At 69.5% G+C, this 55,282-nt stretch carries 54 protein-coding genes and 1 tRNA gene (2 of these 55 cut by a window edge); 34 read left to right on the top strand and 21 right to left on the bottom strand.

All coding sequences use genetic code 11. The features are described from left to right. A protein-coding gene (locus GXW76_RS01805) for a hydrogenase large subunit (protein WP_211860273.1) crosses the window boundary here: on the top strand, window positions 1-889 show its 3' portion. It extends 623 nt beyond the left edge of the window; 889 of the gene's 1,512 nt are visible here — the last part of the coding sequence; its start codon lies beyond the left edge, outside the window; its stop codon occupies window positions 887-889. After that, entirely contained in the window at window positions 889-1,422 is a 534-nt protein-coding gene (locus tag GXW76_RS01810; RefSeq protein WP_211860274.1) for an NADH-quinone oxidoreductase subunit B family protein, read from the top strand. The genes GXW76_RS01805 and GXW76_RS01810 overlap by 1 nt, the downstream gene beginning before the upstream one ends. Before the next feature lie 353 nt (window positions 1,423-1,775). Here GXW76_RS01810 and GXW76_RS01815 read toward each other — a convergent pair whose 3' ends face one another. Then, window positions 1,776-2,201 carry a DUF1489 family protein gene (locus tag GXW76_RS01815; RefSeq protein ID WP_211860275.1) on the bottom strand — a complete coding sequence of 142 codons (426 nt, stop codon included), beginning with the start codon at window positions 2,199-2,201 and terminating at the stop codon, window positions 1,776-1,778. 125 nt (window positions 2,202-2,326) lie between these two features. On the opposite strand from GXW76_RS01815, the gene opgC reads away from it, so the two are divergent. From opgC to GXW76_RS01840, 5 genes are all read left to right on the top strand, one after another. Further along, the gene (gene opgC, locus GXW76_RS01820) at window positions 2,327-3,463 is read left to right on the top strand and encodes an OpgC domain-containing protein (protein ID WP_211860276.1); all 1,137 of its coding nucleotides are present in this window, start codon (window positions 2,327-2,329) and stop codon (window positions 3,461-3,463) included. A 62-nt stretch (window positions 3,464-3,525) separates the two neighbouring features. After that, window positions 3,526-4,107, top strand: coding sequence for an RNA polymerase sigma factor (locus GXW76_RS01825; RefSeq protein ID WP_211860277.1), 582 nt, complete (start codon window positions 3,526-3,528; stop codon window positions 4,105-4,107). A 2-nt stretch (window positions 4,108-4,109) separates the two neighbouring features. Further along, entirely contained in the window at window positions 4,110-4,772 is a 663-nt protein-coding gene (locus tag GXW76_RS01830) for an NrsF family protein (RefSeq protein WP_211860278.1), read from the top strand. A gap of 48 nt (window positions 4,773-4,820) precedes the next feature. Continuing rightward, on the top strand, window positions 4,821-7,142 hold the full coding sequence (locus GXW76_RS01835; RefSeq protein ID WP_211860279.1) for a methyl-accepting chemotaxis protein: 2,322 nt from the start codon (window positions 4,821-4,823) through the stop codon (window positions 7,140-7,142). 281 nt (window positions 7,143-7,423) lie between these two features. After that, the gene (locus GXW76_RS01840; protein ID WP_211860280.1) at window positions 7,424-8,455 is read left to right on the top strand and encodes an aspartate-semialdehyde dehydrogenase; all 1,032 of its coding nucleotides are present in this window, start codon (window positions 7,424-7,426) and stop codon (window positions 8,453-8,455) included. 356 nt (window positions 8,456-8,811) lie between these two features. Here GXW76_RS01840 and GXW76_RS01845 read toward each other — a convergent pair whose 3' ends face one another. From GXW76_RS01845 to GXW76_RS01860, 4 genes are all read right to left on the bottom strand, one after another. Further along, the gene (locus GXW76_RS01845; RefSeq protein WP_211860281.1) at window positions 8,812-9,972 is read right to left on the bottom strand and encodes an amidohydrolase; all 1,161 of its coding nucleotides are present in this window, start codon (window positions 9,970-9,972) and stop codon (window positions 8,812-8,814) included. A 64-nt stretch (window positions 9,973-10,036) separates the two neighbouring features. Then, window positions 10,037-11,500 carry an MFS transporter gene (locus GXW76_RS01850; protein WP_211860282.1) on the bottom strand — a complete coding sequence of 488 codons (1,464 nt, stop codon included), beginning with the start codon at window positions 11,498-11,500 and terminating at the stop codon, window positions 10,037-10,039. A gap of 233 nt (window positions 11,501-11,733) precedes the next feature. Beyond that, on the bottom strand, window positions 11,734-12,618 hold the full coding sequence (locus GXW76_RS01855) for a DMT family transporter (RefSeq protein ID WP_211860283.1): 885 nt from the start codon (window positions 12,616-12,618) through the stop codon (window positions 11,734-11,736). 136 nt (window positions 12,619-12,754) lie between these two features. Further along, window positions 12,755-13,978, bottom strand: a complete 1,224-nt coding sequence (locus GXW76_RS01860) for an MFS transporter (RefSeq protein WP_211860284.1) — start codon at window positions 13,976-13,978, stop codon at window positions 12,755-12,757. Between the two features lie 88 nt (window positions 13,979-14,066). Between GXW76_RS01860 and GXW76_RS01865 the strand changes: the two genes are divergently transcribed. The 9 genes from GXW76_RS01865 to GXW76_RS01905 all read left to right on the top strand — a co-directional run bounded on the left by GXW76_RS01865 (window position 14,067) and on the right by GXW76_RS01905 (window position 23,161). Continuing rightward, window positions 14,067-14,402 carry a hypothetical protein gene (locus GXW76_RS01865; RefSeq protein ID WP_211860285.1) on the top strand — a complete coding sequence of 112 codons (336 nt, stop codon included), beginning with the start codon at window positions 14,067-14,069 and terminating at the stop codon, window positions 14,400-14,402. A gap of 4 nt (window positions 14,403-14,406) precedes the next feature. Continuing rightward, entirely contained in the window at window positions 14,407-15,525 is a 1,119-nt protein-coding gene (locus GXW76_RS01870; RefSeq protein ID WP_338150864.1) for a glutathionylspermidine synthase family protein, read from the top strand. Window positions 15,526-15,537: 12 nt separating this feature from the next. Next, window positions 15,538-15,942, top strand: a complete 405-nt coding sequence (locus GXW76_RS01875; RefSeq protein ID WP_211860287.1) for a DUF350 domain-containing protein — start codon at window positions 15,538-15,540, stop codon at window positions 15,940-15,942. A 254-nt stretch (window positions 15,943-16,196) separates the two neighbouring features. Further along, on the top strand, window positions 16,197-16,643 hold the full coding sequence (sdhC, locus tag GXW76_RS01880; RefSeq protein ID WP_211860288.1) for a succinate dehydrogenase, cytochrome b556 subunit: 447 nt from the start codon (window positions 16,197-16,199) through the stop codon (window positions 16,641-16,643). A 4-nt stretch (window positions 16,644-16,647) separates the two neighbouring features. Next, on the top strand, window positions 16,648-17,040 hold the full coding sequence (gene sdhD, locus GXW76_RS01885; RefSeq protein WP_211860289.1) for a succinate dehydrogenase, hydrophobic membrane anchor protein: 393 nt from the start codon (window positions 16,648-16,650) through the stop codon (window positions 17,038-17,040). A gap of 77 nt (window positions 17,041-17,117) precedes the next feature. After that, window positions 17,118-18,929 (top strand): succinate dehydrogenase flavoprotein subunit, encoded by a 1,812-nt coding sequence (gene sdhA / locus GXW76_RS01890; RefSeq protein WP_211860290.1) that lies wholly within the window; start codon window positions 17,118-17,120, stop codon window positions 18,927-18,929. Between the two features lie 75 nt (window positions 18,930-19,004). Beyond that, window positions 19,005-19,787: a succinate dehydrogenase iron-sulfur subunit gene (locus GXW76_RS01895; RefSeq protein ID WP_211860291.1), complete on the top strand. Its 783-nt coding sequence runs from the start codon at window positions 19,005-19,007 to the stop codon at window positions 19,785-19,787. A 16-nt stretch (window positions 19,788-19,803) separates the two neighbouring features. Continuing rightward, window positions 19,804-21,456, top strand: coding sequence for a glycosyltransferase family protein (locus GXW76_RS01900; protein ID WP_211860292.1), 1,653 nt, complete (start codon window positions 19,804-19,806; stop codon window positions 21,454-21,456). A gap of 106 nt (window positions 21,457-21,562) precedes the next feature. Beyond that, window positions 21,563-23,161: an ABC transporter substrate-binding protein gene (locus GXW76_RS01905; RefSeq protein ID WP_211860293.1), complete on the top strand. Its 1,599-nt coding sequence runs from the start codon at window positions 21,563-21,565 to the stop codon at window positions 23,159-23,161. 48 nt (window positions 23,162-23,209) lie between these two features. Here the strand turns inward: GXW76_RS01905 and GXW76_RS01910 are convergent, their stop codons facing one another. Together GXW76_RS01910 and GXW76_RS01915 are read right to left on the bottom strand one after the other, a co-directional pair. Beyond that, window positions 23,210-23,623 carry a DUF3597 domain-containing protein gene (locus GXW76_RS01910; RefSeq protein WP_211860294.1) on the bottom strand — a complete coding sequence of 138 codons (414 nt, stop codon included), beginning with the start codon at window positions 23,621-23,623 and terminating at the stop codon, window positions 23,210-23,212. A gap of 181 nt (window positions 23,624-23,804) precedes the next feature. Continuing rightward, window positions 23,805-26,027: a primosomal protein N' gene (locus GXW76_RS01915; RefSeq protein ID WP_211860295.1), complete on the bottom strand. Its 2,223-nt coding sequence runs from the start codon at window positions 26,025-26,027 to the stop codon at window positions 23,805-23,807. Window positions 26,028-26,100: 73 nt separating this feature from the next. On the opposite strand from GXW76_RS01915, the gene fsa reads away from it, so the two are divergent. The 4 genes from fsa to pap all read left to right on the top strand — a co-directional run bounded on the left by fsa (window position 26,101) and on the right by pap (window position 29,953). Then, the gene (fsa, locus tag GXW76_RS01920; protein ID WP_211860296.1) at window positions 26,101-26,757 is read left to right on the top strand and encodes a fructose-6-phosphate aldolase; all 657 of its coding nucleotides are present in this window, start codon (window positions 26,101-26,103) and stop codon (window positions 26,755-26,757) included. Beyond that, window positions 26,754-27,437 (top strand): DUF484 family protein, encoded by a 684-nt coding sequence (locus GXW76_RS01925; protein ID WP_211860297.1) that lies wholly within the window; start codon window positions 26,754-26,756, stop codon window positions 27,435-27,437. Before fsa ends, GXW76_RS01925 begins: the two co-directional genes overlap by 4 nt. 1 nt (window position 27,438) lies before the next feature. Further along, the gene (locus GXW76_RS01930; RefSeq protein WP_211860298.1) at window positions 27,439-28,371 is read left to right on the top strand and encodes a tyrosine recombinase XerC; all 933 of its coding nucleotides are present in this window, start codon (window positions 27,439-27,441) and stop codon (window positions 28,369-28,371) included. 91 nt (window positions 28,372-28,462) lie between these two features. After that, a complete protein-coding gene (gene pap, locus GXW76_RS01935; protein ID WP_211860299.1) occupies window positions 28,463-29,953 on the top strand; it encodes a polyphosphate:AMP phosphotransferase in 1,491 nt (496 codons plus the stop codon). Between the two features lie 127 nt (window positions 29,954-30,080). On the opposite strand, the gene GXW76_RS01940 is transcribed toward pap, so the two are convergent. The 4 genes from GXW76_RS01940 to GXW76_RS01955 all read right to left on the bottom strand — a co-directional run bounded on the left by GXW76_RS01940 (window position 30,081) and on the right by GXW76_RS01955 (window position 34,105). Further along, window positions 30,081-31,079 carry a Bug family tripartite tricarboxylate transporter substrate binding protein gene (locus GXW76_RS01940; protein WP_211860300.1) on the bottom strand — a complete coding sequence of 333 codons (999 nt, stop codon included), beginning with the start codon at window positions 31,077-31,079 and terminating at the stop codon, window positions 30,081-30,083. Window positions 31,080-31,215: 136 nt separating this feature from the next. Continuing rightward, on the bottom strand, window positions 31,216-31,917 hold the full coding sequence (locus GXW76_RS01945; RefSeq protein ID WP_338150865.1) for an endonuclease V: 702 nt from the start codon (window positions 31,915-31,917) through the stop codon (window positions 31,216-31,218). A gap of 60 nt (window positions 31,918-31,977) precedes the next feature. Further along, window positions 31,978-32,919: a metal ABC transporter solute-binding protein, Zn/Mn family gene (locus tag GXW76_RS01950; protein ID WP_211860301.1), complete on the bottom strand. Its 942-nt coding sequence runs from the start codon at window positions 32,917-32,919 to the stop codon at window positions 31,978-31,980. Window positions 32,920-33,352: 433 nt separating this feature from the next. Next, the gene (locus GXW76_RS01955; RefSeq protein ID WP_211860302.1) at window positions 33,353-34,105 is read right to left on the bottom strand and encodes a hypothetical protein; all 753 of its coding nucleotides are present in this window, start codon (window positions 34,103-34,105) and stop codon (window positions 33,353-33,355) included. Window positions 34,106-34,207: 102 nt separating this feature from the next. Between GXW76_RS01955 and pip the strand changes: the two genes are divergently transcribed. After that, on the top strand, window positions 34,208-35,155 hold the full coding sequence (pip, locus tag GXW76_RS01960; protein WP_211860303.1) for a prolyl aminopeptidase: 948 nt from the start codon (window positions 34,208-34,210) through the stop codon (window positions 35,153-35,155). 25 nt (window positions 35,156-35,180) lie between these two features. Then, a tRNA-Arg gene (locus GXW76_RS01965) sits at window positions 35,181-35,257 on the top strand. Between the two features lie 363 nt (window positions 35,258-35,620). Here the strand turns inward: GXW76_RS01965 and GXW76_RS01970 are convergent. The 5 genes from GXW76_RS01970 to GXW76_RS01990 are packed head-to-tail and all read right to left on the bottom strand — an operon-like array spanning window position 35,621 to window position 43,919. After that, complete coding sequence (locus tag GXW76_RS01970) at window positions 35,621-37,459, bottom strand: DUF262 domain-containing protein (protein ID WP_211860304.1); 1,839 nt, start codon at window positions 37,457-37,459, stop codon at window positions 35,621-35,623. A gap of 60 nt (window positions 37,460-37,519) precedes the next feature. Beyond that, window positions 37,520-38,710 carry a GIY-YIG nuclease family protein gene (locus tag GXW76_RS01975; protein ID WP_211860305.1) on the bottom strand — a complete coding sequence of 397 codons (1,191 nt, stop codon included), beginning with the start codon at window positions 38,708-38,710 and terminating at the stop codon, window positions 37,520-37,522. Then, complete coding sequence (locus GXW76_RS01980; protein WP_211860306.1) at window positions 38,703-40,757, bottom strand: DEAD/DEAH box helicase; 2,055 nt, start codon at window positions 40,755-40,757, stop codon at window positions 38,703-38,705. Before GXW76_RS01980 ends, GXW76_RS01975 begins: the two co-directional genes overlap by 8 nt. Continuing rightward, window positions 40,754-41,167: a hypothetical protein gene (locus tag GXW76_RS01985; RefSeq protein WP_211860307.1), complete on the bottom strand. Its 414-nt coding sequence runs from the start codon at window positions 41,165-41,167 to the stop codon at window positions 40,754-40,756. Before GXW76_RS01985 ends, GXW76_RS01980 begins: the two co-directional genes overlap by 4 nt. A 1-nt stretch (window position 41,168) precedes the next feature. Then, a complete protein-coding gene (locus GXW76_RS01990) occupies window positions 41,169-43,919 on the bottom strand; it encodes a class I SAM-dependent DNA methyltransferase (RefSeq protein ID WP_211860308.1) in 2,751 nt (916 codons plus the stop codon). Between the two features lie 363 nt (window positions 43,920-44,282). On the opposite strand from GXW76_RS01990, the gene GXW76_RS01995 reads away from it, so the two are divergent. Beyond that, window positions 44,283-44,597: a hypothetical protein gene (locus tag GXW76_RS01995; RefSeq protein WP_211860309.1), complete on the top strand. Its 315-nt coding sequence runs from the start codon at window positions 44,283-44,285 to the stop codon at window positions 44,595-44,597. Between the two features lie 54 nt (window positions 44,598-44,651). On the opposite strand, the gene GXW76_RS02000 is transcribed toward GXW76_RS01995, so the two are convergent. From GXW76_RS02000 to GXW76_RS02020, 5 genes are all read right to left on the bottom strand, one after another. Beyond that, complete coding sequence (locus GXW76_RS02000; RefSeq protein WP_211860310.1) at window positions 44,652-45,059, bottom strand: hypothetical protein; 408 nt, start codon at window positions 45,057-45,059, stop codon at window positions 44,652-44,654. Beyond that, a complete protein-coding gene (locus GXW76_RS02005; RefSeq protein ID WP_211860311.1) occupies window positions 45,056-46,390 on the bottom strand; it encodes a recombinase family protein in 1,335 nt (444 codons plus the stop codon). The genes GXW76_RS02000 and GXW76_RS02005 overlap by 4 nt, the downstream gene beginning before the upstream one ends. Continuing rightward, window positions 46,387-46,878, bottom strand: a complete 492-nt coding sequence (locus GXW76_RS02010; RefSeq protein WP_211860312.1) for a DUF2924 domain-containing protein — start codon at window positions 46,876-46,878, stop codon at window positions 46,387-46,389. Before GXW76_RS02010 ends, GXW76_RS02005 begins: the two co-directional genes overlap by 4 nt. Before the next feature lie 279 nt (window positions 46,879-47,157). Beyond that, on the bottom strand, window positions 47,158-47,739 hold the full coding sequence (locus tag GXW76_RS25915; RefSeq protein WP_211860313.1) for a L,D-transpeptidase: 582 nt from the start codon (window positions 47,737-47,739) through the stop codon (window positions 47,158-47,160). Window positions 47,740-47,971: 232 nt separating this feature from the next. Further along, window positions 47,972-48,862, bottom strand: a complete 891-nt coding sequence (locus GXW76_RS02020) for a S24 family peptidase (RefSeq protein WP_338150866.1) — start codon at window positions 48,860-48,862, stop codon at window positions 47,972-47,974. Between GXW76_RS02020 and GXW76_RS02025 the strand changes: the two genes are divergently transcribed. The 11 genes from GXW76_RS02025 to GXW76_RS02070 all read left to right on the top strand — a co-directional run. Further along, window positions 48,849-49,142: a hypothetical protein gene (locus tag GXW76_RS02025; RefSeq protein WP_211860315.1), complete on the top strand. Its 294-nt coding sequence runs from the start codon at window positions 48,849-48,851 to the stop codon at window positions 49,140-49,142. The two genes, GXW76_RS02020 and GXW76_RS02025, sit on opposite strands and share 14 nt — an antisense overlap. Further along, window positions 49,135-49,500, top strand: a complete 366-nt coding sequence (locus GXW76_RS02030; protein ID WP_211860316.1) for a hypothetical protein — start codon at window positions 49,135-49,137, stop codon at window positions 49,498-49,500. Before GXW76_RS02025 ends, GXW76_RS02030 begins: the two co-directional genes overlap by 8 nt. Next, a complete protein-coding gene (locus GXW76_RS02035) occupies window positions 49,500-49,949 on the top strand; it encodes a hypothetical protein (RefSeq protein WP_211860317.1) in 450 nt (149 codons plus the stop codon). Before GXW76_RS02030 ends, GXW76_RS02035 begins: the two co-directional genes overlap by 1 nt. After that, window positions 49,946-50,707: a hypothetical protein gene (locus tag GXW76_RS02040; protein WP_211860318.1), complete on the top strand. Its 762-nt coding sequence runs from the start codon at window positions 49,946-49,948 to the stop codon at window positions 50,705-50,707. The genes GXW76_RS02035 and GXW76_RS02040 overlap by 4 nt, the downstream gene beginning before the upstream one ends. Beyond that, entirely contained in the window at window positions 50,697-50,831 is a 135-nt protein-coding gene (locus tag GXW76_RS25920) for a hypothetical protein (RefSeq protein WP_272876002.1), read from the top strand. The genes GXW76_RS02040 and GXW76_RS25920 overlap by 11 nt, the downstream gene beginning before the upstream one ends. A gap of 63 nt (window positions 50,832-50,894) precedes the next feature. Further along, window positions 50,895-51,617, top strand: coding sequence for a hypothetical protein (locus GXW76_RS02045; protein ID WP_211860319.1), 723 nt, complete (start codon window positions 50,895-50,897; stop codon window positions 51,615-51,617). A 4-nt stretch (window positions 51,618-51,621) separates the two neighbouring features. After that, window positions 51,622-53,868: an AAA family ATPase gene (locus tag GXW76_RS02050; RefSeq protein WP_211860320.1), complete on the top strand. Its 2,247-nt coding sequence runs from the start codon at window positions 51,622-51,624 to the stop codon at window positions 53,866-53,868. Beyond that, entirely contained in the window at window positions 53,865-54,143 is a 279-nt protein-coding gene (locus GXW76_RS02055; RefSeq protein WP_211860321.1) for a hypothetical protein, read from the top strand. Before GXW76_RS02050 ends, GXW76_RS02055 begins: the two co-directional genes overlap by 4 nt. Before the next feature lie 301 nt (window positions 54,144-54,444). Beyond that, window positions 54,445-55,020: a hypothetical protein gene (locus GXW76_RS02060; RefSeq protein WP_211860322.1), complete on the top strand. Its 576-nt coding sequence runs from the start codon at window positions 54,445-54,447 to the stop codon at window positions 55,018-55,020. Next, on the top strand, window positions 55,017-55,244 hold the full coding sequence (locus GXW76_RS02065) for a hypothetical protein (RefSeq protein WP_211860323.1): 228 nt from the start codon (window positions 55,017-55,019) through the stop codon (window positions 55,242-55,244). Before GXW76_RS02060 ends, GXW76_RS02065 begins: the two co-directional genes overlap by 4 nt. Further along, window positions 55,234-55,282: the start of a hypothetical protein gene (locus GXW76_RS02070; protein WP_211860324.1), read on the top strand. 506 nt of this gene lie beyond the right edge of the window; only the first 49 of its 555 coding nucleotides appear in the window; its start codon is at window positions 55,234-55,236; its stop codon lies off the right edge, out of view. The genes GXW76_RS02065 and GXW76_RS02070 overlap by 11 nt, the downstream gene beginning before the upstream one ends.

Here is a 55,282-nt window from a genome sequence, read left to right on the forward strand (position 1 = left end):
GTCCGGCGATTCGACGGTGGCGCATGGCTGGGCCTTCGCCGCGGCGGCGGAAGCGGCGCTCGGCGTGGCGGTGCCGCCGCGCGCGGTGGCCCTGCGCGCGGTGATGGGCGAGCTGGAGCGCATCCACAACCACCTCAACGACTGGGGCTTCGTCTGCAACGACGCCGCCTTCGCCTATCCGCACGCGCGCTGCGGCTGGCTGCGGGAAGGCGTGCTGCGCGCCTGCGCGGCCGCCTTCGGCCACCGGCTGATGATGGACCGCGTGCTGCCCGGTGGGATCGCGCCCGACATCGCGCCGGGCGGGGCTGAGGCGATCCTCGCCGCGCTGGAAGCGGTGGAGCGTGAAACCCCCGCGCTGATGCGCATCTACGAGAGCCATGCCAGCCTGCAGGACCGCGTGGTGGGCACGGGCTTCCTCGACCCCGTGCTGGCGGCGCGCTTCGCCGCCGGCGGCTTCGTCGGGCGCGGTTCCGCCCGCCGCTTCGATGCGCGGCGCACGCCCGGCTACGCGCCCTATGACGCCATGGTGCCGGCGCTCGCGGTCGAAGCGGGTGGCGACGTCGACGCACGGGTGCGGGTGCGGGTGGCCGAGCTCGGCACTTCCATCTCCCTGGTGCGGCGCCTGCTGATGACGCTGCCGGAGGGCGAGACGCTGGTGCCGCTGCCCGCGCAGGCCGGCGAAGGCAGCGCGCTGATCGAAGGCTTCCGCGGGGAGTGCCTGGCCTGGCTGCGGCTCGACGAGGGCGGGCTGATCCGCGCCGTCTTCCTGCGCGACCCGTCCTGGCTGCAATGGCCGCTGCTCGAAGCCGCGATCGAGGGCAACATCGTCGCCGACTTCCCGATCTGCAACAAATCCTTCAACTGCTCCTATTCGGGGGTGGACCTCTGATGCTGTGGCCCCGCCTCGCCCGCGCGCTGCTCGGCAAGCCGCTGACGGACCCGGCGCCGCCGGTGCCGCAGGAGACGGTGGCCGCCCTGGGCGAGCGCCTGGCGGCGGCCGCGCGCACGCGGCTCGGCCGGAGCCTGTCGATCCGCGAGGTGGATTCCGGTTCCTGCAACGGCTGCGAACTGGAGGTGACCGCGCTGCAGAACGTCGCCTATGACCTCGAACGCTTCGGCCTGCGTTTCGTGGCCTCGCCGAAGCACGCCGACGTGCTGCTGGTGACCGGCCCCGCCTGCCGCAACATGACCGAGGCGATGCAGCGCGCGCTCGACTGCACGCCCGACCCGAAATGGGTGGTGGCGGTGGGCGACTGCGCGGTGGATGGCGGCGTCTTCAAGGGGTCCTACGCCGTGGAAGGCGGCGTCGGCGCGGTTCTGCCGGTCGATCTGCTGATCCCGGGCTGCCCCCCCTCCCCCGAACAGTTGCTGGAAGGGCTGCTGGCGCTGCTGGAGGCCGAGGCGGCGCCGGCCCCCAAATAAAATTGGGCCGGCCGGATTGCTCCGACCGGCCCGAAAGCCCCTCCGAGGAGAGACCAGCCAAGCGGTGGCCTGCCGGGAATAAGCCACCGTGACGAGGGCAACTTGGCAGCCGTCGCCTCTCGGGGTCGTGGCAAGGTCCTTAAACTCCCGCAACTAATGGCTGTAGGGGCCCGGTCGCCGCCGGGGGGGGGCGGCCACGGCGGGGCACGCCGCCCGCCGGGCCGCGGTTCATGCGGGCGTCAACGATCGCGGCCTCGTGGCCGAGGGTCGCTGCCGTTCGTAACCCCATCTTCCTGCACGCGGCGGCCCCACCGGCCCGCGGGCGGATACGCCGGGCAACGATGCCGGGCACCTCAGATCAGGCAGAGTTCCGCGAGATCCCGCCGCAGCTTCGGCGGCAGCAGGTCCAGCCCGCGCGCGGCGGGGCGTTCCTGGGACACGTCGGGCGGGGCTTCTTCGGGCTTCAGGTAGCGCCAGCCCTGGAAGGGCTTGGTCGGGCGCGCCTCCACCAGGACCAGGGTGGGGTCGAGCACCAGGGCGGCGCAGCGCGTGCCGTCGTCCCAGTCCTCCTCGCGGATCTCCAGGATGCGCTGGCGCACGCGCACGAAGCCGGCCACCACCCAGTAGATGGAGCCGCCGTCGGTGATCTCCCCGATCCGCTTGGGGAACATGCGCGTCCAGGCGCGCAGCGGCGGGTCGGTGCGCAGGCGCTCCTTCTGGATCGCAGCCAGCGCGGCGACGTCCTTGGGCCCGACGGAGAGCTTGATGAGGTGCAGCACGGCCCCTGCATGTCGCGCATGGGGGCGAGTCGGCAAGACCTATCCGTCGCGACGGCGCGTAACCCCCGTCCCGGCCGGCGCGAAACCAGGGATCAGCGCGCCAGGACGGCGCCGGAGACCACCGCATGGCCCGCCCCGACACCGCCGCCGGAGACCGCCCCCGCCTGACGCGCCCGGCGCGCGACACGCGGCTCGACATCGTGCGCGGCTGGCTGCAGATCTCGATCTTCGGCGCCCATGCGGTGGGATCGGCCTTCGGCGCCTGGGGAATCCATGCCGCCTGGGGGCTGTCGGACAGTTCGGAGCAGTTCCTCTTCCTCTCCGGCTTCGTGCTCGGCTCGGTTCATACGCTGAAGGAGCGGCGCGACGGGGCGGGCGCGGCGGGGCGGGACATCTGGCAGCGGGCGGGGCGGCTCTGGCTGACGCACCTCGTGCTGTTCTGCATGTTCGGCGCGATGATCCTGTGGGCGGAAATGGCCCTGCCCCTGCCGGGGGAGGTGGACCGGCTGGCCTGGCGGACCCTGGCCGACGCCCCCTGGGCGGCGCTGCCGGGGGCCGCGCTGCTGGTCTACCTGCCGAACTACATCGACATCCTGCCGGTCTTCATTCTCGCCATGCTGGCCCTGCCCGGCTTCCTGTGGCTGGCCGGGCGGCTGGGTGCGGTGGCGCTGTTGGTGCCGGGGCTGCTCTGGGCCGGCGTGCAGGCCGGGCTATGGCACTACTGGTCCTGGCTACCGACCGGGCTCGACCCGCTCGCCTGGCAGTTCGTCTTCATGCTCGGCGCCTGGTTCGGGCGGCAGGCGCTGCTGCGCGGGGCGGCGATGGAGCGGCGCGGCTGGGGCATCGCGCTGGCCTTCGCGATCCTCGGCCTCGGCCTGTTCCAGCGCGTCGCGGAACATGTCGCGGGCGGCTTCGCGCTCGACGCGGAACTGGCCTGGGTGCTGGCGGGCAAGACGCATCTCGGGCCACTCGCGCTCGCGCACGGGCTGGCGCTCGCCTACCTCGTCGCGGTGCTGGTCCCGCGGGAGGCGGCCTGGATGCGCGCCGCCCCGGCCCAGGCCCTGACGGCGGTGGGGCGGCACAGCCTCAATGTCTTTTGCGTCGGGCTCTTCCTCTCCTGGGGGGTGACGGCGGCCTTCCGCCTGGCGCCGGGCGTGTGGTGGGTCGATCCGGTGCTGACGCTCGGCGGCATCGCGGTGCTGGTCGCCTGCGGCCTGGCGATGGAGCGGCGGCGCCTCGCGCCCGCGCCGGCGCGGCCATGAGCGCCTCGACCTGGCCGGTCGGGCCGCCGCGCCGTTCCATCGCCGCACCGTGTCAGCCTAGGATGCCCGCGCAATCGGGCGGGCGCGCCGTGGCAGCAGGGCAGGATGGGCGGTGGGAAGCCTGGATGGCGGCGGCGCAGGCCGGCGATGCGCGCGCCTACGACCTGTTGCTGCGCGATTGCCTGCCCCTGCTGCGCGCCATCGCACGCCGCCGCATCGCCGACCGGCACGAGGCCGAGGACGCCGTCCAGGACACGCTGCTGACCATCCACCGCATGCTCGCCACGTACGACCCCACCCGCCCTGCCCGCCCCTGGATCGCCGCCATCGCCGAGCGGCGCTGCGTGGACCGACTGCGCCGGCGCGGCCGCGGCGCCGGGCGGGAGGCGTCGATCGATGACCATGCCGAGAGCCTCGCCGCCCCGCCCGGGGCGACCGGGGAAGACCGCGTCGCCGCCCGCCAGCTCCGCGAGGCCGTGGCCGACCTGCCCGAAAGCCAGCGCACCGCGCTGCGCCTCGCCAAGCTCGAGGACCTGCCGCTGGCCGAGGCCGCCGCCCGGTCCGGCCTGTCGATCGGCGCGCTCAAGGTGGCGACGCACCGCGCGCTCAAGACCCTGCGGCGACGTTTCGGGGTGGAGGACTGACCGTGGACACCGAGGACCTGATCGGCCGCCTCGCCGCCGAACTCCGCCCCGTCCGGCGGCTGCCGCATCCCTTGCGGCGGGCGGCGACCTGGCTGGGTTTCGCGCTGCTGGCGGTCGCCGCCTGCGTCGCCTGGTTCGGCCCGCGCCACGACCTGATGGAGCGGCTCGAACGCCCGCATGAGGTGGCACAACTGCTCTTCGCCCTGGCGACCGGCGTGCTGGCGGCGGTCGCGGCCTTCGAACTCTCCCTGCCCGACCGATCCTCCCGCTGGGTGCTGCTGCCGTTGCCGGCGGCGGCGGCCTGGGTAGGGAGCCTCGGCATGGGATGCCTCGCGGATGTCGCGCGGATGGGGCCGCAGGCGCTGGTGCTCGGCACCTCCTGGGGCTGCTTCCGCTTCATCCTGCTGATGGGCGTGCCGCTGGCGCTTTCCCTGGTGTGGATGCTGCGCCATGCGGGACCGATCCGGCCGGTGCCGGTCGCGGTGCTGGGCGGGCTCGCCGGCGCGGCGATCAGCGCGGTCGGGCTGTCGCTGTTCCACCACCTCGACGCGGCGCTCATGGTGCTCGCCTGGCATGGCGGGACGACGCTGCTCGTGGTGGTGGCGGCGGTCTTCGCCGGGCGCGCCTGGCAGGAACGGGCGAGCGTGGGCTTCACGGCGGCTTAAGGGCCTGCCCGTCAGGATCGGGTCTTCCGATCTACAGCCGGGGGTCCCATGCGCGCCTTCCTGAACCTTCCTGTCGGCCTGAAGCTGGCCACTTCGGGGCTCGTCGCCCTGCTCATGCTTGGTGGCATCATCGGCGCCATCCTCTTCACCGGCAATGCGGTGCAGGAGCAGACATCCGAGCAGCAGCGCATCACCGAGGCAGGCGTGCTGCTGACCACGGCCTCCGCCGCCGCCGGGGAGGCGCCGCTCCATGCCCAGGCGCTGCGCGCCGCCAACCAGGCCGAGGAGGTCGAGGCTGCCCGCACCGCCGCGATCGCCGCGCTCGAGACCGCCGCCCGCCTCGCGCGGGAGGCCGCCGGCGCGATCGGGGAGGAGCAGGCCGCGCGCCTGATGACCGAGGTCGGCACGCGCGCCGAGGCCTACGGCACGGCCGTCACCGAGCTCGCGCAGCAGCGCCTCGCCATCCTGCGCGCGCGCGACGAGGTCTTCCTCCAGCGCGCCTCGGAATACGACCAGGCCTTCGAGGGCGCCAACGCGACCATCGAGTTCGACCTCTCCGGCCCGGTGCAGGAGGACGTGCGCAACCGCTTCATCGCCTTCCACCAGGGCGTGAACGACATGCGCGCCTCGGCGCTGCGCTACCTCGCCACCGGGGACGACCGGCAGGCGCAGCGGGCGCGGCGCAGCATGTCCCAGGCGCGGGTGCATGTGCGCGGCGCCGTCTCCGCCGCGCAGGCCAATGCCCGCGTCAAGGAGGAGCTGGAACGCATCGCCCGCCTCGCCGACCAGGCCGGCGAGGGCGCCATCGCCGCCATCGAGACCGGCACGGCGCTGCGCCGCTTCGCCGAGGAAACCGAGCGCCCGGCACGCGAGGGCTTCGGCGCTGCGGTCGCCACCGCCAACGGGCGGCTCGGGGAACTCGACGGCGCTGCCTCCTCCGCGATGTCCCGCGCGCTCGACCAGCAATCCACCATCGTCTTCAGCGTGGCGGGCGGCATCGCGCTGGTGCTGCTGCTCTCCGCCTGGGCCATGGCGCGGGCGATCGGCACGCCGCTGCGCCGCCTCGCCGAGGCGATCGCCGCGATCTCGGAAGGGCGCAGCGGGATCGAGGTGCCCGACCGCGGCCGGCGCGACGAGATCGGCCGCATCGCCGAGGCGCTGGAAGGCCTGCGCGGCAAGGTGGCGGACGCTTTCAGCCGCAGCCAGATGATCGAGCAGATGCCGATCGGCGTCATGGTGGCCGACCCGCATGACGAGTTCCGCATCACCTATGCGAACGCCTATTCGAAGGAACTCGTGCGCGGGATGGAGGCGACCACCCAGGTGCGGTCGGACGACGTCGTCGGGCAGAGCATCGACATCTTCCACAAGAATCCGGCGCGGGTGCGCGGCCTGCTCGCCGACCCGGCGAACCTGCCGCACAAGGCGCGGGTGCGGCTGGGCAGCGAGGTGCTGGACCTCAACGTCTCCGCGCTGCGTGACTCGGCCGGCGGCTATGCGGGCGCGATGCTTGCCTGGGCGCGGGTGACGGAGCAGGCGCGCCTTGCCGACACCTTCGAGGAGGAGGTCGGCGCAGTGGTGAATTCCGTCGCCGCCGCGGCGGCGCAGCTCCAGCAGGCGGCGAGCACGCTGACGGATTCGGCGGCCGAGGCGGGGCGCGAGGCCGTCGCGGTTTCCGAGGCCGGCGCCCAGGCCAATGCCGACGTGCAGGCGGTGGCCGCGGCGGCGGAGGAGATGGCGGCCTCGGTCGAGGAAATCACACGCCGCGTCTCCGAGGCCGCCGAGGTGGCGCGCCGCGCGGTGGCCGAGGCCAAGGCGACCGACACCACCGTGCGTGGCCTCGCGGAAGCGGCATCGCGCATCGGCGACGTGGTCCGCCTGATCGGCGAGATCGCGGGGCAGACCAACCTGCTGGCGCTCAATGCCACCATCGAGGCGGCGCGCGCGGGCGAGGCCGGCAAGGGCTTCGCCGTGGTGGCGAGCGAGGTGAAGAACCTCGCCGGCCAGACCGCCAAGGCGACCGAGGAGATCGGCCGCCAGATCGCCGAGATGCAGGCCGCCACCACCCAGGCGGTGGACGCGATCCGCGCCATCGGCACCACGGTGGACCGCACCAGCGACATCGCCACCGCCATCGCCGCGGCGGTCGAGGAACAGGGTGCGACGACCCGGGAGATCGCGCGCAGCGCCTCCCAGGTCGCGCAGGCCACCGACACGGTGGCCCGCAAGATCGAGGGCATCCGGGCGGCCGCCGATTCCACCGGCGGGTCGGCCGGGGCGGTGTTGCAGGCCTCGGGCGCGCTGTCCGGCGATGCGGAGACGCTGCGGGCGCGGGCGGACGGCTTCCTGCGCGCCGTGCGGGTCGCCTGATCGCGGGCGTTCCCGCCACGGCCGCCATGCCCGGGAGCGGTTTCCACACCGGTGGAAACCGCTCCCGCCATGTTTGGGCGGGCATCTTCACGCATACGGCTGATTCCAGTCGTACGCGCTCTGCTCTGGAGACGCTCCCGTTCGCCCTGGCTCACGGCAACGTCTCCAGACCTTTGTTTTAACGAGCATCTTCACCCGATCAGGTGATTCCACCTGATCGGGATCTGCTCTAGACCCCCTCCGGGCGGCGCTGCGGCCGCGCGGAGGGTCAGGAGCAAGGCATGGGCTACCGGGTCGCGGTCGTCGGCGCCACCGGCGCGGTGGGGCGGGAAATACTGAAGACCCTCGCCGAACGGGACTTCCCGGTGAGCGAGGTGGTGGCGCTGGCCTCAGGCCGCTCCGCCGGGGCGGAGATCTCCTTCGGCGAGAAAACCGTCCTCAAGGTGCGTGACCTGGAACGCTTCGACTTCACGGGCGTCGATGTCGCGCTGTTCTCGCCGGGGGCGGCGGTGTCTGCAATCCATGCGCCGCGGGCGGCGGCGGCGGGCTGCCTCGTCATCGACAACACGTCGCAGTTCCGCATGGAGCCGGGCGTGCCGCTGGTGGTGCCGGAGGTGAACCCGCACGCCATCGCGAAGCGGCCGAAGAAGGGGATCATCGCCAATCCCAACTGCTCGACCATCCAGATGGTCGTCGCGCTGCACCCGCTGCACGACATCGCGAAGGTGAAGCGCGTGGTCGTGGCCACCTACCAGGCGGTCTCGGGCGCGGGGAAGGAGGCGATGGACGAGCTCTGGTCCCAGACACGCGCCGTCTTCGTCAACGACCCGCCGGTGGTCGAGCAGTTCACCAAGCCCATCGCCTTCAACGTCATCCCGCATATCGACCGCTTCATGGATGACGGCGCGACGAAGGAGGAATGGAAGATGGCGGTCGAGACGCGGAAGATCCTCGACCCCGACATCCAGGTGGTGGCGACCTGCGTGCGCGTGCCGGTGATGATTGGCCACGCGGAGGCAGTGCATGTAGAGTTCGAGCGCCCGATCACCGAACGCCAGGCGCGCGAGGCGCTGCGCGACGCGCCGGGGATCACCGTGCTCGATACCCGCGACGATGGGGGATACGCGACGCCGCTCGAGATCGCGGGGGAGGATGCGGTGTTCGTGTCCCGCATCCGGCGCGATCCTACGGTGCCGAACGGGCTGGCCTTCTGGTGCGTGGCGGACAACCTGCGCAAGGGCGCGGCGCTGAACGCGGTGCAGATCGCGGAGGAAGTGCATCGGAACGGCGTGCTGAAGGCCGGGGGAGGGTGAACCTCCCCGGGACTGTTCGAGAATTCGTGTCGCGGCCCCTCACTGAAGCCGAGGGAGGCATCGCAGTGCGCGACGCAACGCCGCCTCGATCCCGTCCGATGTTTCGGACCGGTGGCTGGCTGGCGCGTATCCACGGCAGGCCATGGCGCATGGCGGCCTGTTCGGCAGCCTGAAGAAGGCGCTGGCCGAACGGGGTCCGAGTGCCGAACTCGACCATCGTCGCGACGAAGGCGAGGCGGACGGGCGAGCCAATGGCCGCAGTCGCTACAGTCCCAAGGCGGTCCTCGCCGGGAGCAGCAGGCTCGGGCTGCGGACCCGGCACGACCGGCTGGCGAATTTCGAACTGCGCCAAGCGGTCAGCGCAAATAGCCTTCAGTCAACGCCACCCAATAGGCCGCGCCGACCGGCAGGACATTCTGGTTGAAGAAATATTCGGGGTGGTGGACCATTTTTCCCGAGCCGTTGCCCAGGAAACAATAGGTGCCCTTCCGCTTCTGCAGCATGAAGGCAAAGTCTTCCGATGCAAGGAAGGACGGGCCGGGATAGATCACCTGGTCCTCGCCGAACGCCGCCTGCGCGATCCGGGCGGCCTTTTCGGTTTCGCCCGCGTCGTTGACGAGTACCGCGCCGGGAATGCCCGCGCGGATTTCCGAAGTGCAGCCGAAAGACTCCGCCTGGTGGGCGACGATGCGGCGAATGTTGTTCAGGACCATCTCGCGGTCCTCGGGCGTGGTGGTGCGGACCGAAAAGCGCAGGATGGCGTTGTTGGCCACGACGTTGCCCGCCTTGCCGGCCAGGAACGCCCCGATGGTCACCACTGCACGATGCGCCGGCGCCACGTTGCGCGACACGATGCTCTGGATTGCCATGACGATGGACGAGCCGGCTACGACCGGGTCGATCGTCAGTTCGGGGATGCCGCCGTGCCCGCCCCTGCCGATGATCTCGACCTCCCAGTTGTCGACGGCTGACATCGTCTCGCCCGGGTGGAAGTAGAATTTGCCTTCCTCGAGGCCGGGGATGTTGTGCATGCCAAAGACGGCATCGACGGGGAAACGCTCGAACAGCCCATCATTGATCATGGCCGGGCCGCCTTCCATGGTTTCTTCGCCGGGCTGGAAGATCAGCCGGACCGTGCCATTGAAGTTCCTGGTCCTCGCCAGGTACTTGGCGGCACCCAACAGCATGGCGGTATGGCCGTCATGGCCGCAAAGATGTGATACGCCCTCGACGGTCGATTTATAGGGGAAATCGTTGCTTTCCTGAATTGGCAGTGCGTCGAAATCGGCGCGCAGCCCGATCGCCTTGTTGCCGTCGCCGACCTTCAGCGTGGCCACGATCCCGTATTTGCCGACGCCGGTCGCGATCTCATAAGCGCCGAAGCCCCGCAGCTGTTGCGCGATATACTCGGCGGTCCTGGCTTCGTGCATCGACAATTCAGGATTGCGATGCATGTGCTCGAGCCATTCCTTCATCGCGGCGCTGTCTTTCTCGAGTTCTTTGACGAGCGCGTTCATGTCAGGTCTCCTGCTTTGAGGGCCGAACGCAGCCGATGTCGTCACCGCCCGGCCGGAGGCAGGGTCAGCCGCGACCGGCAGACTTGCCCTCGGGCACGGTGATCAGGATCGAAAAGATCGCCGCGACCAGCATCACCAGATTGGCCAGCAGCGCGAAAAAGGCCGCCTCGCGCGCGGCCAGGTTCTGCTGATTGCCGACGAATGTGATCACGCCCTCGATCCAGCGCACGCCCTCATTCTGGCCGGCAATCGCGGTGTAGATCGTGGAAGAGATCGCCACGCCGAAGGACGCGCCCAACGACGAGGCCATCTTGTAGATGCCCGCACCGGCGCCGGCCTGGTCTTCGGGCAGGTTCGACAGCGCCGCGTCGGTCGAGGGCGTGGCGTAGAACGCCAGGCCAAGCCCGAAGAGCGAGAAGGCGATCACGGCCAGCACCGTATAGGTGCCCAGCATCAGGTTGCTCGGCATCAGCAGCACGATCGACAGGCCGACGATATAGCTGCCCCAGAGCATCGGTTTGCGCGGCCCGAAGCGCTGCAGCAGTTTCTCGCCGACGCGGATGAACGCCAGGATGGTAACGGCGTAGCCGATGGTCAGCAGGCCGGCCATTTGCGCCGTCATCGACCCGCCCTGCTGCAGCAGCAGCATGGCGACCATGATGATCCCCGCCGTTGCGTTCAGGAGCAGGTTCGAGATCGTGGCGCCGGTATAGGTCAGGTTCCGGAACAGGCGGAACTGGACGAAGGCGTTGGGGTTGCCGCTTTCAATCTTGTAGAACCAGACGCCGAAGATCACGGCCACGGCCAGCAAGCCGAGCGAGGCGGGGCTCGTCCAGCCGAATTTCGCGCCCTGGGTCGCGAAGATCTGCAGCGCGACCATGGTCACCATGAATGTCAGGACGCCCAGGAGGTCGAACTTGTAGCCTTCCTTCGGGGGCGCCTTGCTTTCCGGGGTGCCGCGCACCATCAGCATGCCGATCAGCGACACGACGGCACCGATGATGAAGATCCAGCGCCAGCCGACATTCTGGGCCATGAGCCCGCCGAACAGCGCCGCAAAACCCGAGCCGCCCCACGACCCCATCGACCACAGGGAGATCGCGCGCTGGCGCTCCGCGCCGTCCCAATAGGCCTTCACCAGCGCCAGCGAGGACGGCATGACGAATGCCCCGGACAGGCCCTGAAAGATGCGGCCCAGCATCAGGAACGTGCCGCCCATTTCGCCCGAGGGGGCCAGCCCGACCAGCAGCGAGCCGATGATCGAAAAACCAAATCCCAGTTGCAGCATCCTGACGCGGCCGACCCTGTCGGCAAGACCGCCGATGACGACGATGAAGATGCCCGAGAACAGAGCCGTGATCGATACGGCTATATTCATGAATGACTGATCGACCCGCAGGTCGTCGGCCATGGTGGGCGCGATATTCAGAGTCGTCTGGGCGAATAGCCAGAATGCCAGCACGCCGAGGATGATGCCGTACAGCAATCTGTCATTGCCGCGGTAGGTCCCTGCCGTGGTTTGCTCCATGAAGACCTCCCATTTAAGTCAGTCTGCATGCCAGGCGCGGAAATGAGTATTGATCTCGAATCAAGGGCCCGTTGCGCACCAAGGTCGCGTCCCATCGCGACGTACAGGAGCGCCCTTGGCTCCCGATGCGGTATCAGCCGCGGCCAGTCTGCCACGGCAGGCAGGCTGATGTTGGTTAAATCGCCGAGGGGGCGAGCGTCTCAAGGCTCATGTAGCGGCGCTGGACGGCCCGTTTATCGGGGTTCACTCCCCGGCCTCTTCCTTCTCGGCCAGGCCAGCACCAGCCCCGCCGCCGCGATCAACGCGCACCCCGCCAGTGCCCACCCGCCGGGAAATCGCGCAAACAGCAGCGCATCCAGCCCCAGCGCGAAGACGATCCGGGAATAGTGCCAGGGCGCGAGGCCCGAGACCTCCGCCCGCCGCACCGCCCCGGCGAGGCACAGCAGCGCCACCGTCTGCACCGCAGTGTAGAGCAGCACCAGCGCCAGCGCTGCCGCATCGGGCGCGCGCCACAGGAAGGGCATCGCCGGCCCCAGCATGACCACGCCCACCAGCGCGCCCTGGAGCGTCACATCGCGCTCGGTGGCGACGTCGCGGATGCGGCGCGTCAGCACCTGATACAGCGCGTAGATCAGCGCCGAGGTCACGGGCACCGCGGCGACCCAGGTGAATAATTCACCACCCGGCCGCACCACCAGCAGCATGCCGGCGAAGCCGAGCGCCACGGCGGTCCAGCGGCGGGCGCTCACTTCCTCCCGCAGCACCAGCGCGCCCAGCACCACCAGGATGACCGGCGCGGTGAAGCCGAGCGCCGATGCCTCCGTCACCGGCACCAGCGCATAGCCGACGACCGCGACGGTGGTGGAGACGATCAGCGCCACCGCCGCCAACCGCTGATCCCTGGCGCGCGGCGGGGAGAGCAGGCGCCGCACCGCGCCGCCCGCATCCGGCAGCCGCGGCAGCCACAGCACCGCGCCGCCCAACACGATCGCCGAGCGCAGGAAGGTGATCTGCACCGGGTCGAGCGTGGCCGAGAGCAGCTTCGCCAACGCGTAGCCCAGCGTGTAGAGCGCCGCCGCACCGAGCGTCAGCAGAATGGCGAGGACGGGCTGGCTCACCGCAATTCCAGCCTGGCGCCCCTCCCGCGCCCGGCGCAGGTGCCGGATCCGGCCCCGCCCGGTTCGGGGGGCGCAGGGGTCTCAAGCCCTTGGCGGGAGGGTTCGGGAGGGCGGCGCCCTCCCGACGCAACCACCGTCACTCCGCCGCCACGGCCGAGGCCCGGCGGCTGCGCGCCTCTGCCTGGGCCGACCCGGCGCAGAGCAGCGACAGCCCGAGCAGCCCCGCCACCACCGGCAGCACCAGTTCCGGATGCCCCATGTCGATCAGGAAGCCGAGCGGCACGGGCGTGATTGCCCCACCCAGCGGCAAGCCGGAGGAGACGAAGCCGAACACCTTGCCGATCTGCCCGGGTGGCGAGGCGTCCTTCAGCATCACGTCGCGCGGGGAGCGGGAGGCGCCCATGGCCAGCCCGCCCAGTAGCGCCACGACAGGCAGTACGAATTCCGGCAGCGGCAGCAGCCCAAGCGCGAGGATCATCCCCATCGCGAAGAAGGTCAGCACCACCACGAAGCCGATGAGGTTGCGCTTGGTCGAATCCGCCACCCAGCCGCCCACCAGCGTGCCGCCGGTCGCGCCCACCATGTAGCCGGTCAGCACCATGGAGGCGACGGCGACCGGCGTGCCCCACAGCTTGCCCAGCACCGTGATGACGAAGGCCTGGATGCCCGACCCCGCCATGGAGGACAGCAGGAAGAAGCCGAAGAACAGCAGGATGGGGCGGGAGAGCAGGATCTCGCGCCCGGATGGCTCGTCGCCGGTCTTCTTCGGCTTGGCCTGGTCGCGCAGGATGCGGCTCTGCACCAGGATCGCGGCGACCACCGGCACGCCGAGCAGGCCGACCAGCAGCAGCGCGGAGCGCCAGCCCATCAGCCCCGCGAGCAGCGCGATCATCGGCGGCGCCAGCGCGAAGCCGAGGTTGCCGGTGAAGGTGTGCAGCGCGAAGGCGCGCCCCATGCGGGTCTTGTCGATGGACCCGGCGAGGATCGCGTAGTCCGCCGGGTGGATCACCGAATTGCCGACGCCGGACAGCACCGCCAGGGCCCAGATCGCCCAGATGCCGGGTGCGGCCGCCATGGCGGAGATCGAGAGCGCCATCAGCAGCGTGCCGCCGACCAGGAAGGGCCGCGCGCCGTGCCTGTCCACCCAGAAGCCCACCGGCGTCTGCAGCAAGGCCGTAGTGCCGGACATCAGCGCGACGGCCAGGCCGAGTTCGGCGAAGGAGGCGCCGAATTCCTCCTGCCAGAACAGGAAGAGCGGCGGCAGGCACAGCATGTAGAAATGGGACAGGAAGTGCCCTGTCCCGATAAGGGTGATGATCCGGGCGTCCTGGCCGGTGCCGGGGGTGGGGTCGGCGCTCATCTCGGCACTCTTGCGAAACACCTCACAACGCTGCGCGCAGGGCGCTTCCGCGTCAACGGCGGGCATGCCTAACATCACCTTCATGAGAATGGCGCGGACCGTCACGCTGGTGCTGCTGGGAGGGGGCGTCGTCCTGGGCGGCGCGTCGATGCTCGGCGGCGGGTCCGGTGCGCGGGCCCGCGAATGCCAGGAAGCGCGCGCAGCCAACCGCCCGGATGCGGAGCAGATCTGCGCCGCGGCACGGTCATCCTCCTACCGCTCGGGCGGCGGGTCCTGGTTCTTCGGGCGGACGGGCGGCAGCAGCGGCATGCGGACCGGCGTGGCTCTGGCGGGGGCGAGTGGCTTCCGCGCCAGCCCCGGCGCCTCCTCGCGCGGGGGCTTCGGCTCGACCTCGCGCGGCTTCTTCTCCTCCTCGGGGTCCTGAGCGGGTGGAACGGCGAAGGCTGGAACCGCGGGCCGACCGGCAGGAGCGCGCGCACCGCATGGGCTTCGCCTTCGCCGAGATCGAGGGCGAACCCTATTGGGACGAAAGCGCCTTCTACCGCTTCACCGAGGCGGAAGTGGACACGCTGGAAGCCGCCACCGCCGAGATCGAACGGATCAGCCGCGAGGCCGTGGACCACGCGGTGCGCAACGGGCTGAACGGCCCGCTCGGTATCCCGGATGGCGCCTGGCGAATCGTCACGAAATCCTGGGAGGCGCGGGAGCCTTCCCTCTATGGCCGGCTGGACCTGCGCTGGGACGGGACCGGCGCGCCGAAGCTGCTGGAATACAATGCCGACACGCCCACCGCGCTGTTCGAGGCCGCGGTGGTGCAGTGGGAATGGCTGCAATGCCTCGATGACGGGCGCGGGCCGGAACTGCACGACCAGTTCAACGGGCTGCACGAGGCGCTGATCGAGGCCTGGCGCGGCCTCCGCCTGCCGCCCCGGGTGCATTTCTGCTGCGACGCCGCGAGCATCGAGGACCACGGCACGGTGGACTACCTGCGCGACACCGCGATGCAGGCCGGGCTCGATGCGCCCTTCCTGGCCATGGAGGAGATCGGCTGGAACGGGCGGGAGTTCACCGACCTCGACGAGCAGCCGATCGCGGCAATGTTCAAGCTCTACCCCTGGGACTGGCTGCTGCGGGAACAGTTCGGGGCGAACATCCCGAAGGCATCGACGCGCTGGATCGAGCCCGCCTGGCGGCTGATCCCGGCGAGCAAGGCCTTCCTCTCGCTGCTCTGGCACCTGTTCCCGGACCACCCGAACCTGCTCGCGGCGCATCTGGAGCCCGGGAAGACCGGCAAGCCCGAGATCGCCAAGCCGCTCTGGGGGCGGGAGGGGTCGAACATCTCCGCCCCCGGAATCGAGACCGACGGGCCCTACGGCGACCAGCCGCGGGTCTGGCAGGAATATGCGGAACTGCCGGTCTTCGGCGGGCGCTATCCGGTGCTCGGGTCCTGGATCATCGCCGGGGAGGCGCGCGGCCTCGGCATCCGGGAAGACGCGACGCCGGTGACGCGCGATTCGAGCCGCTTCGTGCCGCATCTCTTCGACTGAGGGGGACACCGTATGACCAGCCTCGCCACCCTGCCCGGCTTCCTGACGCATTTCATCGCCGGCATCGCGTTGGTCTGGCTCGGTGCCTGGATCTACTGCCGGATCACGCCGCAGGACGAGGTCGGGCTGATCCGCCAAGGCAACACCGCGGCCGCCATCGCGCTGGCCGGGGCGGTGATCGGGCTGGCGATCCCGGTGGGTGCCTCGGTGTCCAATTCGGCGAACCTGCTGGACGCGGCGGTGTGGGGCGTGGTGGCGCTGCTGGCGCAGCTCATCTGCTTCTTCGTCGTGACGCGCCTGCTCGGACCCGGCTGGCGGGAGGCGATGGAACGGCGCGCCGAGGTGGCAGGCTCGATCATGAAGGCCGGGGTGTCGATCGCGGTCGGCATCGTCAACGCGGCGGCCATGAGCACGTAGTTTCTCGCCCTCCAACGCCGGGCGCCGGCCATCCGGCCGGCTTGGCTTCGCCGGACTTCCGGCGGGCCGCCGTCGCGGCCTCCGCGCTGCGCGCCGCGGTGCCTGATGTCCCCGGACGCCGGGAGCCGGCCGGGCCGCCTTCGCAACCGCCACGCGGAAATTTGACGCTCCGCCGCGCGGCGCCATACATAGAGCCACGCAAAGGCCGGCCCCCGTCCGGGATGGGGCAAACGGCCGTCTGGAGTTTCGGACCCATGTCCAAGATCACCGACGCGCGGGAGGCCGTGATGGTCGGCCGCCGGTCGGACGGCACCCTCGTCCGCCGCCCGCTCTCGCCGCATCTGCAGGCCTACGACATGATGCAGATGACGAGCGCGCTCTCCATCACGCACCGCATCACCGGCACGGTCTGGTCGATCGGCCTGGTGTTCCTGGTCTGGTGGCTGTGTGCGGCCGCCGCCGGCGAATCGGCCTTCAACGCGGTGCAGTGGGTGCTGGGGTCCTTCCTCGGCGTCATCGGGCTGATGGGCCTGACGGCCGCGGCCTGGTACCACACGCTGGCGGGCATCCGGCACCTCTACTGGGATTCGGGGCGCGGCTACGACCTGCCGACGACCTACCTCACCGGCCGGGCGGTGCTGATCGGCACCGCGGCGCTGACCGCGCTGACCTGGCTGATCATGCTGATCACCTGGATCTGAGACCATGGCCGAGCCCACGATCCGTACCCTCCGTTCCCCGCTCGGCCGCGTTCGCGGCCTCGGGTCCGCCAAGGGCGGCACGCATCACTGGTGGATGCAGCGCGTCACCTCCATCGCGCTGCTGCCGCTGACGATCTGGCTGATCTTCTCGCTGGCACGCATGCCGGACAGCACCTGGCAGGAGGCGACGGCCTGGATCGGCCGGCCGTTCAACGCCGTGCTGCTGCTGGCCTTCCTCGCCGCCGCCTTCCACCACGCGGCGAACGGCTTGCAGGAAGTGATCGAGGACTACGTCCGCGGCGAGATGGCGCGCGTCGGCACGCTGCTCGCGGTGAAGGGCGTCTGCGCGCTGCTGTGGATCGCCTCGACGCTGGCGGTGCTGCGCATCGCGATCTGACGCGACGCGGCTGGACTGAGGACATCGCGGGCCGGAGGGCATATTCCCCGCCGCGCGGAAAGAACGAGACGGAAGCGATGAACGCGATCAGCAAGCCTTCCAACGGCGCCTACCGCATCGTCGATCACACCTATGACGTGGTGGTGGTCGGCGCGGGCGGTGCGGGGCTGCGCGCCACCTTCGGCATGGGTGCGGCCGGCCTCAAGACCGCCTGCATCACCAAGGTCTTCCCCACGCGGTCCCACACCGTCGCCGCGCAGGGCGGCGTCAGCGCCGCGCTCGGCAACATGGGCGAGGATGATTGGCGCTGGCACATGTACGACACCGTGAAGGGGTCGGACTGGCTGGGCGACCAGGACGCCATCGAATACATGTGCCGCGAGGCCGTTCCGTCGATCCTCGAGCTGGAACACTACGGCATGCCGTTCAGCCGGACCGAGGACGGCAAGATCTACCAGCGCCCCTTCGGCGGCCATATGAAGCATTACGGCAAGGAGCCGGCGATGCGCGCCTGCGCCGCCGCCGACCGCACCGGCCATGCGATGCTGCACACGCTGTACCAGCAGTCGCTGAAGCATAACTGCGAGTTCTTCGTCGAGTATTTCGCCCTCGACCTCATCATGGACGATGAGGGTGCGTGCCGCGGCGTGATGGCGTGGTGCCTGGAAGATGGCTCGATCCATCGCTTCCGCGCGCAGACGACGGTGCTCGCGACGGGCGGCTATGGCCGCGCCTATTTCTCCTGCACCTCGGCGCATACCTGCACGGGCGATGGCGGCGGGATGGTCCTGCGCGCCGGCCTGCCGCTGCAGGACAACGAGTTCGTGCAGTTCCACCCGACCGGCATCTATGGCTCGGGCTGCCTCGTCACCGAAGGCGCCCGCGGCGAGGGCGGATACCTCACCAACTCCGAGGGCGAGCGCTTCATGGAGCGCTACGCGCCGACAGCGAAGGACCTGGCGTCGCGCGACGTCGTCTCCCGCGCGATGTCGATGGAGATCCGCGAAGGGCGCGGCGTGGGTCCGCACAAGGACCACATCCACCTGCATCTCGAGCATCTCGGCGCCGACATCCTGCATGAGCGGCTGCCGGGCATTTCCGAGACAGTGAAGATCTTCGCCGGCGTGGACGTGACGAAGGAGCCGATCCCGATGCTCCCGACCGTCCACTACAACATGGGCGGCATCCCGACGAACATCCACACCGAGGTGCTGAACCCGACCGCCCAGGACCAGGACAGGGTCGTCCCGGGCCTGATGGCCGTGGGCGAGGCCGCCTGCGTGTCCGTGCACGGCGCCAACCGCCTCGGCACCAACTCGCTGCTCGACCTCGTGGTGTTCGGCCGCGCCGCCGCGCTTCGCGCCGCCGAGACGGTCAAGCCCGGCGCGACCCAGGCGCCGTTGCCGCCCAAGGCCGGCGAGGCGTCGCTCGACCGCTTCGACCGCGTACGCAACGCGAAGGGCGATACTTCGGTCTCCGAACTGCGGCTGAACATGCAGCGCACCATGCAGACGCACGCCGCGGTGTTCCGCACCTCCGAACTGCTGCGCGAGGGCGTGGAGAAGATGGACAAGGTCGCCGCCGGTTACAGCGGCATCAAGATCGCCGACCGCTCGCTGGTCTGGAACAGCGACCTTATGGAGGCGCTGGAACTGGACAACCTGCTCGGCAACGCGCTGACGACCATCCATGGTGCCGAGGCGCGCAAGGAATCCCGCGGCGCCCACGCGCAGGAGGACTACCCCGAGCGCGACGACCAGAACTGGATGAAGCACACCCTGGCGCGCGTGGACGACAACTACGCCGTCAGCCTCGACTACCGCGACGTGAAGATGCGCACTCTGACCAACGAAGTGCAGGTCTTCCCGCCGAAGCCGCGCGTGTACTGAGGAACCGGGCCGTCCGATCGCTGGAGGGGCGAAGGCCCCGGAGGCGTGAATCGGCCGGCCGAAAGGGATATCGAGATGGCCACCTTCACGCTTCCGAAGAACTCCACGATCGGCGAGGGCAAGACCTATCGCGCCCCGGCCGGCGCGAAGAACGTCAAGTCGTTCAAGATCTACCGCTGGGACCCGGATGCGGGCGCCAATCCGCGCACCGACACCTACGAGATCGACCTCGACCAGTGCGGCCCGATGGTCCTGGACGCGCTGATCAAGATCAAGAACGAGGTGGACACCACGCTGACCTTCCGGCGGTCCTGCCGCGAGGGCATCTGCGGGTCCTGCGCGATGAACATCGACGGGCTGAATCACCTCGCCTGCCTCAAGCCGATCGAGGAAGTGAAGGGCGACGTCCGCATCTCCCCGCTGCCGCACATGCCGGTGGTGAAGGACCTGGTGCCGGACCTGTCGCAGATCTACGCGCAGCTGCGTTCGATCGAGCCCTGGCTGAAGTCCGAGACGCCGCCGCCGCCCGATGGCGAGCGCCTGCAGTCGAAGGAAGAACGCGCGAAGCTCGACGGGCTGTGGGAGTGCATCCTGTGCTTCTGCTGCTCGACCGCCTGCCCGTCCTACTGGTGGAACGGCGACCGCTACCTCGGCCCGGCAGTGCTGCTCCAGGCCTATCGCTGGATCTCGGACAGCCGCGACGAAGCGACGGGCGAGCGGCTCGATGCGCTCGAGGATCCGTTCAAGCTCTATCGCTGCCACACGATCATGAACTGCACCCGGACCTGCCCGAAGGGGCTGAACCCGGCGCAGGCGATCGGCGAGATCAAGAAGCTGATGGTCGAGCGCCAGGGCTGACCCTGGCGCCGCGGCGGTGACGGACGATCCGCCATCGCCCGACCCGGCGGAGATCGCCGGGCTTGTCGCGCGCCACGCACCTGGCGCGCGTCGGTTTCTCTCCTGGCAGGCGGGCGCCTCCGTCGCCCATCTGCTGCAGGCCGCCCGGCGCGGCCGGCCCGACTGGGTCATGGGCATCGAGGCGAGCGAGGCCGCCCTCGAGTCCCTCCTCCCGCTTCTCCCCGCCGATCCCTGCCTGCACCTGCGCGCGCATCCGCCGCTGGAGCCGCCGCCGCCCGACCGGTCGCATCCGCTCCAGCGCCCGGCCCGCCACGGCCTGCGCGCCGATGTGGTCCTGCTGCCCGGGCCCGGCCGGCTGATCGGCGCGCGCGCGGCGCTCGGCGTCCTGGCGCCGGAGGGCGTGGTGCTGCTCTCCCACCTGCCGGCAGGCGAGGACCCCGCCATCCTGCTCCCGGCCTATCAGGTGCTCGAACGCGGCCCGGGCCTGACCGTCCTGCGCCCACGCCGCCCGCCACCGCCCCCGGCGCCGCGCCCACCGGGCCGCCACGCCATCATCGTGCTGGTGGTGGGCGACCAGACGGAGGCGGAATGGGAGATCACCGGCCCTTCCGTCACTGCCTACGCGGCCTCGATCGGGGCCGAACTGCACGTGCTGCGCGACGGCCGCGGCCTGCCCACCAACAGCCTGAAGTCGGTCGCGCTCGACGTGGCGCGGGACTGCGACCGCTTCATGCTGATGGATGCCGACATCCTGGTCCGGCCGCATTGCCCGGATCTCTTCGCCATGGTCCCGCCCGAGGCGGTCGGCGCCTATCCCGAGGGCCTGCACTTCAACCGCAGCCCGATGATCGAGGCGGCGATGGCGATGCACCACGTCCCGCCCCTCACGCCGCGCGACTACTTCAATGCCGGCGTGATGGTGTTCTCCCGCGCGCATCTCGAATTGGTCGCGGCGCTGGGGCGCGGGACCGTCGCCGGGCTGCTGGCGGAACAGGATACGCTGGTCGCGCTGCGCCAGCGGCTCGGCATTCCGCTTCACCGGCTGACACCGGAATTCAACCTGATCGCCGGCGGGCGGCACCTCGCGGACTGGCGCTGCGGCTGGATGCTGCACACGGCGGGCTCGCCCAAGACCGGCTACCGCCGCCGCACCGCCTGGCAGCGGGAGGCGCTGCCCGAGGGCGAGGTCTGGACCCCCGCCCCTCTCCCCGGCCGCGCCCTGCGGCTGCCGCACATGCAGGCCCAGGCGGCGCGGCTGGCAGGGCAGGAAGCGCATGTCCTCGACCCGGACGTGATGGACTTCGCCATGCCGCGGGGCATGCCGCGCATCATGCCATCCGGCGTCGCCGCAGCCTGGATCGCGGCCGGGCCGGGCCGGGCCGAGCCGGCCGCGACCGGGCGGATCGAACGCCCGGCGCCGGGCCGCTGGCGCCTGTGCTTCGTGCCCGTGCCGGGGGAAGCGCGGCCCCGCTGCGGCTTCGTCGCACGCCTGCCCGGCCTGGCGGCGCCCCTGTTGGCCGGCGTGGTGGACACGGCGCGCGAGGTCACGCTGGATGTTCCGCCGGACGCAGCGGCGCTCGAGATCGGCCTGACCGCCGGGGCGCAGGACGCCGCCCTGGCCGGATTGCTGCTGCTGCGCCCGGCGCCGGGGATTCCGGCGACGGATTGATTGCCTCGGCGCGCCATTCCGGGGGATGCACCCGGCGCCTTCTGTGCCAGCATGAGCCCATCCGGCCGCAAGACGCCGACCCCAGGAAACGCCGAGGAGAACCCCCATGCCCCGCACGACGCCCCGCGCCCGCCGACCAGCCCACGCCATTGCAGGCCTCGTGGCGGTGGCGAGCCTCCTGGCGGCGCCGGCACTCGCCCAGACGCTGACCATCGGCTCGGGCGCCCCGGTCACCACGATCGACCCGCATTTCCACAATGTCGGGCCGAACAACGCGCTGACCATGCACATCTTCGACCGGCTGGTGGAACGCGACGCGCGGGCGCGGCCGCATCCCTCGCTGGCGGAATCCTGGCGCGTCGTCTCCGACACGGTGTGGGAGTTCAAGCTGCGCCGGGGCGTCACCTGGCACGACGGCAAGCCCTTCACCGCCGACGACGTGGTCTTCACCTTCTCCCGCGTGCCGAACGTGGCGAACAGCCCGGGCGGGTTCCAGGGCTTCCTGCGCGCGATCGAGCGGGTGGAGGTGGTGGACCCGCACACCATCCGGCTGCACACGCGCGCGCCGCATCCGCTGATGCCGCTCGACCTCGCCTCGGTCTCGATCATCGCGCGCCATGCCGCGGAAGGCATGGGGACGGAGGACTTCAACACCGGCCGCGCCGCGGTGGGCACCGGGCCGTATCGCCTGGTCGCCTACCGTTCCGGCGACCGCATCGAGATGGCGCGCAACGACGCGTATTTCGGCGGCGCCGAGCCCTGGGCGCGGGTGAACTACCGCATCGTCAACAATGACGGCGCGCGCACGGCGGCGCTGCTCGCCGGCGACCTCGACCTGATCGAGCAGGTGCCGACCTCCGACCTCGCGCGGCTGCGGCGCGACCCACGCATCACCGTCACCGAGATCCCGTCGCTGCGCACCGTCTACATGGCGCCGGACTATTCGCGGGACGGCAACACGCCGCTCGTCACCGACAATGCCGGCCAGCCGCTGCCGGTGAACCCGTTCAAGGACGCGCGCGTGCGCCGCGCGCTGTCGATGGCGATCAACCGCGACGCGCTGGTCGAGCGCGTGATGGAAGGTGCCGCCACCGCCACCGCGCAATGGCTGCCCGAAGGCGCCTTCGGCTACAACCCGCGCGTCCGCCCGCGCGCCTACGACCCGGATGGCGCGAAGCGGCTGCTCGCGGAAGCGGGCTATCCGGACGGCTTCCGCATCACGCTGAACACGCCGAACGACCGCTGGCCGAATGATTCCCGCCTCGCGCAGGCGGTGGCGCAGATGTGGACGCGCATCGGCGTGCGCACGCAGGTGGATGCGGCACCCTGGACGGCCTTCGTGCCGCGCCGCGCGCGGATCGAATACGCGATGCAGATCGGCGCCTGGGGCAGCAGCACCGGGGAGGCCTCGAACTTCCTCGTCAACACGGTGGCCACCAACAACCGCCAGCGGCTGACCGGGGCGAACAACAATGCGCGCTTCTCGGGCCCGGCCTTCGACGATCTCGCCGCGCGCGGCTCCGCCACGCTCGACGACGAGCGGCGCGAGGCGATCTGGCACGAGGCGACGGCGCTCTATGCCGAGCAGGAGCCGCTGATCCAGCTCGTGCAGTACGTGAACACCTGGGCGGTGCGGCGCGGCCTGACGCACGACCCGCGGATGGACGAGCGGACGATCGCGATGGGCGTGCGGCCGGCGCGTTGATCGGCGAGCGAGGGGACGGCACCTGCCATCCCCTCGCCCCCTGTCGGATCAGTCCTTCAGATCGGCGGGCACGATGCCGCCATTCTCCGCGACCTTCCGCATGACCTGCTTGTGCAGCCACACGTTCATCGTCGCGGAATCACTCGTGTCGCCCGTATAGCCGAGCTCCGTCGCCAGTTCCTTCCGCGCGGCCAGGCCGCTGTCGAGGTCGAGAAGCTTCATCAGGTCCACGATCGAGGTGCGCCAGTTGAGCTTCTGGCCTGCCGCGGCGGCACGCTCGTTCATGACCTTCTCGAGGTCGACCTGGTTCATCGCGGCCGCCGCGGGGGCGGCGGAGGCCGGAGCCGCCGCGCCCCCCGTCGCGGCCGGCGCGGCGGCACCGGCCTTCGAAGCCTCTGCCGCTTCCGCGGCCTCGGCAGGGCGCCCCAGGATGCGGGAGAATATGCGGCCGAGCATGCTCATCGCTTGCAGTTCCTTTCCGATCCTCCGGTGTCAGGCGCCCACGGGACGCGAGACCATCCGTTCCTCACCCTAGCCACCGAAGGGGTCTCGCACCGATCACGCCTCCGTGCTCAGGGACGGTTCGGAAATGCCGATGCCGGCCTTCGGAATGCACCGAACCGCCGCATTCCGAACCGGCGGCTCAGAGGAACCCCACCGGGTCCACGTCCACCTGCACCCGGACGTTGTTCGGCACCTCCACCTTCGCGAGCCATTCCTCGAGCAGCGGCTGCACCGCGATGTCCCGTCGCGTCTTCAGCAGCAGCCGCCGCCGGTGCCGCCCGCGCAGGATGGCGAGCGGCGCCGGGGCGGGGCCGAGCACCTCCACCCCCTCCCCGCCCGGCGCGGCGAGGCCGAGGTCCCGCGCGGCGCGATCGGCGGCGCGCTCATCCTCGGAACTGACGATCAGCGCGGCGAGGCGCCCGAAGGGCGGCCAGTGGCCGGGGCGGCGGCCGTCGGCCTCGGCCGCCATGAAGGCGTCGAGGTCGTTGGAGACCAGCGCCTGCATCACCGGATGCTCGGGCGTGAAGGTCTGCAGCAGCACGCGGCCGGGGCGTTCCTCCCGCCCCGCGCGGCCGGCGACCTGGTGCAGCAGTTGCACGGTGCGCTCGGACGCGCGCAGGTCGCCGCCCGCCAACCCGAGATCCGCATCCACCACGCCGACCAGCGTCAGGTGCGGGAAGTGCCAACCCTTGGCGACGATCTGCGTTCCGATGATGAGATCCACCTGCCGGTCCTGGATCGCCTGCGCCGCGGCCGCCGCGGCGGCGGGTCCGGGGATGCTGTCGCTCGCCATCACCAGCAGCCGCGCATCGGGCCAGAGGTCCTTGGCCTCCTCCAGCACGCGCTCGACGCCTGGGCCGATCGGCACGGTCGAATGCGCCGCGCCGCATTCCGGGCAGGATTCCGGGATCGCTTCGACATGGCCGCAATGGTGGCATTGCAGGCGGCGGGCGGCGCGGTGCTCGACCAGCCATGCGGTGCAGTTGGGGCAGCGCAGGCGATGGCCGCAGGCGCGGCAGAGCGTCATCGGCGCATAGCCGCGACGATTGAGGAACAGCATCGCCTGTTCCCCGCGCGCCAGGGTTTCCGTGACCGCCGCGACGAGCGGCGGCGAGAGGAAGCGGCCGCGCTCGGGCGGGTCCCGGCGCAGGTCCACCGCCTCCACCGCCGGTAGCTCGGCCCCGCCGTGGCGCGCCGGCAAATGCAGCGCGGCATAGCGCCCGGTCTGCGCATTGGTCGCGCTTTCCAGCGAGGGTGTGGCGCTGACCAGCACGCAGGCCGCCTGCGACAGCCGCGCGCGCACCACCGCCATGTCGCGCGCGTGGTAGACGACGCCTTCCTCCTGCTTGAAGGCGGTCTCGTGCTCCTCGTCCACCACGATCACGCCGAGGTCCGGGAAGGGCAGGAACAGCGCGGATCGGGCGCCGACCACCACCGGCGCCTCCCCTTCCGCGACGGCGCGCCAGGTCTCCCGCCGCGTGCGGGACGTCAGTTCCGAATGCCACAGCGCCGGGGCGGCGCCGAAACGGGTGCGGAAGCGCTCCAGCCATTGCGAGGAGAGCGCGATCTCCGGCAGCAGCACCAGCGCCTGGCGGCCCTGGCGCAAGGCTTCGGCGATGGCCTCGTAATAGACCTCGGTCTTGCCGGAGCCGGTCACGCCGGTCAGCAGCGTGGTGGCGAAGGCGCGGCGGGCGACGGAAGCCTTCAGCGCATCCGCCGCCTCCTGCTGTTCCGGGCGCAGTTCGGGGCCGGGGCGGTCCGCGTCGGGCGGGGCGAAGCGCGGGCGGCGCGGCAGCAGGGCGGGCTCGATCAGCCCGGCATCGGCCATGCCGCGCAGCACGGCGGGGGCGACGCCGGCCGCTTCGGCCAGTTCCCCGCCGGCGCGGGCGGCGCCGTCGGCCAGCACATCCAGCACCCGTCGGCGCATCGGCGTGATGCGCACGCCTTCCGGCGGTGCCGCGGCCTTGCGCCAGCCGGATTGCGGCGCCGGCGCCTCGAGCGCCGAGGGCGCGCTCATGGCCATCCGCAGCACGGCGCCGGGCGGGCTCAGCGTATAGGCGGCGACCCAGTCCACGAAGCGGCGCAGCACCGGCGTCATCGGCGGCGCGTCGAGCACCGCGATCACGTTGCGCAGCCGCTTCTCGGGCAGGCCGGGGTCCGTGTCCCCGTCCCAGGCGACGCCGACCACCTCCCGCCCGCCGAGCGGCACCGCGACGAAGGCGCCCGGCGTCACCGCGAGCCCTTCCGGGATGCGATAATCATAGGCACTTGCCAAAGGCAGCGGCAGCAGAACGCGAAGTCGTGGCAGCGGCGCAACAGACCCTGCTGCGGCGCACAAGCGCGTTCTTTTCCCCTCGGCCATCGTCTATAGCGTCACCTGGATCACGGTCCGGAAGCGCTTCCGGCCGCAGGTTGCTGCTGGAAGGTTTCCCACCATGAAATTCTTCGTCGATACCGCCGAGGTCGCCGAGATACGCTCCCTTGCCGAGGCCGGCCTCGTGGACGGCGTCACCACCAACCCCTCCCTGGTCGCCAAGTCAGGCCGCGACTTCAAGGAGGTCATCGCGGAGATCTGCGCCATCACCCCCGGTCCCGTCAGCGCCGAGGTCACCGCCACCGATGCCGCCGGCATGATCGCCGAGGGCAAGGTGCTGCGGACCATCGCGCCGAACGTGGCGGTGAAGGTGCCGCTGACGGAAGCGGGCCTGGTCGCGTGCCGGACCCTGGCGAACGAGGGCGCGATGGTCAACGTCACCCTCTGCTTCAGCCCGGCGCAGGCGCTGCTGGCTGCCAAGGCGGGCGCGACCTTCATCTCCCCCTTCGTGGGCCGGCTCGACGACATCTCGACCGACGGCATGCGGCTGATCGCGGACATCGTCCAGATCTACCGCAATTACCCGAACCTGAAGACCGAGGTGCTGGTCGCCTCCGTCCGCCATCCGATCCACCTGATCGAGGCGGCGAAGATGGGCGCCCATGTCGCCACCCTTCCGCCGAACGTGATCCGGATGCTGCTGAAGCACCCGCTCACCGACCGCGGCCTGGAGGCCTTCCTGGCCGACTGGAAGAAGACGGGGCAATCCATCCTGTGAACGATCACCTCCCCGCCCCGGACGTCCTTGCGGACCTCCCGGCGGAGGAGGTCGAAGCCTTCCTGCTCGCCCATCCGGGCTTCCTCGCGGAACGCCCGGACCTCTACCGCGCCCTCGTGCCGCCGCGCCGGCTGCACGGGGAGCGCCTGGCCGACCACATGGCCGCGATGCTCGATGCCGAGCGCAACCGCGCCCGCACGCTCGAGGCCGAGATGCGCGCGGCGGCAGAGGCCGGACGCGCCGGGTCGGGGCTGAACATGCGCGTCCGCCTCGCCGTCCTCGCGCTGATGCGCGCGCATGACGTGCTGGAGGCGGTCACGCAGGAGGTCCCGGCCCTGCTCGGCGTCGAGACCTGCACCCTGGCCTCCGAGCCGCTCTGCGCCCCCCTGTTCTCCAGCCGCCCGCCCGGCGTGCTGCCCCTGCCCTCGGGCGCCATCGCCCGGCTGATCGGCCGTGGACGCGACGCGGTGGTGCGGTCCCACCCCACCGACACCGAGATGCTGCATGCCGAGGCCGCGCCCCTGGTGGTGCGGGACGCGCTGGCCCGCGTGCCGCTGCCCGCCGGCCCGCCGATGCTGATCGCCCTCGGCGCGCGGGACCCGGCCGCCCTGCCCGCCCGGCAGACCGTCCCGGTGCTGGCCTTCCTTGGCCGCGCGGTCGCGGCCGCCCTGTCGCGCTGAGATGACCGGCGATCAGGCGCGCGCCGCCTGGCTCGATTGGCTGGCGCGGGAGCGGCGGGCGAGCCCCAACACCCTCGAAGCCTATGGCCACGATGCGGCGGAGTTCCTGGGCTTCCTCACGCGACACCTGGGCGGGGAGCCGGACCTCGCGGCGCTCGGCGAACTTCGCCCGGCGGATCTGCGCGCCTTCCTCGCCGAGCGGGCGGCGAAGGGGGATTCCACCGCGACGCGCGCGCGGCGGCTGGCCGCCATCCGCGGCTTCCTGCGCTTCCTGACGCGGCGGCACGGCATGGCGGCGCTGCCCCTCGGGGCCCTGCGGGGGCCGCGGCCAAAGGCGCCCATACCACGCGCCCTGACGGCGGAAGCCGCGCGCAGCATCGTCACCGAGGCGGGCGACATCTACGACCCCGGGCGCCACGAACGCGCGCCCCTTCAGGCGGCGCGCGACGTGGCGCTGTTCAGCCTGCTCTACGGCGCCGGGCTCCGCATTTCGGAAGCCCTGGCGCTGAACCTCGCCGACGCCCCGCTGCCAGGCCGGGAGGCGGCGCTGCGCGTCATGGGCAAGGGCAGCAAGGAGCGCCTGGTGCCGGTGCTGCCGGCGGTGCGCGCGGCGGTCGCGGACTACCTGAAGCATCGCGGCCGGGGCGCGCCAGCGGAACCGCTCTTCATCGGGGCGCGCGGCAAGCGGCTCGATCCCGCGGTGGCGCAGCGGTCATTGCGGGAGTTCCGTCGTCTCGCCGGCCTGCCCGAGCACGCGACGCCGCATGCGCTGCGACATTCCTTCGCGACGCACCTGCTCGGCGGCGGGGCGGACCTGCGCGCCATCCAGGAACTGCTGGGGCATGCGAGCCTGTCGACCACCCAGCGCTACACGGCGGTGGATGCGGCGGGGCTGCTCGCGACCTGGAAGAAGGCGCATCCGCGCGCGGGCTGACGCATCGCGCGCTACCGCCTGCCTGCCGCGTCATGCATCATGGCCGCGCCGTGAAGCGTCCGCAGCGAGGCGCGCGGCCGGATGGAATCTCATGTTCGAAGCGGCCGAACTCGACCACAAGGTCAGCAAGCAGGACTACGCGAAGGAGGAACCGGAACTCCGCCGCGCGCTGCTCCAGGCGCAGCGCGACCTCGGCAGCCAGCGCCGCTTCCCGGTGCTGGCCCTGATCGCCGGCGTCGAGGGGGCGGGCAAGAGCGAGACCGTCCACCTGCTGAACGAATGGCTGGACCCGCGCTTCATCGAGGTGAACGGCTTCGGCCTGCCCACAGAGGAAGAGGCGGCGCATCCGCCCATGTGGCGCTTCTGGCGCGCCCTGCCGCCCAAGGGGCGCATCGGCGTCTTCTTCGGCGCCTGGCACACCTTGCCGATCCTGCAGCGCGTGATGGGCAACCTCTCCGCCGGGGACTTCGCCGCGCGGATGGAGGAGATCATGCGCCTCGAGCGCATGCTCGCGCAGGAAGGCGTGCTGCTGCTGAAATACTGGTTCCACCTGTCGAAAGGCGCGCAGAAGAAGCGCATCAAGGCGCTGGAGAAGGACAAGGAGACCTCCTGGAAGGTCACCCGCTACGACCGCAAGCTGTTCGAGCACTACGACGATTTCATCGAGGTCTGCGAACCCTTCATCCGCGAGACCTCGACCGGCGAGGCGCCCTGGACCGTGGTGCCGGGGGCGGATGAGCGGTATCGCGCGCTCTTCGTCGGCCGGCACCTGCTGGGGGCGCTGCGGGCGCGCTTGGATGCGCCTGCCCCCGCCGCGCCGGCGAAGCCCGCGGAATCGGCGCCCGCTGCGCCCGGCCAGATCAACGTCATCCGCGCGCTGACGCTGAAGCAGGAGATGTCGCGCGAGGACTACGAGAAGGAACTCGCCGAGGCGCAGGGCCGCCTCGCGCGCGCCACGCGGCACAAGCGCTACGGCGATATCAGCGTCATCGGGGTGTTCGAGGGCAATGACGCCGCGGGCAAGGGCGGCGCGGTGCGCCGGCTCGCCGCGGCGCTCGACCCGCGCGCCTACCGCATCGTGCCGGTCGCCGCGCCGACGGAGGAGGAACGCGCCCAGCCCTATCTCTGGCGCTTCTGGCGCCATGTTCCGCGGCCGGGGCGCGTGACCATCTTCGACCGCTCCTGGTACGGCCGCGTGCTGGTGGAACGGGTGGAGGGCTTTGCCGCCGAACCCGACTGGCGCCGCGCCTATGGCGAGATCAACGATTTCGAGGAACAGCTCGTCACCCACGGCGCCGTGGTGGCGAAGTTCTGGCTCGCCATCAGCAAGGACGAGCAGCACCGCCGCTTCAAGGACCGCGAGGCGACCGCCTTCAAGCAGCACAAGATCACCGAGGAAGACTGGCGCAACCGCGAGAAGTGGGACGCCTACGAGGCGGCGGTCTGCGAGATGGTGGAACGCACCTCCACCCACATGGCGCCATGGACGCTGGTGGAGGCGGACAACAAGCTGCACGCGCGGGTGAAGGTGATCCGCACGCTGGCGGATGCGGTCGAGGAAGGGTTGAAAAGGGCGAAGTAAGGTCGTGGGAGGAGAACCTCCCCCGAGCCCCCTCCCTTCTTTGTCAGGGCGCATCGCCGATGGCGATGCGCGAAGTATCCAAAAAAGGAGGGGGGATTCGGGGGGAGTTCACTCCCCCCGACCTTCGTCACTCCACCCGTACGTTGGCCGTGCGGATCACCTCGCCCCAGCGCTCGACCTCGGCGCGCAGGAACGCGCCGGTCGCGGCGGGCGGGCGGCCTTCCACCACGAAGCCGAGATCCTGCAACCGCCGCGTCATCGTGGGTTCGCGCACGATGGCGTGGACCTCGCGCGCGATGCGCTCGGTGATGGCGTCCGGCGTGCGCGCGGGCGCGAGCAGCATGCACCAGGAACTGGCAACGAAATCCGGCAGCCCGGCCTCGATCACCGTCGGCAGGTCCGGCGCGAAGTCGGGACGCGTCGCGGTGGCGATGCCGAGGGGGCGCACAGTCCCCGCCTCGAACTGCGGCTTCAGCGTCGAGTAGGTGTCGAACATCAGGCCGATATTGCCGGCCATCAGGTCCTGCAGCGCGGGCTGCGTGCCGCGATAGGGCACGTGCTCCATGCGCAGCCCGGTGCGCAGTTGCAGCTGCTCCATCGCGAGATGCGCCGTAGCCCCGATTCCGCTCGACCCGTAGTTCACGCGGCCCGGCCGCGCGCGGATATGGTCCATGAAGCCGCGCAGGTTCTCGGCCGGCACGTGCTTGCTGCCGGCGAGCACCAGCGGCGCCTGCACCACCAGGCTGACCGGCGCGAAGGAAGCCAGCGCGTCGAAGGGCATCTTGCCCGCCTGCAGCGTCGCGTTGGCGGCATGGGCGGGCAGCACCATCACCAGGGTGTAGCCGTCGGCCGGCGACGACGCGGCGGCGGCGGCGCCGACGATGCTGTTGGCGCCGGGACGGTTCTCCACCACCACCGGCTGGCCGAGCACGCGCGAGAGCGGCTCCGCCACCAGGCGCGTCGCGATGTCGGTGGTGCCGCCGGGCGTGTAGGGCACGATGATGCGCAGCGGGCGCGTCGGCCATTCCTGCGCCTTCGCACCGCGCGCGGCGAAAGGAAGCGCGCCGGCAAGCGCGAGCGCCACGCGGCGGGACAAGGCGCGCGCGCGCGCAGTCTGGGTCGTCATGGGCGTTTCCCCGGATGTGTTCGTTGTGGCTTGCCGGGCAGTCTATTGGGTTCGGGCGGGGGGACAAGCAGGGGCAGGTCGGGGGAGGAGAACCTCCCCCGAGCCCCCTCCCTTCCTTGTCGATGGGCGCCGTGCGTCAGGTGCGGAGGCGGGCGACATTGGCCGCGTCGTGCGCGGCGCGGATCGCGGTGGGCAGGCGCCGGCCGCGCGTGGCGCCGAGCACGATGGCCACGGCGGTCTCCAGCGACACGCGATGGCCGGTCGAGACATAGACCGGCCGCGCCCCGCGCCGCGTGCGCAGCGCCGTGCCGATGCGCGCGCCCTTCCACATCAACGGCACGGTGTCGCCGGGCTCGGGTCCGGGCTCGCCCTCCCCGACCAGCAGCGACTTCGCGACGCCGATGGTCGGCACGCCGAACACCAGGCCAAGATGACAGGCAACGCCGAAGCCGCGCGGATGCGCCACCCCATGGCCGTCCACCAGGATCACCTCCGGCCTGACCGCCAGGCGCGACCAGCAGGCGAGCAGCGGCGGCACCTCCCGGAAGGCGAGATAGCCAGGCACATAGGGGAAATCCGCACGGCGCGATTCCGTCGCCGTCGCCAGCACCGCATCGGCGGAGGCATCCAGCGCCACCAGCGCGGCATGGACCATCTTCGCCGGGTCGAAGCGCGTGTTGCTGACATCCGCGCCGCCGAGCCGCGCGATGCGGGGCGGCAGGTCGTCCTCCGCCACGAGCCGCGCTGCCATCTCCGCCTGTGCGGCGCGGGCTTCGGGGATGTCGCGCGGGTGAAGCCAGTAGTGCGGAACGTCCGGGACCATGGGGCAGAGTGACACGCGCCGCCGCCGCTCAGAACCGGCGCTGACGGCAGGGCAGCGCGGCGCGCAGCCCTGCCCTCACGCGGCACCCCGCATGGCCGGGACCAGCAGGCCGACATTGTGGCGGAACATCGCCTCGTAGTCGGGCGCCGGTCCACCCGGGGGCGAGAGGGCATCGGCGAAGAGCCGGCCGCCCACCTGGACCCCGGCCTCCGCGGCCAGGCGGCGCAGCGTGGCGGGATTGGCCATGTTCTCGAGGAAGACGGCGGTGATGCGCTGTTCGCGGATCTGGCGGATCAGCCGTCCGACCTCGGCGGCCGAGGGCTCGCCCTCGGTCGAGACGCCCTGCGGCGCGAGAAAGGTGACGCCGTAGGCAGCTGCGAAGTAGCCGAAGGCGTCATGGCTGGTGACGACCTTGCGCTGCGCCTCCGGCACCGTCGCGATCTGCGCGCGGACCCAGGAATCCAGCGCGGCGAGGCGCGCGAGCTGGGTCTCGGCATTGCGCCGGTACGTCTCCTCCCCCGCCGGGTCGGCCGTGATCAGTGCCGCGGCAATGGTACGGAGATAGGCTTGGCCATGGCGAAGGTCCTGCCAGGCATGCGGGTCGGGCACCAGGCGCGGACCGGCGCCGGACTGCTGGCGGCGCGCGGCGGGGCCGTGTTCGTGCCGATGCGCTTCCATGCTGCGCGGAGCGATGCCGTCGGTCGCGGTAACGACCGTGCCGGCGCCGCCGGCCGAGCGCAGCAGCCGGTCGATCCAGGCATCGAAGCCGAGGCCGTTGCGCACGACCAGCCGCGCACCGCGCAGCGCCACGGCATCGGAGGGGCGCGGCTGGAAGGCATGGGCATCGACATCCGGCCCGGCGATGGTGCGCAGCGCGATCCGCTCGCCGCCGATCCGCCCCACCATGTCGCCCAGGATCGAGAAGGATGCGACGACGGACAGGCGGTCATTCGCCTCGGCGGCGGCGTGGCCGGCCAGGAGAAGCGCCGGCAGGGCGAGGAGCGGGCGACGGTTCACGGGCCGTGTCCTTGGAATGTTATACTATACCGATATCGCCATCCTTCCGGCGCCGCAAGCCGACCGGCGTGGAGCCTCTGCCATTCGCCCGGCTCGTCGCAGCCGCCCCGGGCGGTTGGTGCCGCGCGCATCGTCGTCGCATCGGGTGCTGCATGCTGACCGGGGCGGGGCCTTGGCATTCGGCGGCCTGCCGACCCGCTCCGTTCTCGCCGCGGACTTCGCGCGCAAGACACGCGCGCGGCTTCCTGGTGGGCAGGACCTGCCCTCGCCACGCCTGCCACGCCAGCGGCTGGTTCCAGCCGCATGCGACCGGCCCCAGTGTCCCGATTCCGAAATCCTGCGGACTTCATTCTCAGGCCACTAGCCTTTGTCTTGAGTGGCCTGCTTGTTCGCTTCGTTCGCTGGAAATCCAGCGAGCGAAGCGGGCAGGACACTAGCCCCGGCCGAAGAGCCGCCGGAGCCAGCCCAACATCCCCCAGCCCGGCGGGTCCTTGCGCTGGTGCGTCACATGCGGCCGGCGGGAGGGCGGCGGCAGGGCGCTCGCGACCGTGTGCCGGCCGAGATCCCGCGCCGCGACCAGCCGACGCTCGAGGGCGATGACCTGGCCCACCGCCTCGGGCGGCGAGAGGGCGGCGAGTTCGGCCGCGGTCGCCTCCGCATCCTCCCAGGCCTCGGCGCGGCGCAGCGCGTCCACCACGCGCACGGTCTGCTCGGCATCGAGCGGCGGGCCGCTGCGCCACAGCGCCACCGCTTCCTGCCGCCAGGCGCGCGAGAGGTCGGCCCGGCCGCCGTCGTCGGCGACCCAGGCGGCCTGCAGCGTCGCCTCGGCCGCGGCGTGCAGCGCGCCGGTCTCCTCGAGCACGAGGGCCCAGGCGAGGAAGCGGCGGGCGAGCGCCGGATGGGACGAATCCTGCAGCAGCGCGCGGAAGGGCGCCGCCGAGACGGCCGCCGCCGCGGCCGGATGCGCCTTGGCGATGGACGGCGCCGCGTAGCCGCAATGCGGGCACTGCTGCAGCCAGCGCGCCATGGTCGAGCGCACCGGCTCGCCCGGCCGCAGGTCGAGGTCCGGTGCCTGTTCGGGCGGCGGCGGGCGGAACGGGGCCTGGCGGCTCTCGCGCCCGCAGACGCCGCAGGTGACCAGCCCGGCGGCGGCGGAACGAGGAGAGGTGGAGGGCGTCTCGGCCATGGAAGCGTCATCCTAGACGAGAAACGCCGGCGCCGGAATCCGACATCCCGAAGCGGCGTTGGGCCATTGCACCGCCGCGCCGGGTTGGGCACATGTGCGGCCATGCCGCGCGGAGATCTCTTTCCCGATATAGCGCCCTACGAGACCGGCCTGCTGCCGCTCTCGGGCGGCCACGTCATGTATTGGGAGCAGGTCGGCAACCCGCGCGGCCAGCCGGTGCTGTTCCTGCACGGGGGGCCGGGCGCGGGGGCGGGGGCGGTGCATCGCCGCTTCTTCGACCCCGGCCATTGGCGCGTCGTGATCTTCGACCAGCGCGGCGCAGGGCGGTCCCGTCCGCTCGGCGAATTGCGGGAGAACACCACGCCGCACCTGGTGTCCGACATCGAGGCGCTGCGCCGCTTCCTCGGCATCGAGCGCTGGCTGCTCTTCGGCGGGTCCTGGGGGTCCACGCTGGCGCTGGCCTATGCGCAGGAGCATCCGGAACGGGTGACGGGCTGCGTGCTGCGCGGCGTCTTCCTCGGCCGCAGGGCGGAGGTGGAGTGGTTCCTCGCCGGCCTACGCCGCGTCTTCCCCGATGCCTGGGCAGCCTTCGCCGAGCACGTGCCGGAATCGGAACGGGACGACCTGCTCGGCGCCTATCTGAAGCGGCTTTGCCATCCCGACCCGGCGGTGCACCTGCCGGCGGCGCGCGCCTGGAGCCAGTACGAGGGGTCGTGCTCGACCCTGCTGCCCTCCCCCGAGACGGTGGCATCCTTCGCGCAGGACCGTTCGGCACTGGGGCTGGCGCGGATCGAGGCACACTATTTCGCCCATGACCTGTTCCTGCCGCCGGAAGGGCTGCTGGGTCACATCGGCCGCGTCGCCAATATCCCGGCGGAGATCGTGCAGGGCCGCTACGACATGGTCTGCCCGCCCGAGACCGCCTTCGAGCTGGCCGCCGCCTGGCCGGGCGCTCGGCTGACCGTGGTGCCGGATGCCGGGCATTCGGCGCTGGAGCCGGGGGTGCGGACGGCGTTGGTCTCGGCGGTGGAGCGGTTCCGGCGGCGCTGAACGCGTGTTATAGGGGCGGCGGTGGGTCCCCGTAGCTCAGCAGGATAGAGCACAGGATTCCTAATCCTGGGGCCGTGAGTTCGAATCTCGCCGGGGACGCCACTTCCACTTCTCCCAACCATGCTCTTGGCCGGATCGCCTCGCCGTACGGCGCAGATAGCCCGCGGTTTTCGTGGACCGGCTGGAGGACGCGAGGGCGGAACGCGGGCTGGATAGACCCCTCTCCGGGCCGTTTCTCTCCAAACCTGGCGACTTGGGCGATGACCCAGCCAGACTGAATACCAAGAAAATCCTGGGGCTTCTGAGGCAGAAACGCGGCGGAGTTGGAGCGACGCATGCCCCTGCGCTCGGTGCTTCAGCAATCCCCCGAAACCACAACCAGTCCAACCCACCGGCCCTACTCGGCCGAGCGCAAGGGATTTACTCTGGGCCAGCTTACTCTTGGCCAGCATGCCTCCGCTCAGTCTATGTCGAAGGAGGTGGCCAGATAGCGATGGCATGCTGGAGAAGGCACGTTCCTCGGGCCTCGATCTTCTCCTCGTTCCAACCGTCCTCGTTATCGTGAACAAGATTGTAATTGAGACGCAATATGCTGTGGCTATGCAGCCCCGCCCGCTTCGACTTTCCGGCGGGAGATGTCGCAAGCCACGGTGCATTCGAAAGGGACGGATTCAGTTTCTTAGTGACGAGAGTCAGATTGCCAATCGTGTGCAGAAGTGCATTACGACGATCCTTCGCAGAAATTAGATCCTGGGCAGGCGGCAGCGGCCAGTGGTCTTCCCACGACTGCGGCATTACATGTTCGATTTGCAACTTCTCGTCGGTCAGGGTGACTGCCTCGCTGAATTGCGAGTGTAGGCGCGCCTCAATCGCGAGAAGCATCATGCGAAGGCGTGGACGGGTCAGCCGCCTGTAGAGCGGCTCAGACAACCAAGCCTTCTTGAATTCCGCGTCTCCGGGCCAGCGCGAACCCTCAGCCTGCGACTTCCCGAGGAACTGCCGTACGACGGGAGCAACAGGATCAGAATTCGGCGTCTGCGCTGCGGCCGCAAGCAGGTCCACGAAGAACGTCGTATACGCGCGCGTATCAAGATCACACACCATTCGGCGAACAAGGAAAGATTCAAGTGCTTCGACGACGGCCGTGGTGTCACCGTCATTGGTGACTGGCCGTCCAAAGAGCCAGAGGAAGAACGGCGTCAGCGAGACGACGTCCATCGCCTTCAAGCGCCGAAGAGAAGTCCCAATGCGCCCGGGCTCATCCGCCTCGTCGACGCGGCGGAACCCGGCTGCATGCTTCCGGATATCCTCCAGCCGGGCAACGGGATTGGTGGTCAACCCATCGGCAGCACCAATTGGAGGCAGGTCCTCACGTGCTTGTAGATCGAGGAATTCTGAATAGAGGTGAGTCGCCGATACTGGCCGCCGAAGATGGAGCGTCAGGTAGTTGGCGAGGTAGGTATCGATGCGCGCGCGCGCGGCATGGCCACGCCCAGCCTCCTTCCGCCAATAAATGTGGTCGCTATCGAACGCATGCCACGTCGAAGCGTAGAGCTGTTCGATGTTGCCATGCAGGCCGCGTCTCTCTACCTCGCGAAGCAGCCAGTTCTTCACAAGGTCGGCGGGCAGCAGAGGCGTGCCACGCGCATTCAGCGTTTCAAAGATGACCTGCGCCTCGTCGGTCTGGTCCAGGTCGAGGACGACGCACTTCAGTCGCTGATTGAGCGTCACGAAGAGTGCGTCCCGTGCCTGGCCCGGCGAGGGTGCATGGGCTGCCAGCCACGATGAGAGTTGCGCGTAGAAGTAGCGGTAGGCGTCTGGCAGCAGGCCTCCGACGCCAGTCAAATCGGCGGGTGATGCCGCCTGCATTACAAGTCGGTACGCCTCGCGGTCGACATTCGTAGGCAGAACCTTGAACGTCTGCTCCTCATCGACGGCGCCAATCGCGTGATTGCGCAGCATCGAAGCGAGTTGGAGGGCGCGCTGCTGTTCTCCGATCGCGGTAAAGCTGTCTTGGGCGGCCTTCAACAGGAGCTGCAGCGTCGTGAGTCGCTGCTGCCCATCAATCACGTCACGGCGTTCTGGATACGACTGGGTCGGCACCTTTTCCAGGACGATCGAGCCAAGAAAGTGCGGAGGCGGACTGACACCCGCGCGGGCAGCATCTGCAAGTCGGCAGACGTCGGCCCAGAGCGGCTCCCATTGCGCCTTCTCCGTCCAGACGTATGGCCGCTGGAACAGCGGCACCGTATATCTGCGAGGCAAACCAAAAATGTCCGAGATGGTAGCGTAGCTGGTTTGCATGGGTCTGTATCGTGATCCGCGTGTCTCTGATGCCTAGCTTCTACCAACTGCCGTGCGGTCTCATCGCATTCGCAACCGGGCCGAGGTTGGATCGTACACATAGGCCGTGATCGTCCCGTCCTTGATGCGTTCCACGGCTTCGTCGATCGCGAACAAGGGTACCAGGAACCATTCACGTGGGGTCACCGGGTTGCCGAAGCGATCCTTGATCTCGATCTCCAGCCGCGCGGGGCCGAAGACGCGGTGGATCAGGTTCTCAAGCTTCGTCTGACTGATGTTGAACAACTTGTAAGTGGCGACGACTTCGACGTCGGCCATGAGGAACGTCGGCTGCAGCCTGGCGCCCGCAATGCGCTGCGCGACATCAAGCGTCGTCACGCCAATCTTGTGCACCACCTCGCGGTTTGCCACGACAAGAGGGTGATCCGACTTGCTACGCAGGACGTAGATCGTACCGCTGGCCTCATCGCCATGCTCCCGTTCACCAGAGAATAGCGGGCCAGCTACGGGGTCTGTTATCCGGCGCCCCGCGTCGTCCTTGTTGAGCGCGCGTTGAAGCGAGCGCATCAGCATGTTGCTCTGGGTGCCATTGTCGAAGATCACACGCAGGCGCGCATCGGTCCGGCCCTGGGGGGTCGTGTAAGTCTCACCTGCCTCGGCCACATAGGCCTTCTGGCCGCCGACGATGAACCACGCTCCTGCCCTGATCTCCGCCTTGAGTTCGAACGGACGTGTTTGTCGGATGCCGGCTTCGAGGTCCTTCTGCACCTGCTGAAACAGGGGCTTGAAGGTGGCGAAGTCTTCGCACTTCTCGCGGTTCGCGATCTCTTCGGCCTCTCGCCGTTCCGTCGCTGTCCGCACATGCCGCAGTTCCCTTACGCCGCCTTCTGGCGGCGCATCGACGCCAAGCTGCGCCAACAGCTCATCATCGTTGACTTCGTCCGAGCCAGCGACCCCTGCGAGCGCGGCGCCCGAGAGCAACTGCTGATGGTCCAGTGGGATGAGCAGCTCCAGCGCCTCCGGGAGTCCCCGCAGCCGATCGAGGCGAACGGCGTAGATACGTTCGAAGATATCGCGGTCATCCCCGTGCTGCGGCGGGCGGCCATGCTCATCAACGAAGCGCTGGATTTCTTCGAAACCCGCGATGATCCGCTCCTCGCGTGGGGTACGGGTACCCTGCCGTTTCGTCTCAACCTCGACGCCAAGCTCCTCCAGGAGGGCGTCATCCTCGTCGGTAAACGCCTTAGCCACGCGCCGCCTCCGCCTTCATGCGGGCAAGGAAGGCCACGCCTTCTGCCATTCGCTTTTCCCACGCATCCGGCGAGGTGATCGACGGAAGGCGGCCGCGCTCCTGCTTGAACTTCAGGGCCCGCTTCGCCAGGTCGCGCGCCTCCTCCGGCGTCATCGTCACCCGCTTCGCGTTGATGACGGCCTGGACCTCCTTCAGGCTCTCCTCGCTCATGGTCTTCGCGAGGATGGAGTATGCCTCTCCGAAGGGGTTGATGCTGTCGATGAGGTCGATGTCGAGGTCGCGGACATTCATGGCAATGAACTTCCGAACGCCATCGACGAAAGCCGTGTTGGCGGTCTTTTCGCCGTCATCGTCGCTGCTGCCGGAGGCCACCTCTTTCGCCTTCTGGGTCAGGTTGAGGGCGGCGATCGCGTGCTGCCGCACGGCTTCCTGGTCCTCATCGTCTAACTCGGGGTAGCGATCCTTGATGATCTTGCCCATGCGGACTTGGGTCAGCTCCTCAGGCACCATCTCCGGGTCAAACAGGCCGCGCTCGACTGCGGTCTTGTCCTGCACGAAGGCCGCAATGACCTCGTTCAGGTCCTGCTTGCAGATTCGGGTGGCCTCCTCGCTCTTAGGCTCGGCCAGCCCCTTTATCTCGATCTCGAACTTGCCCTGTTCCTGGTTGAAGCCGACGTTGCACTTGTTGGCGTCGTATCCGCCCTCGCCATAGTCGAAGCCCGGTGTGGGGCCGCTATCGACAGCCTTCGGCTTGAACTCGAAACGCGGGGCGAGGACCTGCTCCATCAGCAGGCTCGCGGCGATCGCCTTCAGCGTGTCGTTGACCGCCTCTGTCACGGCCTGCTCGGAGGCATCCGGCTCCGCAATCAGGTTGGTGAAGCGAGCGCGGGTCTTGCCGGGCGCGTCCCGTGTGGCGCGGCCGATGATCTGGACGATCTCAGTCAGGCTCGATCGGTAGCCGACTGTCAGGGCGTGCTCACACCAGATCCAGTCGAACCCCTCCTTCGCCATACCGAGCGCGATGATGATGTCCACATGATCGCGGTTGTTCTTCTGGGCGGGGTCCTTCAGCGCAGCCGAGACACGGTCCCGCTTCGTCGGCTCGTCATCCACCAGGTCGGCGATGCGCAGCAGGCGGCCTTCCGGTGTGCGCACAAGCTGGAAGCCCGTTGTGGGGTCCAGGCCCTCCCACGTCCCGAGCTCCTCGATGATGTGCTCGACCTCTCGGTGTTTGTCCTTCGTGCTCTCCCGCGAGTTGACGTTCGGAATATGGACGATGGTCTTCTCGGCCGGGTCTAGCACCTTGAGGATGTCGTCGCTGTAGGCGCCCGAGTAGAAGAAGTAGCCAATATCTAGCTTCTTCAGGTGCTCATAGCCGTTGAGCTGCTCATAGTAGGTGTAGGTGACGGTTTCGAACTTGGCTTCGTCCTGCGGCGCGAGCACGGCTTCGGCGTCGCCGCGAAAGTAGGAGCCGGTCATCGCCACGACGTGGACCCGGTCGCGGACGATGAACTGGCCGAGATGCAGGCCGAGCTTGTTGTCGGGGTTGGCGGAGACGTGGTGGAACTCGTCCACCGCGATCAGGCGATCGTCGAAGGCCTCCACGCCGAACCGCTCGACGGCAAAGCGAAAGGTGGCATGCGTGCACACCAGCACCTTGTCGGTGCTCTGGAGGAAGGCACCGACCGAGTTGACCTTGCCGCCATCCGTGCCCGGGGCGTTGCAGAGGTTCCACTTCGGGGCGACCTGCCAGTCGGCCCAGAAGCCAAACTTCGTCAGCGGCTCATCGGCAAAGCTGGACCCGATCGACTTCTCAGGCACCACGATGATTGCCTGCCGGAGGCCCTGGTTGTTGAGCTTGTCGAGGGCGATGAACATCAGCGCGCGGCTCTTTCCCGAGGCGGGCGGCGACTTGATCAGCAGGTACTGTTCGCCCCGCTTCTCGTAGGCGCGCTCCTGCATCGGACGCATGCCGAGAGCATTGGCCTTGGTCGAGCCTCCATTGCGGCTGTAGGAGACGGAGACAGACGGGACGGATGTCGTCATGCAGGCAGCCTGTATTCGGAGAGGTAGGTAATGGCCCAGGCGGGCGGGCTGGGCCAACTTCGCTGACCATGCTGATGCCAGGTGACGCTGTCGGCCCCAATCAGGCCGCTCCGCTCAAGGTGGGTCACCAGGCCGTCGTGGTCGTACAGATACAGGTCGTCGCCGTGCAGGAAGGCGATGTGGACGCCTTTGCCGAGGTACTTGCGATCGATCACCAGTCGCCCTTTGAGCTGCACCTTCAGGAAGGTTTCGCCGTCAATGTGGATTGCGATGAAGTCCGCCCCCTGCCAATCGTCCGTTAGGCGGATGCTATTGAAGCCGTAGTCAGCAAGCCGCGCAGCGACCTTCTGAAAGTTGTAGTTCTCCTTCTGACGCGAGTTCAGGGCGTCATAGGCGATGCGGCCGTACATATCAGGCCGCCACCTTCTTGGTGATTTTGGTGTAGAGCTCGAAAAGCTTCTCCAGGCGCTCAGTGTCGTTCTTGAAACGACGGCCGATGTAGATGCGCTCCAGCACCTCGTCATTGCGATCGTGGGCGGCGCGGAGGTCGACAGGCATGGCATCCGGGTCGTAGAGGTCGGCGATGGTCGCCGGGAAATGAGCCTCTCTGGCCAGAAGGATGTCCTCGGCACAGACGGAAAGGTCGACCTTGTTTTTCTCAGTAAGAGTCGGGACGGGAAAGGTGTTCCAACCCAAAGTGTTAGAGTAGCGCAACCGGGTTTCGAGCTTCCCACAAACGGCCATTGCCCACACAAGGTGCAAACGGGATGCGACGAGTGCAAGGTTCCACATTTCCGCATCATACATTGCGAACAAGAGATCGCTCGGTATTGCCCGACCATTGAGAAGGTCGACCGGGATGTATGGCCTACGTTCAGAAGACACCTTGGCGATCGCGATACAATGCTCTGTCGAGCGTCCTGCAATTTGCACAAACCGATGCGGTTTCTGCGCAAATTCGCGGGTGGACTGAGCGTCACTCTTTAGGCGGCTCTCCTTCACTCGCTCCAAGACGCCCGAAAGGAAAGGGTGCTCCTCGGCTAGCTTTGCATCATCATCATCAATCCAGATGCACCACCTAAGCTTCCCATTGATCATTTCTTCGGACCCATAGTAAGGACGGATGTAAGCCGCGACATCAGGGTACTCAATCAGAGTTTGGCGGCGCTCATCTCCGCCGAGAATTAGGTTTCCGCCGTCCCGAGGCATATTGCCAAATAGCATCAGCGCAGCACTTGAGATTGGGCGCCGCATCTGTTCAATGATGATGTTTGGTCCTGCAACCAGATAAGCATTAATGTAATTTACTTTTCGTTCGATCTGATTTCCGAGCTCGTCTGTATAAAACAATCTCCTGGTCGGCGGGGGCGATGCCGAGATGCCTACGATGCATACGGTCACGCCGGCGTTGTTGCTGGCCAGGTTCGCCCACCGAAAGGAGGTGTGCGCAAACGCTATCTCACTGCCTGTTTGGAATATCGCAGGCCATAAAATGGGCACTTGGAGTCCCTGGCATATCGAATTCGTGGTTACGAAGGCTGATGTCGCCCGTGTGTGCCTCCCGTACTCGGCCGCCTTCATCATCCAGCCCGCAACATAGTCGACTGACTTCCAGCCTTTTGTGCGCGGAGAGAAGATTTTCTCAAGTTCCTCCTTCTGTTCAGTAGATTGCCATTTACTGCCAAGATAAGGCGGGTTTCCGCAGATGTACGTCTCCCCACCTTGATTGTCGAAATCAATTTGGGCTTGGTCCATCGGCGTGCTGAAGAGGTCGTCCGCTTTCAGCTTCACGCCAGTCCCCGTCGGTGGGCAGATGCTTAGCCAGTCTAGCGTTAGCGCATTGCCGCAGGTGATCCAGTTCTCCGATCGCAACGGAAGGAAATCCTGTAGCGCCTCTTTCTGGCCGCGGTAGACCACGTCGCACTGATACTCGGCGATGATGAGCGCGAGGCGTGCGATCTCGGCCGGGAAGTCGCGGATCTCAATCCCTCGGAAGTTGGTGACAGGGATTTCCGTCCGCCGGTCCGCCTCGCCGCGGCGTTTGTTGATCTCAGCCTCGATCGCCCGCATCTCTTTGTAGGCGATCACCAGGAAATTGCCCGAGCCGCAGGCGGGGTCGAAGACCCTGATCCTTGCCATGCGGTTCCGCAGGTTCAGCAGCTTGCGGGGGTTCCCCCCCGCCTCTTCAAGCTTCTCCCGCAGATCGTCGAGGAACAGCGGGTTCAGCACCTTTAGGATGTTCGGCACGCTCGTGTAGTGCATGCCGAGCGCGCCGCGCTCCTCATCCTCGGCGACGGCCTGGATCATTGACCCGAAGATGTCCGGGTTGATCCTCTTCCAGTCCAGGCTGCCGATATGCAGCAGGTAGGATCGCGCGATCCTGCTGAAGCGTGGAACGTCCGGGCTGCCGGAGAACAGGCCGCCATTCACGTAGGGGAACTGATCCGCCCAACGGGGAATGCCGGCTGCCGCCCGGTCGGCGATCTTGACGTTCATCGCCCGGAAGATGGTGCTGATCACCTCATGCGTGTTCGAGGAGTCCGAGGCGCTCATCGTCTGCACCGTCGAGGTGAAGAGCAGCGGCCGGCAGAAGATGTCGGTGTCCTCCGCGAAGAAGCAGAAGATCAGCCGTGCCATGAAGTGATTCATGTCCGGCCGCCGGGCCGCCGTGCCCCACTCCGGGTTCTCCTTGAGCAGCTGCACGTAGAGCCGGTTTAGACGGCCCGTTGCCTTGATGTCGAAAGAGCTCTCCCGGATCTGCTTGACGGTCGTGATGCCCGCCAGCGGGAGAAAGAAGCCGAAGTGGTCTGGGAACTCGCGGTAGGTGCAGGCGACCGTCTCGCCGCTCGCCAGATCCTCGGCCTCGAAGCTGTCGCCGTCCGTGGCGAGGATAAACTTCGCCTTCCCGCGCGCCGTCGCTGGGCTCGCCTTCAGGGCTTGCAGCGTTGCCGTGACCTGGCCGGGGTCGCAGGTCGCGATGTGGATGTTGTTGGTCTGCAAGACGCCGCCGAGGTCGGACTTGTTCGATGCCCCGCTGCGGAGCCGCTTCAGCGTGGTGTCCTTGTTTCCGAAGGCCGCCAGGAAGGCATAGGGAAACTCCGCCCGATCGAAGGGCTGCTCAGCCAGCGCAGAGACGGCTTCTTCGATTTCAACTGCGTTCATCACACCCCCCCAGCGCCGGCTGCCCCGATCGCCACCGCTGCACAATTGATAGTATGATGAACCATGCATCTCGTCACCGCGGCAACGGCTGCGCCCCACGGCTGGGGCTTCGACGTGCTTGCAGAGACAATGGGGCTTTGCGGTCTGGACGCGTCAACGCGCCCAGCATGACGAGTTCACCCGTCTTGGCATGTTGTCCCGATCGGTAAAGTGCGAGAGTTTCGCCCAGCCGACATCGGACTGTCACATTATTGTTGTGGTGCCGCGCCCGGCCCCATTCCCGGGCCTTTGCATGGCGCTGGCATTTCTCGGGTCCCAGAGGCCGAGATCATATGTTGCGAGCGTGCCGCGAGGAACGGATCGATGCAGCCCAAACTCCGTACGGCCAGAATGACGGTTTACCTGGCCGACGGCGAACCATCATTCACGGAAGAATGCCACGTCCGTCTCAACCCCTCAACGAATGGCCTGGAGGTAATCTACACCGATCACAATGGACAGGAGGTCGCTTACCAGGGCGCCGAGCGCGGCCCGGGTCACTGGCGGCTCCGCTGCCCTCAGAACGGCGGGGAGGCAAGCCTGCACGCCTTTCCAGGGTCGCTGATTTACGAAGGCTGGTGGGTCGAATGCGGCATTGAAGGAATGTGGCGCATAGCCATTGATGCAGAATCAGAATAATCCCTTTCGGCCGCGAAGCGAAGCACGCCATTCCATCCCGTGCCGCTTCGAGCACTACCGCTGGCGTTGCGCGCAAAGGGCCGACTGCCGCTGTTCCCACCCCGTCGGCGAACCGGCCAGCAGCGTTGGCAGCCCCAACCCCTCCGGCTGCCGCCCATCCAGCACCGCCTCGACGATGTCCGGCGCCAGCAAGGTCAGCTTCAGCAGGCGCGCGACATAGGACCGATCTACCCCCTCGGCGGCGGCCAGTTCGCGGATCGACGCGTACCGCCCGTCCTCCAGCATCCGCCGCCACCGGAACGCCCGCGCCAGCGCCTTCAGCAGGGCTGGGTCGCCGCTGGTGGTCTCCACGCCCGGTCTGTCCTGGCCGGCCCGCACCGGCGCCCCGTCCGGCCCGAAGATCTGCTTCCGTCCGCCGCGGCGCCGGATGGTCATCGGCACCACCACCGTAACGCTGGTCATGCTGCGATCGCCTCCCGCGGCGGCTTCGCCGCCATGTCCCGCGCCAGCCCGGCGAGCCCCTCCAGGTTCAGCCGAATCTCGGCGCCCGCCTCGGTGACCATCACGCGCTCGACCAGCAGCCGCACGATGCGCTCCTGCTCGCCGGGGAATAGTTCGTCCCAGAGCGGATCCAGCCGCTCGAGCGCGTCACGGACCTCTGCCTCGGTCAGATCGGGCGCCTCCTCCCGCGCCGCACGCCACGTGCCGACGATGACCTCCGGCTGGCGCAGCAGCGCGCGGACCTGCGCCAGCACCAGCCCCTCGATCTCCCCGGCCGGCAGGCGCCGGAGCGGCGCGTCGTCCGCCCCGCCCTGCAGCACCGCCTGGCTGACGTAGTACCGGTAGAGCCGCCCCTTCTTCCGCGTGTGGGTCGGCGACATCGCCCGCCCGTCTGGCCCGAACAGCAGGCCGCGCAGCAGTGCCGGCGCGGTGGCGCGGTTCTTCGCCGCGCGGGCGCGCGGGCTCTCGACCATGATGGCGTGCACCCGGTCCCACAGCTCCCGCGAGATGATGGCGGCGTGCTCACCGGGATAGGACGTCCCCTTGTGCACCGCCTCGCCGAGAAACGTCCGGTTCACCAGCAGCTTGTAGACGGCCCCCTTGTCGAAGGGCCGGCCGGTCTTGGTGACGAGGCCCTCGGCGCGGAGGACGGGCAGCAGCCGCGTCGCGGATCCGATTTCGGCAAAGCCCTCGAACACCCGCCGCACCGTCGCGGCGCCGGCCTCGTCCACCACCAGCTTGCGGTTCTCGACCCGATAGCCGAGCGGCACCGGCCCGCCCATCCACATGCCCCGCGCGCGCGAGGCGGCGATCTTGTCGCGTACGCGCTCGCCGATGATCTCCCTTTCATACTGCGCGAAGCTCAGCAGGATGTTCAGCGTGAGCCGGCCCATGCTGGTGGTGGTATTAAAGCTCTGAGTGACAGCAACAAACGTGACCTCGTTGTCGTCGAAGGTCTGCACCAGCTTGGCGAAGTCCATCAGCGAGCGGGACAGGCGATCAATTTTATAACAGACGATGACGTCAATCAGGCCGGCCTCAATATCGGCCAGCAATCGCTTCAATGCGGGGCGATCGAGCGTGCCGCCCGACACGCCGCCATCATCGTAGCGATCGTGCACCAGCACCCAGCCCTCGGAGCGCTGCGACGAGATGAAGGCCTCGCACGCGGCCCGCTGCGCGTCGAGCGAGTTGAACTCCTTCTCCAGCCCCTCGTCAGTGGACTTCCGCGTGTAGACGGCGCAGCGGAGCTTGCGGATCTTCGCCGGCATGGCGGTGTCGCGGCGGGTCATGCGCCGGGCTTCCGCAAGCCAAAGAACACCCATCCGTTCCAGCGCGTGCCGGTGATGGCGCGGGCGATGGCGGAGAGCGACTGGTAGGGACGGCCCTGGCATTCGTATCCGTCGCGGGTAACGGTGACGACGTGCTCGACGCCCTGGTACTCGCGGATCAGCCGCGTGCCGGCGATCGGGCGCTGCTCGTGGCGGATGCGGCGCAGGGTGATATTCCGGCCGTCAAACTGCTCGCCCAACGCCTCCAGCCGCGCCAGCGTCTCAGGCTTCAGGCCGCCATAGGCGAGCTCCTGGATGCGGTATGCGAGGCGGCTCTCCAGGAAGCGCCGATTATAGGGCGGCGGCTCGGTCCCGAAGAGGCTGCGCCATTCGGCCTTCAACTCGCCGATCGGCATGCCCGGCAGCGCGGCGAGGCGCGCCGGCACGTCCGGCTTCGGGATGGCGGTTACTATCGTCGTCGAGGTGCTGTTTGGCTTCGCGCGGGTCATGCGTCTCCCTTTCTCCTGGGGTTCGCACGAAGGCGCTGGCCGGGGACGGAGTGTAGGCGAACCACGCTCTCACCGTCGGCCGCGGGCGCGACTTCCTCGGCAGCGCGCCTCCTCAGCCGCAGCAGGCCGCGGGCAAGGAGGTCGCAGACCTCGCGGAGATGGGGCGGGAGATGGGCGTTGATGGGACGGTCGTCACGCTGCATGGCGTGACAATACGAATCGTTGATCGCTGCGGGGAGTGCTGATTTGTAGCGCTACGCCACGCTCTGGCCAGCCGCCTCAGGCGACCGAGACATCCGGCGGTAGGATCACCACCCGTGCACCGATCGGAACGCGCTGGTAGAGGTCGATGATGTCCTGGTTGATCAGCCGGACGCAGCCCGCCGAAGCCATGGTGCCGATGGTCCAGGGCTCGACCGTGCCGTGCAGGCGGTAATAGGTGTCGACGCCGGCCTGGTAGAGGTAGAGCGCCCGTGCGCCGAGGGGATTGCGGCCGCCGCCCGGCACGCCGTCGCGGAACGGGCCGTAACGCTGCGGATCGCGCCGGACCATGTCGGGCGTCGGGCGCCAATTCGGCCAGGCGGCCTTGCGCTCGACATAGGCTTCGCCCGTGAGGTTGAAGGCCTCGTCCCGGCCAACGGCGATGCCGTAGCGCATGGCGCGGCGGCCCTCGAGGGCCAGGTAGGCGTAGCGGGCGGCCGTATCGACGACGATGGTCCCCGGCTCGTCGTCGCGCGAATAGGCAACCTCGCGACGGAGGAACCGCGGATCGATGCGCCGAAGGTTCACCGCGGGGATCCAAAAGCGGTCGGTGGTGATCGCCCCGTAGATCCGACGGTAGTCGGGCTCAGCCGCCGGCACGGCCGCGGGCGGCGGCTCCGGCGCGACGGCCTCAGCCTGCGGCGCTGACGGGTGCCGCGACGGCTGCGGCGCCTCGGACGACGCACACGCCGCGAGCAGGCCAGGCAGGCTGGCGACAAGGCTCCTTCGGCTAACCCTCATCGATCGTCCGGAATCCCCTGGGCGGCATCGAGCCTGCTTGGACTAAGTCAACGATACCGGCGGCGCCGATGTCCACAGGAGCGGCCGTGGCCTAAGCGCCGACCTGCCGCCCGAGCCAAATCACCCGCCCGATGACATGGACGTCCTCAGCGCTCAGGCCGCGCTGCGGCTGATAGGCGGGGTTGTCCGACAGCACGCTGAGCCGCGGCGGCCGCCCCAGTTCCACCTGCACCCGCTTCACCTGCAGGCCGTTGCCGGTGCGGATGACGTAGATCCCGTCCTTGTCCCCCGGCTGGTTCTGCCGGAAGTCCACCAGCACCGTGTCGCCGGTGCGAAGCGTCGGCTCCATGGAGTCCCCATCCACCGAGATCACCGCCAGCTGGTCGAGCGGCGCGGTGGTGACCGTGCGGACCCACTCCTCCCGGAAGGCGATGCGATAGACGACCGCCTCCCGGTCGATCTCCTGGCCAGGACCGGCTGAGGCGCGGGCGTCATAGACGGGCAGCAGCGCCCAGTTGTCGCCGCCCATGCTGATCACCTCGGCCCCGACCGGGCCGGTGTAGGAGGTGGGCGGCCGGGGCGGCGTCGCCTTGCGTCGCACCCGCTGGCCGAGCACCGCCGCGGCTTCCTCCGGGGTGTTGATGGCGATGCCCGCGTCGCCGGCCTCCTTGCCGAACAGCAGCATCTGCCAGGTGATGCCGAGGGGCACGGCGAGCTCGCGCGCCGCCCGCGCCGTGAGCGGCCGACGGCCACTCTCATAGGCGCGGTAGGTCGCCTCCGGCACGCCGGCGAGACGGGCCAATTCGGCCCCTGAATCAATGCCCTTGGCTTCGCGAAAGCGGCGGAGGCGGTCTGCGGTGGATTCCATGGCGCTGCAATATGTAGCGCTTTCTTCGCGATTGTGTAGCAGGTTTCTGCATATACAAACAGTCTTGTTTGCGTGCCGCGACGGAGCGTATCTGTCCGGCATGCCCGACCGCATCGCCCTCCGCAAACGGCCCGCCGAACCGGCACGCCCGGCGCTGTCGCCCGCGCTCCCGCCGCCCAAGAGCTTCGCCGAGGTGATCGCCCTCTGGCCGAACGCCAGCGACCTCGCCGCCCTGCTCGACGTCGAGGCGGTCACCGTCCGCGCCTGGCGTCGCCGCGGGATCCCCGCCCGCTACTGGGCCGCGGTCGCCGAGGCGGCGCGTTTCAGTGGCCGTCCGGTCGATGAACGCCTGCTCGCTGAACTCGGCTCCCTCCGGAGGTATCGCCATGCATGATCGCCTCACGCATCCCGCAGCGTCTGCTGCAGCGCCCCTGCCTGACACCGTGCTCCCACTCGGCGCGGCGCCCTTCATCGCCTGGGCGATCAATGCGCTGCCGGGCGATCGCGCCATCTACTGGCAGGGCCATATCGCCCGCGACGCCTGGCCGGTGATGGGTCGGCTGCGGCCGCGCGACTGCCGGGCGCTGACCGAGACCGCCCGTCTCGCCCTGCGCCTGGCCGAGGATGGCTACCTCCGCCTGGTGCAGCACCGGCTCGGGACGCACGACTACGCCTATGTCGCCATCGCGCGCCGCATGTCGCCGGCGCGGCGCGCGCGGCGGCTGACGCTCCCCATCGCGGAAGCCGCGTGATGGGCAAGCCGTCCCGCGACAAGGGCCTGCGCCGCGAGCGCGCCATCGTCGAACTGCACGTGAAGTGCGGCATCCCCGCCGAGCGCGTCCCGCTCTCCGGCGCGTCGCACTATCGCGGCAACGGCGCCGACATCGACATCTACGCCCGCGGCGCGACCGGGCCGCCGCTGACCGCCGAGGTCAAGGCGCGCGGTGACGGCAACGGCTTCAAGACGCTGCTGCGCTGGCTCGGCTCCCATGACGCGCTGTTCCTCTGGCAGGACCGCCAGGCGCCGATCGTCGTCATCCCCATGCATGTCTGGCTTGAGGTGCTCGGCCTGATCAACCGTACGGCGGGCGGCACCGGCAGCATCCAGCAGGAGCCTGACGCGGACACGCCGCGGCAGCAGGCCCGCGCGGCGGCCGAGCATGGCCGTCCCCATGACGCTATCGCGGAGCGTGCGGCATGAACGGCTTCGCACAACACGGCCTCGATCACCTCTCGGCCACCAGCCTCAACCTCTACGCGGCCGAACCGGCGCTTTGGGTAGTGGAAAAGCTGCTGCATCGGCGGGCGCCGGTGGGTTGCGCCGCGTATCGCGGCATCGCGGCGGAGCATGGCGTCAGCCTCGGCCTGTTCGATCCCGCGCTCTCCATGGAGGACTGCCAGGCGGCAGCGCTGGCCGAATTCGACCGCCTCGCCGCGCTGTCCGCCGATCCGAACCGCGGCAAGGAGCGCGAGCCCATTCCCGGCATCGTCGCCACCGCGCTGGTGGAGCTGCGCCAATACGGCCCGCCAACCCCACCGCCGGAGGGGCAGCGCCAGCATCGCGTCGAGGTCACCCTGCCGGACGTGCCGGTGCCGCTGATCGGCTACCAGGACTTCGTCTGGGACGCGCACGGCATCGTCCTCGACCTCAAGACCCAGCTGCGCCTGGCCTCCGAGATCAGCCCCGCCCATGCGCGACAGGGAGCGGTCTATGTCGCTGGCACCAACCGCGAGATGCGCTTCTGCTACGCGACGCCCAAGAAGGTCGCGGTCTACGCGCTGCAGGACCCGGCCGCGCCTCTCGCCGTGCTGCGCGAGGTCGCGCTCCGCCTCGAGCGCTTCCTGCGCCTGTCGCGCGATCCGCAGGAACTCGCTGGGCTGCTCTGCCCCGACTTCGAGAGCTTCTGGTGGTCCGCCCCCGAGGCCCGCGCACTGGGGAGGGAGGTCTATGGCTACTGACCTCCGCCCCACGCCGCGGCGGCGCTGGCGACCGTCCCTGATCCCGCTCGAGTTGCTGGCGGCGACGCTGCACTGGGCCGGGCTGTGGGCGCTCGCCCTGCTCGTCCTGTCGCTGATCGCCTGACGCGTCCGGCGCTGCGCGCCCGCCGCACCTGGCGCGCGTCACCCCCACCGAGAGGATAGGCCCATGGCCCTCGGCCTGAACACCAGCACCAGCGGTGCCGACTTCGTCCCCCACATCCGCTACGACGCGCGCGCCGGCCGCATGTTCCGCGCCGACCGCGCCCAGGCCGCCGACGGCCGGTGGGAAACCACCCTGGTCGACATCACCAGTCCGCCGCCGCAGTTCCTGATGGATCTCGCGCAGATCGAGATCGGCTGGCTGTCCTATACCGGCGGCACCCCGGATCTGCGGCTGGTGCCCTTCGGCGCGGCCCTGCCGCCGCAGCCGAGCAAGGACCACCGCCAGGGCTTTCGGGTGCGGGTGTTCGCCCCGAAGCTGCTCGGCGGCCTGCGCGAATTCGCCTCCTCGGCCAAGGTGGTGATCGCGGCGATGGACGCGCTGCACAGCACCTATGAGGCGGCGCCGGAGCGCGGCCAGGGGATGGTGCCGGTGGTGACCTTCGCAGGCACCTCGCCGGTGGTGAGCAAGGGGCCGCAGGGCAGCAGCACCAACTATGCGCCGGTGTTCCGCATCGAGAAATGGGTGGCGCGCCCGGCCGATCTGCCGATCGGTGCGCTGCCCGGGGCGCAGGACACCACCGCGGCGGCTTCGCCCGCCGCAGCTGCGCCCGCCCCAACGGCATCTGTCCCTGCAGCGCCGCCCCGGCACGTGCCGCCGCCGGTCTCGGTCGCGGCGCCGCCGGTGACGGTGGCGCCCGCGCTGGTGACGCACGACACCGAGTTCTGAGCCGATGGACGGGACGGCGAGCCAGGTGCAGCGCGACGGCGACGGGCTGATCTGCCCGCTGCCAGACGCGCTGCGCGCGCTCGCCGCCCGGCCGCATTGGGTGATCTGGCGCTGGACCGAGCCGACCGACGGCCGCAAGCCCGACAAGCCGCTGTTTCGCGCCGGCGATCCCTGGCGCCACGCCTCAACCCAGGAGCCTGCCTCCTGGGACAGTTTCGCCGCTGCCATGGGCGCGGTCGCCGCCGGCGAGGCGGACGGCGCCGGCTATGTGCTGCGCGACGATGCGGCGCACATCTTTCTCGATCTCGATGCCTGCCGCGATCCCGTCACCGGCGCGCTGACGGACTGGGCGCAACGGCTGGTGGAGGAGGCCGACAGCTACACCGAGGTCACGCCCTCCGGACGGGGGCTCCGCATCATCGGGCTGAACGAGAGCCTGAGCGCCCCGATCCATCGCCGCGTCGCCATGCCGGAGGGTGGCAGCGTCGAGATCTTTCACCGCTGCCCGCGCTACGTCACCGTCTCCGGCCGCCTGCTGCGGGAGGCACCCGACGCGCTGCGGCCGATCTGCGACGTCGCCGCCGACCTGCTGCTGCTGGCGCAGCCGGCATCCCCCGCCACCGTGGGTCACACGGATGGCCCGCCCGCACCGCGCTCGCATCCGGACGCCGCCGCCTCGGCCGACGACATCGCCGCCGCACTGGCGCAGATCCCCAATGCCGACCTGCCCTGGGACGAGTGGTCGCGCATCGGCATGGCGGTGTGGCGTGCCTCGGGCGGCAGCGCCGCGGGCCTCGCCGCCTGGACGGCCTGGTCCGCGAAGTCATCGAAGCATCAGGACGCCGCCTGCGCCGAACGTTGGCAGCACTGGTTCCGCAGCCCGCCGGATCGAATCGGCTTTGCCTCGCTGTATCGCCTCGCCCGGCTGGCGAACCCGCTCTGGGTCAAGCCGTCGCTGGTCGCAGCGCGCACGCCCGCCTCGGCGCCGCAGGTGGGCGGACAGGTCGCCGGACAGGGCGCGCATGCGGATTGGGAGGGCGACGTCGCGGCGCCACAGGTCTCCACGCCCCGCGGCGCCCAGGGCGCGACCACAGCGGACCTCGTCGCCACGCCCTTCGACCCCGCCGAGTTCGCCAGCCTGGCGCCGCGCGAATGGGTCTATGGCCATTTCCTGATCCGCCGCTTTGTCTCCGTCCTTGGCGCCCCGGGCGGCACCGGCAAGACCGCCTACGCCATCGGCGTCGCCCTCTCTGTCGCGCTCGGCCGCCCCCTGGTCGAGGAGCCGGTGCACAGCCCGGGCCGCGCCTGGATCTACAACCTGGAAGACCCGCGCGACGAACTGCTCCGTCGCGTACAGGCCGCCCTGATCGCGCACCGCATCCCGCCGAGCGATCTCGCCGGGCGCCTGTTCCTCGACAGCGGCCGCGAGCAGCCGCTGATCCTCGCTACCCGTCTGCCGGACGGCAGCACCGTCGCCACGCCGCTGGTGGACGCGCTGATCGCCGAGCTCACCCGCCGCCAGGTGCGGCTGCTAGTCGTCGATCCCTTCGTGAAGTCGCATCGCCTCGAGGAGAACCGCAACGACCAGGTCGACTTCGCCGCCACGCTGTGGTCGCGCGTTGCCGACGCCGCCGGCTGCGCCGTGCTGCTGGTGCATCACTTCCGGAAAGGGGGCATCGCCGGTGACGCCGATGCGTTCCGCGGCGCCTCCGCGCTGGTCGATGCGGCGCGCGCGGCGGTCGCGCTGCGCGCCATGGACGAGAAAGAAGCCGAGCGCTTCGGCATCGACGAAGACGAGCGCTGGTTCTTCGTCCGCGCCGATAACGCCAAGCTGAACCTCGCGCCGCGCCCGCTCGACGCGACCTGGCTGCAGCTGCGCTCGATCACGCTGCCGAACGGCGACCACGTCCAGGCCGTCGCGCGGTGGCGCCCTGCCTCGGTGTTCAAGGACCTCACGCTCGCGGCCTCGGCCGACCTGATCGAGCAGCTCGGTTCCCCCCGCGATGATGGTGAGCGCTGGTCCGCGCGCCCGCAGGACAGCGATCGCTGGGCGGGCACCCTCATTACCAGCGTCGTCGGCTGCACCGAGGAGCAGGCCCGCACGATCCTGGCTGGCTACCTGAAAGGCCAGGCCCTTCGGATCGTCGACTACCAGAGCCCGAAGCAGCGCAAGGCGCGCAAGGGGCTCGAACACGACCCGCAGGCCGTCGCCGGCATGCGGCTTCACGCACAGGAGGAAAACGACGCATGAGGAAGCCTCTCAGCCTGCCGGGTCAGCCGACCATCGGCGGGGTCGCCTTTGTTCAGCATCAGCGCTTTGAGTGCGTCGAAATCCGGCCGCACACCACGCGCGACGGCCGCCATATCGAGCTGACGCGCTGGCTCGGTCACTGCACCGACTGCGGCGCGCCGTTCGATCTCGTCACGCCACGTCGCGCAGGTGCTGTCCGCGTCGATCGGCGCCGCTGTGCGGAGCACCGCGATCCCAAGCGCCGGGTCAAGGTGCTGGCGGGAGCAGAGGCATGAGGCCGCTCGCGGATATCTGCGCCACTGCCCTGCGCCACTGGCGCAGCACTGGCGCAGTGGCGCGGCGACCGGTTGCCGGGGAGGGCTGCGCCTCTGCGCCACTGACCTGGCCCATGCCCTCATGCCCCTTAGGGGGCATGGGGCAGTGGCGCAGTGGCGCAGCCCGGACCGGTGGGGCAGCGGCGCAAGATCCCCAGCAGTTTGGAGAGCACGGGCGGCCATCCAGTGGCGCAGCAGCAGCGCACACCATCACGGAGACGAGGGCATGATGTCAGGGGCTACTGATCGCTCGGCCACCGCTATGGCCGTCCAGGGCCTGGTGCAGTCGGTCGATGCGTTGACCGACGCCATCGAGCGCAAGTGGGGCGTGGGCCGGCTGCGCCTGCTGGTCGAGGACGGGCTGCGCGAGCGGTTCGATCGGCAATGGGCGAAGTGGCAGGCGGCCTATGGCGCGCAGGACCTCGATGCCGTGCGCGCCCATTCCGAGGCGATGCGGCGCGCCTGGGCCGCCATGGACACCGCCGCGCTGGCCGCCGGCCACCAGCCCCTGGCGCCGGAGGTCTGGGAGACGCGGATGCCGGACGGCGTCGTGCTGGCCATCGTCCGCACCCTGCCCGAGGCGCAGGCGCTGGCGCGCGATGGCCGCGACCGCGAGGTGTGGACGCTCGACGAGGTGGGCCGCGTCATCTGCGCCTGGGAGGGGCGGCACTGGGTCGATGCCATCCACCAGCATTTCCCCGGCTCGCGCATCGAGGCGCTGCGCCTGACGCCGCGCGGCGGCGAGTTCGACTGGTCGCGCGGGGACGCGATCCCGTTCGGCCACGAGACGGGCGACACGCATGCCTACACCCCGATCCGGCGGAGGGCCGGCGCATGAGGCTGCCTGGTGCTCCCCGTCCGCCGCGCTCGTCGCTCGACCTCGCCCGCAGCCCAACCAACGACGCGGAGGTGAACGCGATGCGGGCCGCGGCCTGGCACCGGCTCGGCGTCGTCGCGATCCCGGTCGACGAGATCACCGATCCCTGGCTGCGGCAGGCGATCACCAACGAGGCCAATCGCCGCTGGGGGCGGCGCGATGGAGGCAGCAGCCATGGCCGCTAAGCGGAGGACGAAGCGCCCGGCGACGCCGCGTGAGGATC

Source organism: Neoroseomonas soli, from assembly GCF_018129065.1.
Taxonomy (GTDB): domain Bacteria; phylum Pseudomonadota; class Alphaproteobacteria; order Acetobacterales; family Acetobacteraceae; genus Neoroseomonas; species Neoroseomonas soli.

What these genes read in the sequence shown, in the direction of transcription:
- GXW76_RS01810 (WP_211860274.1), top strand. Translation starts at nt 889, where the DNA reads ATGCTGTGGCCCCGCCTCGCCCGCGCGCTGCTCGGCAAGCCGCTGACG.
- opgC (WP_211860276.1), top strand. Translation starts at nt 2,327, where the DNA reads ATGGCCCGCCCCGACACCGCCGCCGGAGACCGCCCCCGCCTGACGCGC.
- GXW76_RS01825 (WP_211860277.1), top strand. Translation starts at nt 3,526, where the DNA reads ATGCCCGCGCAATCGGGCGGGCGCGCCGTGGCAGCAGGGCAGGATGGG.
- GXW76_RS01835 (WP_211860279.1), top strand. Translation starts at nt 4,821, where the DNA reads ATGCGCGCCTTCCTGAACCTTCCTGTCGGCCTGAAGCTGGCCACTTCG.
- GXW76_RS01840 (WP_211860280.1), top strand. Translation starts at nt 7,424, where the DNA reads ATGGGCTACCGGGTCGCGGTCGTCGGCGCCACCGGCGCGGTGGGGCGG.
- GXW76_RS01845 (WP_211860281.1), bottom strand. Translation starts at nt 9,972, where the DNA reads ATGAACGCGCTCGTCAAAGAACTCGAGAAAGACAGCGCCGCGATGAAG.
- GXW76_RS01850 (WP_211860282.1), bottom strand. Translation starts at nt 11,500, where the DNA reads ATGGAGCAAACCACGGCAGGGACCTACCGCGGCAATGACAGATTGCTG.
- GXW76_RS01860 (WP_211860284.1), bottom strand. Translation starts at nt 13,978, where the DNA reads ATGAGCGCCGACCCCACCCCCGGCACCGGCCAGGACGCCCGGATCATC.
- GXW76_RS01865 (WP_211860285.1), top strand. Translation starts at nt 14,067, where the DNA reads ATGGCGCGGACCGTCACGCTGGTGCTGCTGGGAGGGGGCGTCGTCCTG.
- GXW76_RS01875 (WP_211860287.1), top strand. Translation starts at nt 15,538, where the DNA reads ATGACCAGCCTCGCCACCCTGCCCGGCTTCCTGACGCATTTCATCGCC.
- sdhC (WP_211860288.1), top strand. Translation starts at nt 16,197, where the DNA reads ATGTCCAAGATCACCGACGCGCGGGAGGCCGTGATGGTCGGCCGCCGG.
- sdhD (WP_211860289.1), top strand. Translation starts at nt 16,648, where the DNA reads ATGGCCGAGCCCACGATCCGTACCCTCCGTTCCCCGCTCGGCCGCGTT.
- sdhA (WP_211860290.1), top strand. Translation starts at nt 17,118, where the DNA reads ATGAACGCGATCAGCAAGCCTTCCAACGGCGCCTACCGCATCGTCGAT.
- GXW76_RS01895 (WP_211860291.1), top strand. Translation starts at nt 19,005, where the DNA reads ATGGCCACCTTCACGCTTCCGAAGAACTCCACGATCGGCGAGGGCAAG.
- GXW76_RS01905 (WP_211860293.1), top strand. Translation starts at nt 21,563, where the DNA reads ATGCCCCGCACGACGCCCCGCGCCCGCCGACCAGCCCACGCCATTGCA.
- GXW76_RS01910 (WP_211860294.1), bottom strand. Translation starts at nt 23,623, where the DNA reads ATGAGCATGCTCGGCCGCATATTCTCCCGCATCCTGGGGCGCCCTGCC.
- GXW76_RS01915 (WP_211860295.1), bottom strand. Translation starts at nt 26,027, where the DNA reads ATGGCCGAGGGGAAAAGAACGCGCTTGTGCGCCGCAGCAGGGTCTGTT.
- fsa (WP_211860296.1), top strand. Translation starts at nt 26,101, where the DNA reads ATGAAATTCTTCGTCGATACCGCCGAGGTCGCCGAGATACGCTCCCTT.
- GXW76_RS01930 (WP_211860298.1), top strand. Translation starts at nt 27,439, where the DNA reads ATGACCGGCGATCAGGCGCGCGCCGCCTGGCTCGATTGGCTGGCGCGG.
- pap (WP_211860299.1), top strand. Translation starts at nt 28,463, where the DNA reads ATGTTCGAAGCGGCCGAACTCGACCACAAGGTCAGCAAGCAGGACTAC.
- GXW76_RS01940 (WP_211860300.1), bottom strand. Translation starts at nt 31,079, where the DNA reads ATGACGACCCAGACTGCGCGCGCGCGCGCCTTGTCCCGCCGCGTGGCG.
- GXW76_RS01955 (WP_211860302.1), bottom strand. Translation starts at nt 34,105, where the DNA reads ATGGCCGAGACGCCCTCCACCTCTCCTCGTTCCGCCGCCGCCGGGCTG.
- pip (WP_211860303.1), top strand. Translation starts at nt 34,208, where the DNA reads ATGCCGCGCGGAGATCTCTTTCCCGATATAGCGCCCTACGAGACCGGC.
- GXW76_RS01970 (WP_211860304.1), bottom strand. Translation starts at nt 37,459, where the DNA reads ATGCAAACCAGCTACGCTACCATCTCGGACATTTTTGGTTTGCCTCGC.
- GXW76_RS01980 (WP_211860306.1), bottom strand. Translation starts at nt 40,757, where the DNA reads ATGACGACATCCGTCCCGTCTGTCTCCGTCTCCTACAGCCGCAATGGA.
- GXW76_RS01985 (WP_211860307.1), bottom strand. Translation starts at nt 41,167, where the DNA reads ATGTACGGCCGCATCGCCTATGACGCCCTGAACTCGCGTCAGAAGGAG.
- GXW76_RS01990 (WP_211860308.1), bottom strand. Translation starts at nt 43,919, where the DNA reads ATGAACGCAGTTGAAATCGAAGAAGCCGTCTCTGCGCTGGCTGAGCAG.
- GXW76_RS01995 (WP_211860309.1), top strand. Translation starts at nt 44,283, where the DNA reads ATGCAGCCCAAACTCCGTACGGCCAGAATGACGGTTTACCTGGCCGAC.
- GXW76_RS02000 (WP_211860310.1), bottom strand. Translation starts at nt 45,059, where the DNA reads ATGACCAGCGTTACGGTGGTGGTGCCGATGACCATCCGGCGCCGCGGC.
- GXW76_RS02005 (WP_211860311.1), bottom strand. Translation starts at nt 46,390, where the DNA reads ATGACCCGCCGCGACACCGCCATGCCGGCGAAGATCCGCAAGCTCCGC.
- GXW76_RS02010 (WP_211860312.1), bottom strand. Translation starts at nt 46,878, where the DNA reads ATGACCCGCGCGAAGCCAAACAGCACCTCGACGACGATAGTAACCGCC.
- GXW76_RS02025 (WP_211860315.1), top strand. Translation starts at nt 48,849, where the DNA reads ATGCCCGACCGCATCGCCCTCCGCAAACGGCCCGCCGAACCGGCACGC.
- GXW76_RS02020 (WP_338150866.1), bottom strand. Translation starts at nt 48,862, where the DNA reads ATGCGGTCGGGCATGCCGGACAGATACGCTCCGTCGCGGCACGCAAAC.
- GXW76_RS02030 (WP_211860316.1), top strand. Translation starts at nt 49,135, where the DNA reads ATGCATGATCGCCTCACGCATCCCGCAGCGTCTGCTGCAGCGCCCCTG.
- GXW76_RS02035 (WP_211860317.1), top strand. Translation starts at nt 49,500, where the DNA reads ATGGGCAAGCCGTCCCGCGACAAGGGCCTGCGCCGCGAGCGCGCCATC.
- GXW76_RS02040 (WP_211860318.1), top strand. Translation starts at nt 49,946, where the DNA reads ATGAACGGCTTCGCACAACACGGCCTCGATCACCTCTCGGCCACCAGC.
- GXW76_RS25920 (WP_272876002.1), top strand. Translation starts at nt 50,697, where the DNA reads ATGGCTACTGACCTCCGCCCCACGCCGCGGCGGCGCTGGCGACCGTCC.
- GXW76_RS02045 (WP_211860319.1), top strand. Translation starts at nt 50,895, where the DNA reads ATGGCCCTCGGCCTGAACACCAGCACCAGCGGTGCCGACTTCGTCCCC.
- GXW76_RS02050 (WP_211860320.1), top strand. Translation starts at nt 51,622, where the DNA reads ATGGACGGGACGGCGAGCCAGGTGCAGCGCGACGGCGACGGGCTGATC.
- GXW76_RS02055 (WP_211860321.1), top strand. Translation starts at nt 53,865, where the DNA reads ATGAGGAAGCCTCTCAGCCTGCCGGGTCAGCCGACCATCGGCGGGGTC.
- GXW76_RS02060 (WP_211860322.1), top strand. Translation starts at nt 54,445, where the DNA reads ATGGCCGTCCAGGGCCTGGTGCAGTCGGTCGATGCGTTGACCGACGCC.
- GXW76_RS02065 (WP_211860323.1), top strand. Translation starts at nt 55,017, where the DNA reads ATGAGGCTGCCTGGTGCTCCCCGTCCGCCGCGCTCGTCGCTCGACCTC.